Consider the following 57,671-nt stretch of genomic DNA (forward strand, 5'->3'; position numbering starts at 1 on the left):
TCGCCACGTTTCCCGTGAGGAACACCCCTCGGAAGGTCACCCGCGTGGCACCGGAAGAGACACCGCCCCCGGACCCGGAGACGTTGCCGTTCCGGATGGCCAGGTTTTCAAAGGTTGCAGCGGCGACGGTTCCCACCGAGAAGACGCGGCTGGCGGCGTTGCCGTCGACGATCGTCGAGCCCGCCCCCGCGCCGCTGACCGTCAGGTCGTCGGTGATCCCCAACCCGCCGAGGGTCAGCACGTAGGTCCCCGCGGGCACCTCGACCACGTCGGCCCCCTCGCAGGCGTTGGCCTCCTCGATCGCCGCCCGCAGGGTGCACGCCGCGGTGTCCACGTCCGCGCACAGGCCGTCGCCAGGGTTCGCATCCGAGGCGTCGCTCGTGCTGTCCACCAGGAGGTACCCGCCCAGGCAGGTGACCGACAGGACCCGCAGCGACACCTCGTCGGAGGCGGTCCCGTCCGCCACGCTGACCGCCTTGACCGTCACGGTGTCCGGGCTCGGCACCGCGGCCGGCGGGGTGTAGGTGCCGTCGGCGGCGATCGTGCCCACGGTGGCGTCGCCGCCGGCCACGTCGTTCACGTACCACTCGACGGCGGTGTCGGCATCGCCCGTCACGGTGGCGGAGAACCCGGCGGTGGAGCCGAGCTGTACCGCGGCAGGACCGGTCACGGTGACCGCGACCGCCACGTTCACCGTCACCGCAGCCGTGGCGCTCTTGGTATTGTCGGCGTTGCTGGTGGCCCGCACCGTCTCGGCGCAGTCGACGGCGGGGCTTCCCGCGGTGTAGGTGCCGTCGGCGGCCACGGTGCCGGGGTCCGTGCAGGTGGAGCCCTCCACCGTCCAGGCCACCGTGGTTTCGGCATCCCCGATGACCGCGGCGGCAAAGGCCTGGGAGCCGCCCGGGGCCACCGTGGCGCTCCCGGGGCTCACCGCCACTGCCACGGGCGCATCCACCGTGACCGTGGCGGCGGCGCTCTTGGTGTTGTCGGCGTTGCTGGTGGCGCGCACCGTCTCGGTGCAGTCGGCGGCCGGGTCGCCCGCCGTGTAGGTGCCGTCGGGGGTCACGGTGCCGGGGTCCGTGCAGGTGGAACCCTCCACCGTCCAGGTCACCGCGGTGTCCGCATCCCCGGTGACCGCGGCGGCAAAGGCGTAGGAGCCGCCCGGGGCCACCGTGGCACTCCCGGGGCTCACCGCCACTGCCACCGGCGCGTCCACCGTCACCGTGGCCGTGGCGCTCTGGGTGGGGTCCGCGTTGCTGGTGGCGCGCACCGTCTCGGCGCAGTCGTCGGCAGGGCTGCCCGCGGTGTAGGTGCCGTCTGCCGCCACGGTGCCGGGGTCGGTGCAGGTGGTGCCCACCACGGCCCAGGTGACGGAGGTGTCCGTGTCCCCGGTGACCGCGGCGGCAAAGGCGTGGGAGCCGCCCGGAGCCACCGTGGCGCTCCCGGGGCTCACCGCCACCGCCACGGGCGCGTCCACCGTCACCGCAGCCGTGGCGCTCTGGGTGGGATCGGCGTTGCTGGTGGCGCGCACCGTCTCGGTGCAGTCGGCGGCCGGGTCGCCCGCCGTGTAGGTGCCGTCGGCGGCCACGGTACCGGGGTCGGTGCAGGTGGAGCCCTCCACCGCCCAGGTCACCGTGGTGTCAGGCGAACCGGCCACCGAAGCGGAAAAGGCGGTCGTCCCCCCGGGGGCCACCGTGGCCGTGGTGGGGCTGACGACCACGACCACGCCGCTGCTCTGGAACTCGACCGCCCCCAGGTCGCACGCGCCGTCGTCCCGGGGGAACCCCCGCTGGTCGGTGGCGGGGCACGCGGCAGCGTCGCCCGCGTCGATGGCCGGGCTGCCCGCCGCCAGGGCGTGGGTCCACGTCGGCCCCCCGTTGTCGGCCAGGGCGGCCAGGAGCGGGTCCGCCGTGGTCGCGTCGCCGCAGGAACCGTCGGTGTCGAGGCTCGCCGTCACCACGAGCTGGCCGGCGTTGGCGCAGTCGCTGCCGCCCGACGAGTCGGCGACGAGGCTGTTGACCAGGGTGACCGTGCCCGCGCCCTGGGACGCGTCGTTGTCGATGCCGGCCCCCACCGATGCCGCGTTCCCGGCGACCGTGACATGGGTCAGGGTCGCGGTGGCGGCCGCGTAGTTCATGAGACCCCCGCCGGTGAGCCCGCCCTGGTTGCCGCTGATCGTCCCGTTGACCACGGTGAGGGTGCCCCCCTGGTTGTTGATGCCGCCGCCCTGCTGGGTGGCGGTGTTGCCGGAGACGGTGCTGCGCTCCAGGGTCACCTCCCCCACGTAGTTGTGGATCCCGGCGCCGTACCGGGCGGAGTTCCCGCTGACGGCCGTGTCCACGACGGTGAGCACGCCGCCCTCCCCCACCACGAGGCCGCCGCCCCCTTCCGTGGCACCGTTGTTCTCGACGACACAGCGGCTGACGGTCGCGGTTCCGCTTCCGGTGACGCTGATCCCCCCGCCGTACCGGACGTTGCCCCCGTTGCGGATCCTGAGATCCTGCAGGGTCACCGCACCGCGGAGTTCGGCGACGCGGTCGAGCCCTCCCCCGTCGATCACGGTGCTGCCGGCACCCGCTCCGGTGAGGGTCACGTCGCCGTAGATGTCCAGGTCCCCGGTGGCCGCGGCGCCCTCCCCCGCACCCGCCAGGGTCAGGGTGTACGTCCCCGCCGGCAGGACGATCTCCTGGTCCCCCGGGCACGCGTTGGCCTCCTGGACCGCGGCGCGCAGGGTGCACGCGCCCGAGGCGTCGGCGCACACGCCGTCCCCGGGGTCGGCGTCCACCGCGTCGGCCGTGCTGTCCACGGTCAGGGTCCCGCACGCGAGGGGGGGCTCGATCGTCACCCGGGCCTCCGCGTACAGGTCCGGGGCCAGGGCGCTGGCCACCCGGATCGCGACCTCGGCCGGGGTCGGGACCGCGTCGGGCGCCGTGTAGGTGCCGTCGTCGGTGATCGTGCCCACCGCGGCGTTGCCGCCCGTCACCCCGTTGACCGTCCACACCACGGCCGGGTTCTCGAACCCGGTCAGGTCCACCGCCAGGGTGGTGGTCTCCGACACCCGGAGGGCCCCCGGCGGCGGGGCGGAGAAGGTGATGGTGCCCAGCTCCTCGACGGTGATCGAGACGGTGGCCGTCTCGTTCACCCCGAGGCTCGGCAACAGGGTGGACCCCGCCATGCGGTGGGTCGTCCCCGCCCACGCGTCGGCCGAGAACAGCCGGTCCCGGCCGGCCGGGATGACGAGCACCAGGGGCGTGCCGTCCAGGGGCAGGTCGCCCGACACGGGGTCCATGCCGGGGCCGGTGCAGGTGATCTCGATCCGTTCCACGTCGTCCGGGAGGCCGGGGCCCACCGCCGGGGCGGCCCGCCCGGCCCGGGCCGTCCGGCCGAGGGACACGGTCACCCGCCCCGTCCCCGGCTCCGCGCCGGGATCCACCGGCCCGCTGCACGCGGCCAGCAGGGCCGCTGCGACCACCCCCCACGGCCAACGCCACCAGTGTCCCATGGCTCTCCCCTTCGTCTTCCCAAACGGCGACGCCACCGGGTCACCCTCCCTCGGGCAGCAGGCCCGTCGTCCGCAGCAGACTCCGCCAGCGCCCGTGGTGGTACGCGAACCCCAGCTCCACCCCCCGGCGCCACGAGCCCGCCGGGAAGGCGAACTCCAGGACCCGGTCCGTCCGGGTCGCGAACCTCTCGACCCGCGCCACCTCCTGGCCGCCCTGGGTGATCACCAGGTAGCCGGAGCACCCGAACCCCTCCCCTTCCACCCGGACGCGGTCGCCCACCCGGACCTTTGCCGACCCCGAGACGCCGCCGACCCGCGCCACGCGCACCGACGGCACCCGGTCGACCACCTCCCGGTACGACACGATCTCGTTGCCGGCGATCACCACCTCCCAGAACAGGGGCGCGTACCCGTAAGGCGAGCCGCACGCCGTACCCAGCCACGCGCCGTCGGGCAGCAGGACCCGGTACCGGCCCCCCTCGGCCTGCACCCGGGCCACCGGGCCGCCGGGACCCCACCCCTCTGCCCTCGCCCAGAACACCACCGGGGCACCGGCCGTCGGGGATCCGTCCGGCCCCCGCACCCACCCGCTCACCTCGGTGAGTCCGGTGGTGGGCGCGGTGGTGAGGCCCACGTCGGTGGGCGGCGGGGCCGGCGGTGCGGCCGCGTCGCCCGCACCCGCCTGGCTCGCGTTCGTCGGCTGTGGCGGGGAGGCGGCTGGACCCGGCTGCCCCTTCACCGGCGCCTGGGCGCCGCTGTCCGCCGAGGTCCCGGCCGCCTTGCCGGTGCTTGGCGAAGCGGCGGCGCCCGCACCCGCCGGGCCGGCGTCCCCCGGCCGGGAAGCCGCCCCGGCCCCCGGTCGTCCCTTGCCCGGCGCCCGGGCGTCGCTGCTCGCCGGGGCTTCCCGCGTCGGCGTCACGGCCTTGCCGGCGGCCGCGGCACCGGGTGCCGGGGTGGAGGGGGCGGCCGTCCCCTGCTGACTCGCGGCCGCCGGCGCCGGCGTCTTCTGGGGGGCGGCCTTTCCGGTGTCGCCGGCGTCCCGCGCGGCCGGCGGGGCGGGCGCGGGGGCGGCCTTTCCGGCGGCGGGCGCGGACCCGGCCGCCGAGGACGGGGCCGCCGGGGACGCGGCCTGGCCGGTCGGGGGCGGCTTGTCGATACGGACCGCCTTGTCGAACGCGGCCGCGTCCGGGACCGGCGCGCCCCAGAGCAGCGAACCGCACACGGTCAGCGCCAGGAGCGGCCGTCTCATGGCTTCGCCTCCCGGGGCGCCGTGACAGCGGCCGACGGCGCGGACAGCCGCCCCCCTGCGTAGAACGCCCGCACCCGGTACCACGCCCCCTCCGGGGCGGCCCGGTCGAGGAAGCCCGGCTCCCGGACCAGCCCCGAGAGCTTCACGAACCCGTCGTCCCGGTCCGGGCTCCGGTACACGAAGTACCCGGCCAGGGCGCCGGACGCCACGGCGGGCCAGGTGATCCGGACCCCGTCCGCCTCCCGGTCCGCCGAGGGCGCCCCGGGTCCCGGCACGCCCTCCGGCGCGACCCGGGCGCGGGCGGCCGCCGGCGCGGACAGCTTCGAGACGTTGCCGGCCGCGTCCACCGCCGCCACCGCGTACCGGTACGCCACCCCGGGCACGGCGGTGCGGTCGGTGGCTTCCGAGACGCCGGCGGGCTGCTCCGAGACCACGGCCGGCTCGCCGCCGTCCCGGCTCCGGTACAGCCGGTAGCCGGCCACGTCGTCCCCCGGCACCCCGGCCCACCGGACCGTGACGGTCCCGTCGGCCCCGCTGGACACCCCGGTCACCACCGGAGACGGGGGCGGGGTGCGGTCGGGCGCCCGGACCTGCACCTCGGGGGTCCGGGGACCCAGGTTGCCCCCCGCGTCCAGGGCGGCCACGGCGTAGTGGTAGGTGTACCCGGCCCACGGGTCGATGCGGTCCTCGGCCCGGGTGGTGCCGGGCCGGAACGCCCCGATCACCGACCACGACGCGTCGCTCCCCACGCGGCGGAACAGCTGCACCTGGGCCACGTCGGGCGACGGGCTCGGCTCCCAGCGGATCGTCACCACGCCGTCCTCCCCGGCCTCGGCCACCAGCCCCGAAGGGGGGTCCGGCGGGGTCTCGTCCACGAGCACCGCCAGCACCGGCGCCGAAGGGCGTCCCTCGTTCCCGTCCCGGTCCACGGCCGTCACCCGGTACACGTAGAGCAGGCCGGGCTCCACCGCCCGGTCCACGTAGGCGCCGGTCCCGGCGGGCAGCTCGGCCACCACGGGTCCCAGCTCCGGGGTGCGGCGGCCGTCCGCCGGGGGCTTCATCGCGAACCGGTGGACCCGGACCGCCGTCTTCCCGGGGGAGGACCACGCGAGGGTCACGTCCGTGGCCGTGGCCGTGGCCCGCAGCCCCTCCACGGCCGGCACAGCCGGGCCGGCGGCCGCCGCGGCCGGGACGCACACCGCGAGCACCCACGCGGCGACCCACCCACCGATCCATCCCCTGGTTGCGCTACTCATGGTTCGGCTCCGTCATCACCTGGCCCGGCACGGCCGCGTCGGGCCGGAACTGGCCGTCCCGTCCCGCGCACATGTCCCGGTCGCACACGTTGTAGGGGCTGGGGCTCCACCCGACCCACGCCGGGGAGGGGTGCGTCACGGTGATCCCGGCCAGGGCCCCGTCGGACACGGGCATGTGGAGGACCCAGCTCTCCGGGTCGGTGGGGAACTCCCCGAGCCCGAACGAGAACCCCTTCGTGCCCAGCACCCCCCAGGCGCCGACGGACTGGCCCGCCGGGGTGGTGGACACGAGCAGCTGCAGGCCTTCGCACACGCCGCGGGCCAGGGCGTCCTCCTCCGGGATGGGGGTGCAGTCGATCTCCGGCAGGTCGGTCTTCACGTCGGGGATCGAGAGCCGGAACTTGATCCCGACCTCCGCGTCCTCCGGCGCGGTGTCCACCGCACCGAAGAACTGCGCCTCCAGGCCGGTCCCGGGGCTCTCGACGTCAAACCCGAGGAAGTACCCCCGCACCCACGGCGAGACGCACATGCCGAGGCCGAGGCGGGCCGCGGTACCGGACAGGACCGCGTCCCCGGACTGGCCGAGGGCCAGGCCGAGTTCGAGGCCCGCCGCCGGGAACATGGGGATGATCACCTGCACGGCCGCCCCCCCCTTCGCCCCGAACCCGATCGCGTCGCCCTGCTTGTAGAAGTACCCGCCGGCCTCGGCCGTGAGCCCGCCGCTCAGCAGGGAGAACGGGGGCGGCACCACCGGCAGGGCGAGGTCGCCGCACATCCCCACGTCGAACGCCCGGACGAACGCCTCGGGGGGCAGCGGGCGGCCGTCGGCCGCCGCGGGCACGGTCATGAACCCGGACAGGTTCACTCTGCCCAGGGGGAGCGCCCCCAGGTTGGCGTCCGCGTACGCCCACAGCCGGGCGTACGCGCCGGCGTCGTTGTGGCCGAGCCAGCCGAACAGCTCCGCCTCGGCCCCGCCGACCAGGGACTCGGCCAGCTGGTTGGCGGGCACGCTCACCCCGATCGACTGGAACCCCGCGTCCAGGTCGGGGTAGTTGCCCCCCGCCTGGATCTTCACCAGCCACTCGTTCGGCCCCAGGGTCTCGTAGGTGAACTGGGCGGCCACCTTCAGCAGGGCCGGCAGGGTGAACCGGCCCACCAGCTCGAGCCGGACCCGCTCGTCCAGGGGGCGTACGCCGCCCCCGGCCAGGGACCACCGCCGCCACACCCCGCCGCCGATGCCGGTGAACGTCGCGCCGCCGATCGTTTCGGTGAACACCGAGTCGGCCAGCACCTGTTCGGCCCCCACCTGGACCTGGTTCCCCGTGGGCAGCCGGTCCACGAACGACACCGCCATCCGGGCCAGGTCGATCACCCCCACCACCGCCTTTTTCGCGTCGTCGACCACCGCGGCGCGCGCCGCCGGGTCGATCACCGCCCGGTTCAGGTTGTTGACCCGCGCCACGGTATCGGCCCACAGGTCCTCGTCGCCCAGGTTGGCGAGCACCGGCACGCCGTCCGCGTCGGCCCCCGCGAGGATCGGGAGGGTCCGCAGGTACCCCCACGCCTCGTCGTTGGCGTGGGCGTCGTCCGGCAGGTCGGGGAGGATCGTCCGGCGCAGGTCCCCGAGGGCGCCCAGGATCAGGTTGCGGGCGCCCTTGCCCTCGCCGGGGTCGCACGCGTCGGGGGCGAGGAGCAGCTCCCGGTCGCCGATCTTCTCGCAACTGCCCGACAGCAGCCGCATCGGCTTCTGGAGGGCGGGGTCGCTGGCGAGGATGTCGATCACCTCCCCGGCCATCTTCGGCACCCCGAGGGCGAACTGCACCTGGGTCACGGGGTCCTGCACCTGGCCGGCGAGCAGGTGGTACACGCCCAGGGACCGGGCCGGGGGCCACGTGGCCGGGTCGGCCTGGGCGCCCCACCACAGCACCTTGAGCACCCGCGACAGGGTGTGGGGGTTCTCCCCGGCGAGGGCCTCGGCGGTGTAGACCGCTGCCACGGCCACCCGGCCCGCCAGCTCGAACGGGTCGCGGACCGACTCCAGGTCCTTGAACTGGCGGATCAGGATCCCCAGGGCGGAGGGCTCCACCCCGGCGAACGGCCCGTCCCCGCAGGACAGGGGCACGCGGGAGTACAGGTAGTCCGCCCCCCCTGCGGCCACGTCGATCAGCACCCGGGGCGCGTCGTCGGTGCCGAGGAGGGCGGCGTTTTTGGCCACCTCGTTGATCAGGACGAACGGCGCCACCAGGGCGCGGGGCGTCACGTCGAGGCCGTCCACGTGGCGGTCCAGGATGCACGCGAGCTTCGGCGCCCCGTCCGCGGCCACCAGGGCCCCGGCCAGGGCGGGCAGCCCCTGCTCCGGCCCCTGGGCGAGGGCCGCCTCCTGCCCCGCCACCAGGTCCAGCGCCCAGTGGGACAGCTCCCGGCCCGCGGACGGCGCACGGCCGGGCGACGGGAACAGGGCGTTGGCCGCGGCCTTGAGGAACGCGTACAGGATCGGGTCGCCCGCCACCCGGCGGGGCGGCGCGTCGGCGGTGTCCCCCGGTTGCAGCGTCCACGCGTAGGAGAGCGCGTCCACCGGCACCTGGGCGGCGAGCCGGACGCCGGTGCGCACGGGCTCCGGCAACCCGTCCACGGTGGTCTGGAAGTCCCCCTCCTGCACCAGCCGCCCCAGCAGGTCCACCGCCTCCCGGCCCTGGGCCTCGGGATCGGACGGCCCGCCCGTCTCCGCCACGGCGAGCCCCAGGAGGGTGGTGTCCGCCATCAGCCGGACCCAGAACCCGCTCGTTCCCGACGACAGGGGCGTCACGGCGTCGCGCAGGACCCGGTTCCAGTCGATCGGGTTTCCGGCGACCGTGCCCTGGTACCCGGCCGACAGGACGCCGTCCACCACGCCGCCCAGGAGGCTGGCGGCGCCCCCGGGCCACCCCGTGGACGGCAGTCCGGCCGCCGCCAGGGTGGTCCGGAACATCCGGGCGAGTTCCTGGCCGGGGGAGAACCCGGGCCGGGGCTTGAGCAGGGTGAACGCGCCGGTGAGCATCCCTTCGGGGGACAGCTGGGCCGCGAGCTGCTCGGCCGTGTACGCGCCCGGCTGCACCAGGCCCAGGGGGCGGAGGCCGCCCTCCTCCACCACGAACCGGGCGAGTTCCGCGGCCAGGGCGTCCCGGAACGGGTCGGCCGCGCTGGCCGCGGGGTCGGGCAGGCGGGCCGCCAGCCGCCCGGCCAGCAGGCCGTGGCTGCCGAGCACGGCGCGGGCCGGCTCCAGGGCGGCCGCGACCGCCTCGTAGCGCGCCCCCGGGTCCTGCTCGGCGAACGCCTCGACCGAGAGCACCTGGCCGCTCTGGGCGGCGGTGGCCAGGCTGTCCCCGTCGCGCAGGGCCAGGCGGTCGAGCTGGTCGAACAGGTCGTCCACGTCCCCGTTCACCGCTTTCTGGATCAGCTCCGTCACGTCGAGCTGGGTGGCCGCGAACCGCTCGAGGAGGCCCTGGATCCCGGCCGCCGCCGCGGCCAGGGGGTCCGGGCTGGGCACGGGGTAGTCCACCGGCAGGGCGGCCACCGCCGTCACCCGCCGGTAGAGGCGCTGCAGCTCGCCGAAGTCGTCGCTGTCGGTCGGGTCCAGCTCGTCCGTCCGGGCCCCCACCCACCGGGCCGCCGCGGCCCGGCCGGCCGGCCCTTCCTCCGCCTTCTCCTGGAGGACGAAGCCGGTGCACAGGGCGGCGTAGTCGCTCTCGGGGTCGGTGGCCAGGGCCACCTCCTGCACCGCCTCCCGGTCCGCGCTGACGGCCTCGCTGCCGTCGAACCCGAGCAGCTGGGCCTGGGTCTCCAGGAACAGCGCGGTCTCCAGGTGGCGCTTGAGGCACGCCCCCTCGGCCACGCACGCGGCGTTGGCCGCGGAGCGCTCCACGAGGACGGAACCCACCACCGCGACGGCCGACTCCTGGTCCGCCCCGGGCAGGTAGCCGCCCAAGGACAGGTCCGCGCCGAGCAACTGGGCCGTGGCCAGGAGCGCCATCATCTCCCGGATCGCGGCGTCGTCCCGGTCGGCCAGCAGGCGGGCCCGGACGCTCCAGTACGCGTCGCGCAGCACCTCCTCCAGGGCCGTCGCGGACGGGCCGGCGTCCAGGGACGGGGCGTCCCAGCCGAACTGCTGCCCCACCACCATGGCGTCCAGGATCTCCCGGACCGACGCGGACCACCGGGTCGGGTCGGCCCGCGCCGCGGCCACGGCCGCCTGCACCCGCGCGTCCACCGCCGCGCCGATCCGCGACACCAGCCCCTCGGCACCGAGTTCGTCCAGGAGGTCGGGCCAGAACCCCACCGCCGCCCACTGCTCGCCGGTGGGGTGTTCGGGCAACGCGGCCAGGTCGGCGGCCAGGACCGGTTCCACCAGGGACGCCACGGTGGGGAAGTCCGCGGCGGGCAACGCGGCCAGGTCGGCGGCCGCAGCCGCCCACCGCTTCACCGTGGCCAGGTCCTCCCCCGGGTCGGCGCCGGTGCGCGCCGCCTCCACCACCCGGCCGAGGGGTTCGGCGATCTGCGCCCGCACCCGCTGGGCCAGACCGGCCAGGCGGGACGGCAGGTCCACCGGCCGGTTCAGCCCGGCGGCGGCCGGCGCCGCGGCCGCGAGGTCGACCAGCTCCCGGACGGCGGCGGGCTCGGGCAGGCGGTCCACGGCCTGGCCCCAGTAGTCGCGCCACAGGTCGGCGGCCGCGTCGGCCCCGGCCGCGCCGGCGATCCCGGCCAGGCGGGCGGTCAGGTCGGTGCCGGCCCAGGTCCCCAGCCGCGCCTCCAGGGCGTCGGCCAGGACGGCCAGCGGGTCGGGCGACGGGAGCGCGGCCCCCGGCGTGTTCAGCGGCTGGGCGGCGAGGATGCGGGCCCGGTCGGCCAGGACCCGGAGGAGCCGGCGCTCCCCCTCCACCCGGGGGTCGAGCCCCGCGGCCACCCGCTCCAGGAGGCCGGCGGCCCGGCCGCGTGCGTCCGCGTTCCGGGTGGCGAGCTGCTCCAGGACCATGGGGGTGACGACCTGCCCGTCCCAGTCGCCGGACGCTGCCGCGGTGGTGGCGCGCACCACCGCGTGGAGGTGCCGCTCCACCGCCGGGGCGTCGGCCCCCAGCAGCTGCGCGTCGGCCGCGAGCCGCAGGGCCTCCTCCAGGTTCCGGGTGAGGCAGGTGCCGACGGCGACGCACCGGGCGTTCTCGGCCGCCCGGTCCTCGAGGCGGGCGCCCAGGTGGTCCACCACCGCGGCGAGATCGGCCTCGGCCGGGAACCCGTCCACGGGCAGCAGTTCCACCCCGAGCATCTGGGCCGTGGCCAGGACCGAGAGCAGTTCCCGGGCCGCCCCGTCGAAGTCGCCGCCGTCCACCGCCCGGCGGGCGGTCGTGTAGGCCTCCCGGAGCACCGGGAGCAGGTCGGCGCCGGCGCTCGCCGACAGGGCCGGCAGGTCCCACCCCAGGCGCTGGGCGGCGGCGTGGATCCGGAGGATCGCCCGGACCGCGTACTCCCACGGCACGGCGCCGGAGCGGCCCCGTTCCACCAGGGTGGCGATCCGGTCGTCCAGGGCGGCGCCCAGGGCGGCGCGGGTCCGGTCGGCGCCGAGGGCGGCGGCCAGGTCGGGCCACAGCGCGAGGGGCGCGAGATCCGCTTCGGACGGCGCGGGCGGGAGCGCCTCGAGGAGCGGCCGCAGGCGCGACAGCAGCGCGTCGTCGGCGGTGAACGGGGCCCACCCGGGCACGGCGTCGGCCAGCAGCCGGAGGGTGTCGGCCAGGTCCCGGACGGCCGCCACGGACGGGTCGGCCGGGTCCACGACCGGGTCGGCCGCCCGGCCCAGCTCGTCCAGGAAGCGGTCGAGGCGGCCCGTCAGGCCGTCCGCGAGCCGCTGCCGCAGGCGGTCCCTGGCGCCGTCCACGTCGAGGTCCGGCCGGCCCAGGGTGCGTTCCACCCGGGTGCCGAGCCGGGCGAGCCGGGCCACCTCGGCCACGCGGTCGGCCACGGGCGGGGCGTCGTCCGGCGGGTACACGAGGGTGAGGGCGGCCCCGTTCCAGGCCGCGGTCCAGATGTTGCGGATCCTGGCGACCACGGCGTCCTCCAGCACGCCGAGGTCGTCCGGCTTGCCCGCCCACACCGCGTCCCACGACGGGTCGCGGTCCGCCTCGGCCGGCAGGGGGACCTCCTGGAGGCGGCGGACGCGGAACAGGTAGTGGAGGAGCCGGTCCAGGGAGTCCTCGGCCTCGGGCAGGGCGTCCACCGCCGCGCCCAGCCGCTCCACGGCCGCGGCCCGGCCGGCGAGCCCGTAGCGGGCGATCTGTTCCGCCAGCCGGGAGGTGAACGCGAGGTCGAAGGACGCGCGTTCGGTGCCGCCGGTGCTCACCGCCAGGTCGGCCGAGACCCGCTCCGTCACCCGCAGCGCGAGGTCGGTGGCGTCGAACGGCCGGTACCCGACGGCGGCGAACGCGGGGGACAACGCCTCCCCCACGGCCGGGCAGCCGAGCATCTGGTTGTCGCGCTCCACCGCCAGGGCGGCCCGCGCGTCGGCGGTGACGAACACCCGGTTCGGGTCCGCGAGCAGGCCCTCCAGGCGGTCGTACGCGGCCCGGGCCGCCTGGCACAGCAGGGCCAGGTCGGCGGCGGCCGCCGCCGCCAGGTTCTCGGCTCCGTACACCAGCTCGGGGTCGACCACCCCCTGCTGGACGAACGCGTTGAGCCCCAGGAGGCGGGCGCCGTCGTCCGGCTGCGGGGCCGTCTCCATCCGCTCGCGCAGGGCGAGGTAGGTCCGGCGCAGGGCCAGGCCGAGGCGGGCCCCCACCCGATCGGCCACGACCAGGCCCGTCTCCTGGGCCAGGGTGAGGTGCCCGAGCAGGGCGGCGATCGGGTTGTCCCCCTCCGGGGGAGGCGTCAACCAGTCCGTCACCGCGGTCGGGTCCGAGGCCCGGGCCTCCACCGCGGCCAGGGCGTCGTCCACCAGGGCCGACAGGCCGGCGGCCAGGGTCTCCAGGACCTGGGGCCCCACCCCGTCGACGGCCCAGCCGTTGGCCTCGGCCTCCGCCCACAGGGCCAGGAGGCGCCCGGCGCCCTCGTCGGAGGGCGCCCCGGCAAAGGCGGCCCGGGCCGTCTCCAGGGCGTTCAGGAACGCGGTCTTGTGCGCGTAGAGCGGGTCGTCTTCAGGGGGCGCCGTCACCCGGCCGGGCGGGCCGGGGTACGACACGGCGGGCTCGTCCCGGTCGTACTCCGCGTGGTAGCGGGTGCCGTCCGCGCGCTCGATGTCGATCACCTCGCGGCCGGCGGCGGTGGCGAGGCGGCGGGTGGTCTCCTCCGGGGTGGCGAGCACCGACTCCACGTCGCCCCCGGGCCGGGTGGTGACGTTCAGCACGGCCGGCCGGCCGCCCTCGAGGATCCACGCGGTGCGCCGGTGCTGCCCGTCGCGGTCGGACCAGGTGGTGACCCGCCGGCCGTCCACCGCCTGCTCGGACCGGGGGGCGGCCCCCTCCGGGTACACGGTGACCGCGCCGTCGGCTGCGGCGAACACGGGCTCCCCGGTCCCGCCGGTGACCACGATGCCGCCCTCCGGGGTCCGGGCCACCGCGAGCCGGCTGAACGCCTCCATCTGCGCCGCGACCCGGGCGTCCAGCGCCTCGCCGGTGAGGCCGGTGCTCTCCAGCTGGTCGCGCACCAGCTGCTCCACGTCCACCACGTCGGCGAACCCGAGCTGCTCGGCCACGGTGCCCGCCCCGGCCGGGTCGCCGAACAGGCTGACGCCCTGGGCGTCCACCACGTCGCCGGACGCGGTGGCGCGCAGCAGCAGGGGGCCGTGGGCCAGATCCTGGTCCGGGGCCGGCACCGCCGCGCCGGGCGGCACCGCCGGGAACGCGTAGATCTCGGCCGAGCCGTCCGGCGCCACGTACGCCGCGAACTCGCCGGGCCGGTACAGGTGGCGGGTGCCGTCGGCGAACACCACCTGCCGCTCCAGGAGGGCACCGCCGACCTCCAGGCCGGCCGGGTCCGTCGGCGCCTCGGCCGGCTCGAACGCGACCACGTCGAAGCTCTCCCCCTGCCCCACGTGCACCGTTCCGCGCCCCTCGGTGTAGCGCACCCGCAGGTCCGGCCGGCCCGGCAGGGGCCCCTCGTACGCGAGCAGCCGCCCGTCCAGGGGCACCGCGGCCACGTCCGTGAACGCCACGTCGCCGGCCACGAACCGCAGCTGCCGCTCGCCCGTGGCCGGGTCGGAGATCGAGACCGCCTCCATCTGGGGCTGGAACGCGATGCGGCGCCCCCCGGCGTCCAGCCACCGGGCCTCCAGGAGGGTGCCCGAGATCTCGTCCCCCGGGGTTCCCCGGGGCGGCGGCGCCGCCACCAGGAGGAGGCGGTACGGCACGAAGGTGCCGTCCGCCCGGCCGGCGGTCACCTTGACCACCTCGCCCAGCTGGCGGTTGTACGAGACCCGGCCGCCCCGGCCGTCCCGGTACTCCCGCTCCTGGACCGTCGCGTCGGTGGCCAGGGTCTGCTCGACCCCCGCCAGGTCGGTCAGGCGGTCCTCGGGCAGGTCCTCGACCCCGTCCAGCACGTGCAGCTCGCGCAGGCCGGGGAAGTCGGGGTGATCGTCCGGGTACCGGACGGACAGGACCCCGCCCAGCTCCAGGTCGAGGGTCCGCTCCACGCCGGACAGGTCCACCTGGCGCACCCGGCGGACCGTCCCGCCGGCCCGGGTCACCCACACGCCGACCCGGGAGGCGGGCGGCCGGCGCAGCACGTACAGGGCCCGCGCCACCGCTTTCCGGCCCGCCGGGTCGGCGACCCGCTCCGCCTCCGTCTCCAGCAGGGCCTCGAGGGTGCGGGGGTACGTGTCGGCCGGCGGCCGGTCGGCCCACACCGGGTCCACGGCCCGCAGGGCGGCGGCCAGGGGCGCCGTGAACTCCCCCGCCGGCTGGTAGGCCGTGGCCAGGTCGTCGAGCATTCGGGCCACCACCGGCGGGGTGAGACCGCCGGCCTCGAACACGCCCAGCGCCCCCCGCAGCACGGCCGCGGCCACCCGCAACGGGCCGGCCGCCCGGCCGGGAGCGGCCGCCGGGAGGAACCGGGCCAGCGCCCGGTCGTCGCCGGCCCACGCCACCAGGACCGGGTCGCGGTCGAGGCTCGCCGTGATCCCTCCCCGCTCGTCGGCCCGGATCAGCAGGTCGATCAGCTCGAGGCCGACCTGCAGCACCTCGGGGAGCCGCTGGATCTCGGCCCCGTACAGGGACACGAACTGCAGGACCCCCCGGGTGTACGCGAGGCCGTCCGACAGGAGGGGGTCGCTCGCCGCGCCGGGCAGGCCCTGGAGTTCGGCGACCACCCCGTCCAGGCTGCGGCCCCAGGTCGCGAGCCCGTCCCACCGGTCCGCGTCCGCCAGGGGGACCAGGGCGTCGAGGATGCCGGCCACGATGTGGACGTACCGGACGGCGGTCCGGTCGCCCGTGGCCCGCCGGGCGACCAGGCCCAGGGGGCGCGCCAGCTGCGACCCCACCTGGAGCACCTGGACCGGGGGCGGGTCGGCGTCGTCCAGCTGGGCCAGGGCCCGCCGCAGGTCCCGCAGGGCGGCCACCTCGTCGAAGGCGAGGGTGCCCGGCGCGATCGCCCGCACCGTGTTGGCCACCTGGACCAGGAGATCGGCCCCCCACCGGGCCGTTCCGAGGTTCCCTTCGGGCACCGCGCTCACCCCCCGGAGGGCCACCTGGCCCAGGCGCAGGGCGGCCTTCACCTGGGCGTCGAACCGGCCGTAGTCCACCCGGGCGGTGACGGCGCCGCACCGGACCTGGCCGGCGGCGGAGCCGGCCAGGGGGTCGAGGACGTCCACCAGGGCGCCGGCCACGGCCGCCGGGTCGGCGGTGCCCCCGTCCACCAGATCCTTGAGCGAGGCGAACACCTGCCGGGACACCACGGCCACGTTCCGGAACTCCTGGCGGGTCGTCACCGGGGGATCGCCGGAGGTCAGGGGGTCCCCCACCTCCGGGTTGGCGCACACGAACGCGCTCACCTCGTCGGCGAGGTCCACCACCTGCGCCAGGTCCACCGGCGTGCCGGCGTTCACCCCCTGCCCGATGGCCACCCCGGTCTGTGCCAGGGCCACGGCCAGGGGCAGGGCGCCCAGGGCCGGGTTGCCGCTCTCGATCTCGGCGTACCGGCGCACCACGTCCACGGACGCGTCGGCCAGGCGCCACGCGGTGGTCGAGTCGATGGTGCCCCGCTCCACCAGGGCCCGGGCGGCCGTGACCAGGACCTTGGCCACCTGGAGGGCCAGGTCCACCTGGGCGTCCACCTCGGGCGGGTCGTACTGCATCGACTGGAGGATCGGGATCGCGGTGTCGAGGGTCTGGAGCACCAGGGCGGCGGCCTGCTCCGGGGTGATCTCGTCGAACTGCACCCCCATGTTGGCCGCGGTGATGGCGATGTCGGCGAGTTCCATGGCCACGTACTCGGGGTCCGTGGCCTCCGGGGACGGCTTGAACAGGTCAGGCGACAGGTACAGGGCCTTGAGCAGGTCCACCGACGCCCCGGCCAGGGACAGCCCGTTGCCCACCAGGGCCCGGACCTCTTCCACGCCCACGCCGCCGGCACCGCCGGCCGACGCGCCGGTGGCCGCAGCCGCGGCCACGGTGGTGACCACCGAGCTGGCGAACGCGGCCGCCTCGGTGGCCACGTTGATCACCTCGGCCCCGACCCCCTCGGCCCCGGTCACCTCGCCGGCGATCGAGCCGCCCAGCCGGGCCGCCGTCTCCCCGATGTGGAGGGCGGCGAGGGCCGCCTTGACGATGTCCACCCCGGCCCCGGCCCCCACCTTCTCGTAGGCGGTGAGGGCGCCGCCGGCGTCCACGTACTGTCCCACCTCGGCGAGGCCGTCGAACGACAGGGCCCCGAGCACCTCCACCGTGGCCTTGCCGAGGAACGCCTTGAACTGCTTGGGCTGGGCCTCGTCGTACCGGTCGCCGTCGGCGCTGCCGACCAGCCGGGCGTCCACCACGGTGTCCGGGGTGCCGTAGGTGTTCAGGAACTTAAGGGTGGCGTCGATGTAGATCGCGCCGCCGGGGTCCCCCACGATCGGCTCGGGGGCGCCGTCTTCGTTGCGGTGCTGGGGCTCCACGTACGGCACCATCGCCCCCAGGGCGGTGTGGAACACGGTGACGTGGCGGGGCTTGAACAGCTGGAACGCGACCCTTCCGTCCAGGCGCACCCGCCAGTCCCGGGTGGGCGGCGCGTCGGGCGGCGGCGGCCGGTGGTCCCCCACGTAGCGGCGGAACGACAGGGCCGTCTCCCCCTCCCGGGCGGTGGCCGCCACCTCGGGGGTGAACGGGATCCCGAGGAACCGCAGGCCCGACCCGGCGGGGGCGATGGGCGGGCTGCCCCGCGGGTCCCGGTCGTACCCGATGTTGCCGTCGGGGTAGATGTCGAGGGTGACCGTGAACGGGTGCTCGGCGCCGTCGGCCCGGAACTCCACGCCGCCGTACGCGTCGGGCACCGCAAGCGCGAGCCCGGCGTCCTGGATCACGATCCGCCGGCCCGGCCCGTCGAGGACGACGCCCGGCGCCGCCCCGTCGGCGGCGGCCCGGGGGTGCAGCGTGGCCGACCAGTACCGGAGGGGCCAGCCGGCGGACGCGTCCGGGGGCACGAGGCCGTCGGGCCCCACCAGGATCTGGCCCGACGCGTCCACCTCGCCGCGGAACCCGAGGGCCAGGTCCACCGGGTACGGCACCAGCAGGTCGCCTTCCACCAGGCTGCGGGCCACGGCCGAGTCGTCGAACTCCACCACCGCCCCGCCGATGCGCGCCCGGAACCCGGCCACCTCCCGCGCCACGAAGTCCCGCTCCAGCAACCACAGGCCGTCGGCGCCGGACGAGGTGAGCACCACGGCCGCCCGCTGCCCCCACGCCTGGACGACGTCGGACAGGGGGGTGCCGTCCACCTGGATCGCGGCCAGCCCCCCGCCGCCGTCGCCGGCCCCCTCCCGCGGCGCGGGCAGGGGCGGGGCCTCGGGCCACGGCAGGTCCACCCGCCCGCCGGTGAGGTGGAGCCCTCCCCGGCCGGCGAGACCGGCCCGGTACTCGGCGATCCACGCGTCGGCCTCCTCGGCGGACGCCGGCGGCACCAGGGCGCGCCGGGGCGGGCCCGGCCGGAGGTCCCCGGCCGCCGCGGACCGGCCCCCGGGGATCACCAGCCGGGCCTCGGCCGGGCGGTACGTGAACCCGCCCAGCTGCACCGCGCCGGCCGGCAGGGGCTCGGTCTGGAACCCGCTGCTCCCGGGCGCGCGGCCGAGGTTCTGGAACCGCACGGGCTGGGCGGCGTACGCGGCCGGCAGACGCACCTCGCCCGCCAGGGAGAGCCCCCCGACCCCGTCGCCGTCCAGCTCGAACACACCCCCGTCCACCGCCAGCTCGAACCCGGCCGGGTCCTCCAGGCGGAGGGGCTCGGCGGACGGGGCGACGCCGAAGAACGCCGGCGCCTCGGCCGCCGGCACCACCTCGATCTCGCCGGTGAGGCGTCCGTCCGTGGCCAGCTCGAGGCGGGCGAACCGGCCGTACAGGTACGCGCTCGCCGGGTCCACGGTCTCGAACAGGCCGGTCCGGGACTCGTCCACCCCCGGGGTCAGGGCCAGGTCCGACCGGGCGTGGACGGCCACCCGCACGTAGCCCCCGGCCAGGGCCACCCCCTGCCACTCGGGGCCCTGGCCGCCGTGGGTGGCGTACCCCAGGTGGGGGGAGAAGTCCGCCACGATCCGGGCCCCGGCCAGCTTCAACGCGACGTCGTCCCCGTAGGGCACGAACACCCCGGGCCGCACGTACGGGTGGAGGTCGGGCAGGTCGTCGGGGAACCGGCGCTCGGCCACGAACTCGCCGCCCGAGACGATCTCGACCCGCTCCAGGGGGAGCACCCCCGGGACGTCCACGGGGCGCACCGCGCCGGGCATCGGGTACCACAGGTCCAGGTCGGCGGTGGCCCGGGACGCCTCCAGGTCCAGGCGCCGCAGGCTGAACCCGTGCCCGCCCAGGGACAGGGGGACCGGCTCGCCCTGGAGCGAGGCCGTGCCCATGGTGACCCGGGCCACCAGGGGGTCGGGGGTGGCCTCGACCCTCACCCCCTCGAAGCGCACAGGGACCTCGGCCCCGGAGGTGTCGCCCCGCCACGTGAGGTGGGCGGTGCCGGACAGCGCCCCGCCGGGCTTGGCGCCGGGATCGTAGGCGTCGACCACCACCTCGAACCCGCCCATGAGCAGGGTGGCGGGCAGCCCGCCGGGGTGGGTCACCCGGACCTCCGTCCACGGGGCGAACCCCCCGAGGCTGGCCAGGTACAGCCCCGGCTCCTCGGGAGTCCACGGGCCCACCGTGACAGGCCGGTCCCGGTCCCCGGGCTGCACCCGCACCACGGCGTCGCCGGCCAGCCAGCCGGCCGGTTCGGTGGCCCCGTCGGGCAGCACCCGGTGGATCGCCAGGGGCATGGGGTAGCCCGGGTACGGGCCCTCGTCGGTCCGCTCGCCGACCACGTCCCGGATCCCCCGGGCCGTGCTGCGCGCCCGGGCGGCCAGGTCCGTGCGCTCAGCCCGGGTCAGCCTCCCCCCCGCCGCCCGGGACACCGTGCGTTCCAGCCCCCGGCACGTGGCCTCCGCCGGCGGGGGGGGCAGGTCCCGCAGGCGCCCCCTCTCGAGCCGGTCCGCCAGCTCGTCGGCGTACGCGGCCAGGTCGCGCAGGTTCGCCGTGCACCGGCGGGTCTGGGCCCCGGCCCACGCCGCGTACCCGTTGTCCGTGACCTCGCCGAGGAACCAGCCCGGCACCCCCGCGTCGGCGTGCAGGGACCCGTCGTCGGCGAGACCGTCGGCGCCGACGGACGACCGGAAGCCGGTGATCGCGCCCGTCGGGGGCCCGTCCCCGGAGAACGGTCCGCCCCCGGTCGCTTCGACCCGGTCGCACAGGGTCGGGACCCTGCCGGAGAAGGTGACCCCGCACGCGAGGGGCGCACGCGAGAACCCCCGTTCCTCGGGGGCTGGCCGGACCCGCTCGGCGAAGTCGAACCGGCCCACCTGCCGCGACACGCGCACCGTGTACGACACCGTGGCGCGGTCCACCTCGCGCCCGTCCCGGAGCAGCCGCACCACCAGGTCGCCGTCGGCGGTGAGGGCCGGGGCCCGCCACGGCAGGGCCACGTCCAGGTACGGGCTGGACACCCGTCCCCCGTCCGCGGTGGCCGGGGGCAGGGCCGACAGGAACCGCCGGACCCACGGCACGCCCCCCTGGGCCAGCTCGAGGACGAGGTCGTCCCGGGTGCGAAACGCGCCGTTCTGGACCCGGGCGACCAGGACGACGTCCCGGTCGGCCTCCACCGTCTCCCGGAGGTGGATCCCCAGGCTCGCCGAGAGCCGGCCCGGGACCGACCCGGCGCCCAGGGTCACCGGGTCGGCTGCGAGCCGCACCGCCCCGATCACGGCCTTCCCCGGCTCCGGCGGCTCGTCCAGGGTGAACGCCACCCAGTCGCTCACCACGGGCTCGCGCCCGTCGAAGAACGCGGTCACCCGCCACCGGTGGTCGCCCCCCCGGAACCCCACGGCGTCGGCCGCGGGCACCGCGTACCGGTCCCCGGCGGTCTCGACCCCCCACACCGGCACCCACGCGTCGGACAGGCCGTCGGCGGCGGTGGCCGCGCGCCAGCGGGACGCCCGGAGCCCGCCGGTGCCGACGGGGCGGGCCTGGAGTTCCACCCGGTAGCGCTGCGGAACCGCCCGGGAGGCGGCCTTGCCCGTGGCCTGGAGCCGCCACCGGAACGCCAGGCCGAGCGGGTCGGCCCGGGAGCCCGACGCCGGGGCCACGGGCACCAGGGACGGCGGGAGCGGGGCCGGGTTGGTCACGAAGTACCGGATCGTCGGTACCGCGATCACCGTCCGGCGCCCGGTGCCGTTGTCCAGGGTCAGGGTGACGGCGTGGGAGCCGGGCTCGTGGGTGGGCAGGGGCACCCCGGTCTCGTCGGAGCGCACGGTGAAGTCGGTGCCGTAGGTGAGCGTCCGGCTCATCACCGCGATCGGGTACCCGTCCACCACCCACCGGATGGTCAGGGGGCCGTTGCCGGCGTACCGCACCCGGGCCTCGGCGTAGAACCCGGCCTCGCCCTGGGGCACGGTCTGGCTGCCCGTGCCGTTGGGGAACGTGATCTGCACGTAGCTGGGCACCACCACCGGCGACGTGGTGGAGCCCGCACCCGCGCCCTGGACCCCCACCTCCACCTGGACGGCGGCCCGCGCGGGCGCGCCGAGGAGTCCCGCGAGCAGCGCGACGAGTAGAACCCGACCGATACGATGCGTTCCCATGAGGGCTCCCCAGCAAGCGGTCACCGGGCCGCGGGCGCCGGCGCCCCGATCACGGAAGGCAGGTGCAAGTGCAAGGTCCGAGGTCCAAGGTGCACGGAACCGATCACCGATCACGGATCACTGTTCCCCGTCACTTCACGAAATACCGCACCGCGGGCACCTCGATGTCCCCGGCCGGCTCGTCGATACGAAGGGTCACCCAGTGGGTGCCGGGCTCGAAGGTGGGCAGAGGCGTGTCCTCCCCGGTCTCCAGAACAAGGGTCGTGCCGTAGGTGACCAGGTGCTGGACCTGCTCCAAGGGCCGGCCGTCCACGAGCCAGGTGGCCCGAAACACCCCGTTGCCCGAGAGATTGATGACCGCCCGGGCGCGGATCCGGCCGTTGCGCTCCACCGTGGCCGACCCAAACCCGTTGTCGAGGGTGATCTCCACCCGGGTCAGGGTGAGGGGGCCGGTGGTGGCGCCCCCTGTCACCCGTAACCGCGGGGCAACGGGAGCCGCGGAGTCGGGCCGGGGGCCCCCGGCACACCCCGCGAGGGCGAGCACCACCCACCACCCGACCGCTCTCCTCCACATGGTCACCACTCCGTCTCGGCGCCGAAGCGGTACGGGGCGCCGAAGTTGAAGGTGAGGAAGGTCAGGTACTCCTTGCTGTCGTTGGCGTCGTCGAGCCGGTCGTCCACCCGGTTGTACTCGCCGGTGACCGCCAGCTGCACGTCGACCCAGTCGGCCCCGGCCAGCAGCCGGTCCACGTTCCACGCCAGCCGTACGCTGCCGCCCGTGGTCACCGTGTCCACCGACCCGTCGCTCGCGTCTGCGAGCTGGTACGACACCTGTCCCGACAGGTCGACCCACTCGGGCCACACGGGCACGGCCAGGGTGAGGGAGGCCAGGCGGGACCGGTCGGTCTTGGCGTCGGTGATCGATTGGTTGAACGAGAGGCTGAGGTTGGCCGAGCCGGCGGAGCCCGACAGCCCGGTGGTCAAGGTGACTGACCGGGTGTCGGTGTCGTTGCCGGCGGCGGAGCGGTCGTCGAGAAAGCCGAGGCTGCCCCCCACGGCGCCGCTCCACGGCCCGTAGGCGTGGGCCAGGTTCAGGGACACCTGCTGGTTGAGGTTGTCCACCCCCGTGGTCCCGGGAGGCTCGTCTCGGCTGTCCTGACGAGCGATGCCGTACCCGAGGTTCATCGACACCCCGCGGGTGCCCCGCCAGCCCAGGCTGGTGTTGCCTGACACGCTGCGCACGATGGGCTTCGAGGCGTCGCGGCCCACGTTGTCTTCGGTGAACGAGCCCGAGACCGCCCACGACGCCGGTCCGATCCGGGTGGAGAATCCGCCGTCGGCCCCCTGCCGGTCTCCGGTGAAGCTCGGGGCGGCGATGGTGGCGTAGTCGGTGCCGTAACGCAGGTAGCCCAGGTCAAGGGTGCCGAACCCCAGGTCGCTGGTGAGCCGAATCTCCCAGGCCGCGTCGCCCTTCTTGCCCTCCCCTGCTGAGGTGTCGTCATCGAACCGGCTGTACGCGTACTGGCCGTCGAGACGTACCGGGCCCCAGGCGCTCTCCACCCGCACACCCACGGTGTCCCCCTCCTGCGGCCCTCCGTTGCTCTGGTCGTACGCGCCCGAGGGGCTCTCGTTGCGGCCCGACAGCGCCGTGAGGTGGAAGTCCAGATGGCCGTCGGCAAGCAGCGGACCCGCCACCGAGACGCCGTAGGTCTGGCTCTCCCGTCCGGACGAGAACAGCCCCGACTCCCACCCGTCCACGGTGTCGGTGCGCACGTCGAACGCGCGGACCTCGGCCCGGCCCACCTTCAGGTGGAGCTGGGCTCCCCGGCGGGACAGCCCGGCCACGGTCAGGGGGGTCTCGTCCACCGTGACGTCCCCGAGCTCGAGCCGCTGCTCGCCGTAGGCGGCTTCGAGCCGGAACCCCGACGAGAGGGTGAACGGGTCGGGGGCGTCCTTGTCGTACTGGAGGTTCACCCCCGAGAACCGAACCCGAAACTCCCCCTTCTCCGCGTAGGCCTCCACGTTGAGGTTGCCCGACAGGCGGTCGCCGGAGGCTCCGCCCCGGCTGCGGGCGTTGTAGCCGTAGTTGAACGACAGGCTTCCGTTGAGCCCCAGGACCCCCCGGGGGCCCCCTGCCGGGGTCCCGGTCACCCGGACCGGCACCTCCACCCGCCGGCCTGCCCTGTCCTCGGCAGCGAACACGTGGGTCCCCGGCTCCAGGTCCGCGGGGGGGGGGTAACGAACGGTGTCGCCTCGGACCTCCACCGCACCGGTCACCTCGGCACCGTCGAGAAAGTACCGGGTGCCACCCCCGACCGGCCCCGATCGGAACACCAGGGGCTGGCCGCCGGCGATCGGACCGCTTCCGGCCGGGGCCAGCACCGGAGCGGGGCTGGCAGCCACTTCGAGGCGGTACGGGTTGTAGCGGGGGTGGGAAGGGGGGTCCGTGACCACCCGGCCGTCGGCGGTGCGTACCTCCAGGTAGTACTCCGTTCCCGGGGGAACGGCGGCGCTCGCCGGCAGATCCACGCGGACCCGTCCCTGCTCCACCGCCGCCGGCACCGACAGGTACCGCCGGGCTCCCACGGCCCGGTAGTAGACGGTGGCCGAGACGACCCGCGCCACCGGCTCGGCCGTCCACCCGATCGGCTGCCCGGCCGGGTGCGGTCCGGCCGGAGGCAGCGCGGCCGCTGCGTCGCCGGCTGGGGCGGCCAGCATACACCACACAGACACGAGCACCCCCACCGCCCTCACCATGGCAGACTCCTTGCCGACCTCGCCTTCTCAGTAACTTCCGCTAGGACGCTGGGAGGCTTGAAAACCTCCAGATTTCCCACACGTTCCAGGCAGTACCATGCCTCTTCGCCTCCACCCCATGGTCCGGGGGGGCAGGGGGCCTGGTGCGGCGCCCGCCCGCTTAGCCCGCAGGTGCCCAAAACTTCTAGTTTCTGGTCTCTAGTTGCTGTTCTCCGGCCCCCACGGGGGATCACGGCTTGGCATCCTTGGCATAGAGCACCCCGTCGAAGTAGTACTCCCGGCCCTCGTAAGCCGTTCCTCCCTCCCGGTGGACGACGTAGGGCACCACGGTTCGGGTCCCGTCCGGGTACCGGAGCACGAGCTCCCCCTGTTCGAGGGTGCCCCGGACGCTCCAACGCCCGGAGGAGGTGCTCCTACCGAGGGAGCTGCCGTCCTCGGCGGAGCCCCCAGGCTCCCGACCCGTGGTAAACGTCCCGTCCGCCCGCATGGCCACGGTGCTTTCGCTGGCGGAGCGCTGGCTCGAGACGCCGTGTTGCTCGAAGTGCCACCACACCCCCACGAAATGGGCCGCAAGATCCTGGTCCGGTGGGAGGAACCGCAGGCTTTCCACGACCCGCATTACCACCGCCCGGTACGCGGGCCCGTAGCCTTCGGGGGAGGTCAGGGCCAGCACGGTGGCACCGCCGCCTTCGGGGGCCAGGGCCATGGCGGCCCACCCCAGGAGGGAGGAGCGATCGGCCGTCCCTTCCACGGGGCCGCCCAATGCGTCTTGGGCCAGCTCTTCCGGAGCGCCTGCCGGCGCGAGCCGCAGGCCTCTTTCGGCAATCCCCGCGGTGAAGACTCGGCGCATCTCTTCCACGGTGCCGGCACCGTGGCCCCACACGAGAATCACGCCGGGGATCGTGGCATGGCCCAGGAGCACCCCCCCAAGGGTTGCCCGAGCCGTCCAGCCCGCGGGGGGGCGAAACGCGAAGCCTGCCGAGCGCAGCACCACCTCGCGCGGATCGGCCGCGCCGTCCCCGTCCATGGTCACGGCCGCGCCCCCCAAACGTTTGCAATCCTGTTGAACCTCGCGGCCCCCCGCAGTCCGGGCCCGAACCGACGGCGCGGGCGACGGCATGCGAGGGCGAAACGATCGGATGCGGCGCTCGCGCCCGGCCGGAACCGGGCGCCCACCCCGTACCCTGGCGATACGTGTAAAGGCCTTAGTGACTTTGGTCTTCGGTCGCCAGTCATCGGTCTCCGGTCCCGGGTCTCCGGCCCGCTAAGCGCCCTGGCGGCTCCCGAGCCCCCTTGGCACCGCCATCGATCCGCGCGCTGGATTGCGCCCCCCTTTCGACCCCCTCCCGGTGACCGCTCCCGCGTTCGGAGGGTGGGGCTCCTCGGCCGGGCATCCGCCCCGCAGAAAAGCGGTTGGGCCGCCTCGCCACGGGTCTCGGTCTCCATAAAGTACGGGGGGCGGGGTCTCCAGAGGGTAACAGGTTTGGGAACGTGTACCGTTTTTTCGAGAAACTTTGAGGGAGGGTCAGCGGGCGCGCGCTCGCAGGGCGGTCAGCTCGGGACCGGGCTCCGTGTCCAGAATCTCGCGCAGACATGCCTCGGCCTCGGCGAACACTCGGAGGGCCTCTGCGGGGTACCCCTGGGAGAGGAACAGCTCCATGCGTCGGGCGTACAGGCGCTCGGCCCCGGGAACGAGGGCGCAGGCACGGGCCAGCAGATCTAAGGGGTCAGGGATGTCAGCGCCCGCCAGGCAGGCCCGACCCAGGGCATCCACGGTTCGAACGTACAGGTTCCTGAGATCGTTTCTCCGCCGGACGAACGCTCCCCATCCGTCGTCCTGGGGTAGGAAGTCCCCTTGGTACAGCTCGGCGGCCCGAAGCAGCTCGGCCGGTGCCCCGGAGCGATGCGCGTCCCGGGCGGCGTGCTCGAAGGCCAGCGCGTCCACGGCCACGGTGCCCTGGGCCAGGGAGACCCGGCCCCACCGGAGATGGATCCAACGGACTCGGCCCTCCGCATCCACCACCCGGCGCAGCCGGGCCAGGGCGGTCTTGAAGTTGGCGTACCCCCGATCCCCCTCGGAGTCGGGCCAAAGATCGAGGATGAGCTCGGCGGTGGGCACCTTGTGTCCCCCCAAGGCCACGATGAGCTTGAGCAAGGCGAGCGTCCGGCTGGAGCCCCATCGCCGATCAAATATCGGACGACCTTCGAACCTCATCTCGAACCGTCCCAGGGTCCGGATCTCCACCGTGGCCTCGCTCTCCCCGGCGGTCCAGGTCTCGGCCCGGGAAGGTCGCAGCTTCCGGCGCATTGTCTGCTGGAAGACCTCGTCCCGAAAGGGGGTCCAGAGGACCTCCTCCCGCCCGCTTTCGGGCAGCAGCCTTCGCGCGGCTTCGCTGTTCCCGCGCCCCAGGCTGATGGCCGCGAGCTCCACCTCGGCGGCCCTCGCGAAGAACCCGAACCCCCATTCGCGCGACCGCTGCCGCGTCTCTTGGAGGTGGGTCTCGGCCTCGGCCGTCTCCCCGAGCTCGGCCAGGGCTTGGCCCCGAAGCACGGCGTTCATGAGCTGGGGGACCCGGCTGTGGCACGCTCGGGCGAACTCCAGCCCCCGATCCGCGTGGATCAGGGCCCGGTACGGCCGACCCGAGCGGAGGTAGGCCGTGCCGAGGCTGAAGTGGAGGAACGCTCCGTGAAACCGGTTGTGGAGGGCCAGGCTGAGCTCCCGCACGTGGGTCTCCAGAGTGGGCTCGGGGAGGCCGCCCCGTACGAGTGTCTCTGCCATGAGCTGGTAGCTCGCCATCTGGAGTCGCATGGACAGCGGCTGCTCCGCCGTGGGGAGCACGGATGCGGCCCGGCCCAGGGTGACGAGAGCCTCTGCGGGCCGGCCCGTACCGCACTGCAGGATACCTTGGACCATGGGGAAGTACGCCCTGGCGTGGGATCCGGGGGACGCGCCCGCCGCGTGGACCGCGGCGTCGTCCATGACCACCTGCGCCTCCGTGGGCCGACCGGTCAGGAGAAGGGTGAGGGCCCGAAGAGCCGTGCCGTACAGAACCATCTCCGGGCAGGCCGCCTGGTGGGCGGCCAGCGACTGAGCCCGAAGGGTCTCCAGGGCACGGGGTGGGTCCCCGTCGCCGAACAGCCGGAAAAGCCCCAGAAAGGCAAGCAGGTGGGCACGGGCCTCGGGGCAGAGCCCCCGGCTCAGCAGATCCTCGACGCGGGACATCCAAGGGGGTGCCGCGTCGAAGTCGGTGCCGAAGTCCCAGACCCCGGCCAACGCCAGCCCCGCGGCCATGGCGGCCCCGTCCCAGTCCCGGGTGGTGTGGAGCAGCCGGTACGCGGCCGCCACCGGGCGAAGGGCCCGCTCCAGGCCCCGCTCGAACGGGGGTGGAGAGACCGCTCCGGCCAAAAGATGCAGCCGGGGCGAGAGCCCCGGCCCCCCCCAACCTAGATGGGGCTCCAGGTAGTGGGCGATCCGCCGCAGGTCCATCCGGAACCACCACTGGGGGCCCACGGTGGCAAGCTTCGCGGCGTAGCCGCGCCGGTCCCCCTTTCTCGCGAGCTGCTGGAGCTGGGCCTCGGCGGACAGCGACATAGGATGGAGGCCGGGAAGGGCGGGTCCCGGTGCGGATCGGGGAAAAGAAGCCCCACCGGCAGCATCCGGCCTCCGCCCGACCGGACCGTAAGGCGGTGGAATGAGAAAGGGACGAACAAAAGATGCAAGAACGGCTCCGGGTCTTCTCTCCCCACCGGAGAGGTGAGGGTACCGCACAAACAAGAGAAAAATAGTTCCACTAAACGGCACTCTCGTTCCCTTTTGGTTCGCTTGACCGCCGCGGCCGGGTGTGTGAGCATCGGCGCCGGATCGTCCCCCTGATGCCCGGAAGGTCGCCTTGCCCCACGCCGTATTGTTCCTCGCCCACGGAAGCCGCAGCGCCGATGCCAACCGGTTCGTGCTCGAGCGGGTGACCGAGACGAGGGCCCGCCTGCCGGGTTGGACGGTGGAGGCGGCGTTCCTGCAGCTGGCCCAACCGGGCCTGGACGAGGCGCTGGGCCGGCTGGCCGGGGCCGGTGCCCACCGGGTGGCGGTGGTCCCGCTGTTCCTGGCCCCCGGGAACCACGTGTCCCGGGACCTGCCCGCCCGGGTCCGGCGGGCCGCGGCGCGCCATCCCGGCCTGGAGGTCGTGGTCACGCCGCCGCTCGGCGTCCAGCCCAGGGTCTGGGCGGCGGCGGCCGAACTGGCCCAAAGCGCCTTGACCGATTCCGTTCCCCCTGGAGAGCCGCCCATGCAACGATGGGGTTACGACGTCGCCCCCCACGAGATCGAGATCCGAAGCTTCGAGATCATCGAGTCGTTGGCCGACCTCACCCGGTTCGCCCCGGCCGAGAAGGCCCTGGTGCAGCGGGTGATCCACGCCACCGGGGATCCCTCGTTCGCCGACCTCCTGGCCTGGTCCCCCGGTGCGGTGGAGGCCGGGGTCGAGGCCTTCCGGGCCGGCGCCCCGGTGGTGACCGACGTGGAGATGGCCCGGGCCGGGGTGAGCAAGGCCCGGGCGACGAAGCTGGGCTCCGAGGTCCACTGCTTCCTGAACGCCGCGGGGGTGCCCGACGAGGCCCGGCACCGGGGGCTGACCCGCTCCATCGTGGCCACCGAGCGGGCCGCGGCCGCCTGCCCGGATGCGGTGTTCGCGTTCGGCAACGCGCCCACGGCCCTGTTTCGGCTCCTGGAGCTGGTGGACGAGGGCCGGGCCCGGCCTCGGCTGGTGATCGGGGTGGTGGTGGGGTTCGTGGGCGCGGCCGAGTCCAAGGAGGCCTTGATGGCCCGGTCCGACCTGGCGTGGATCGCGGTGCGGGGGAACAAGGGCGGCAGCAACGTGGCCGCGGCCTGCGTGAACGCCCTGATGAAGACCGCCTTGGAGGGGGCTCCGGCGTGAGCCGCAGGCTCCGGTCCGGGTTCACCACGGGGGCGTGCGCCGCGGCCGCGGCCAAGGGCGCGGCGCTCCGGCTGTTCGGACGGGCCGTGGAGGCCGTGGAGCTCCCCCTGCCCTGGGATCGGCCCGAGGCCAGGCCGGTCCGGTTCGCCCTGGTGAACCCCGAGGCCGGCGAGGGATGGGCGGCCTGCGGGGTGGTGAAGGACGCGGGCGACGATCCCGACGTGACCGACGGCCTGGAGATCCGAGCCACGGTCTCCCTCGATCCGCTTCCCCCGGGGGTGCGCCGCCACGACCACACCGGCCCGGCCTGCTCCCTGGAGGCCGGAGCGCCGGGGACGGTGGTTCGGATCGACGGCGGCGAAGGGGTCGGCCGGGTGACCAAACCCGGGCTCGCGGTTCCCGTGGGCCAGGCCGCCATCAACCCGGTGCCCCGGCGGATGATCGAGGCGGCCGTGCGGGAGGCCCTGGCGACCGCAGGGTTCGAGGGACGGGCCGCGCTCCGGGTGGTGATCCGGGTGCCCCGGGGCGAGGAGGTGGCCCGCAAGACCCTGAACGCCCGGCTGGGGATCCTGGGCGGGCTCTCCATCCTGGGCACCACCGGGATCGTGGTGCCCATGAGCCACGACGCCTGGCGGGCCACCATCGACGCGGCGCTCGACGTGGCCCGGGCCGTTGGGCTCGCCCGGGTGGTGCTGGCCCACGGCCGGTCCAGCGAGAAGGCGGCCCAGGCCCTGTTCGCCGACCTGCCCGAGGAGGCGTTCGTGCTCATGGGGGATCACGTGGGCTACGGCCTGGACGCGGCCGCCCGCCGGGGCCTGGCCGTGGTGCTGGCCGGACAGTTCGCCAAGTTCTGCAAGGTGGCGGCCGGGGAGTTCGCCACCCACGTGAAGGACTCGCGCCTCGACAAGGCCCTGATCGCCCGGCTCCTGGCCGAGGCGGGGTTCCCCCCCGACCGGGCCGAGGCGGCCCGGTCGGCCAACACGGCCCGGGAGGTGTTCGAGCGCCTGGCGGCCGAGGGCGACCGGGGGGTGTTCCGGGCCCTGACCCAACGGGTGGCCCGCAGGGCCTGGGAGCGGCTGGGCGGCCGGGTGCCGGTGGAGGCCGTGCTGTTCGGCTACGACAAGTCCGTGCTCGCGCGGGAGGGGGCGCCGTGAGGGTGCTGGTGGCCGGGGTGGAGCCCGGCGCCCGGGGACTGGCGGCCGAGGTCGCCGAGAGGATCGCCCGGGCCGACCTGCTCGCCGGGTCCCGGCGGCACCTGGCTCTGGTGCCCGGGTTCCGGGGCGAGATCCTCCCGTTCGAGGATCACCGGGTGACCGACGTGGTGGCCCGGATCGGGGCCGATCCGAACCTGCGGGCGGTCCTCCTGGCCTCGGGGGATCCCGGTTTCTTCGGCGCGGCGGCCCTGGTGCTCCGGCGGTTCCCCCGGGAAGAGGTGGAGATCGTCCCTGCGGTCTCGTCCATGCAGCTCGCGTTCGCCCGGGCCCGGGAGCCCTGGAGCGACGCCCGGTTCGCGAGCCTCCACGGCCGCCCCCTGGAGAACCTGGCCCCGCTTCTGGGGGAGCGGCGGATCGGGGTGTTCACGGACGCGGAGAACTCCCCGGCCCGGATCGCGTCGTTCCTGGGGGACACGGGGTGGGACGACTACGAGATGGTGGTGGCCGAGGACCTGGGGCTCGCCACCGAGAGGGTCACCCGCGGCCCGGTGCCGGAGTTCCGGGATTGGACCGGCTCGGACCTGAACGTGGTGCTCCTGCTTCGAAACGGGGTCCCGGCCCGGCCGTTGGGCCCGGGGGTCCCGGACGGGGCGTTCTCCCACGACCGGGGGCTGATCACCAAGCGGGAGGTCCGGGCCGTGGCCCTGGGGCTCCTGGACCTGCCCGAGGCCGGGGTGCTGTGGGACGTGGGGGCCGGGTCGGGCTCGGTGGCGGTGGAGGCGTGCCTGCTGCGGCCGGCCCTGCGCGTGTACGCCGTGGAGAAGACCCCTGAGGGCGTGAGCCACATCCGGGAGAACCGCCGCCGGTTCCGAGCCGCCGGGCTCGTTCCGGTGGAGGGGGAGGCACCCGGCGCGCTGGAGGCGCTGCCCGACCCCGACCGGGTGTTCGTGGGCGGAAGCGGCGGCCGGCTCGCGGCCGTGCTGGACGCGGCCTGGGGGCGGCTCCGGCCCGGCGGGGTGCTCCTGGTGGCGGCCGTGCTCCTGGAGACCCTGGCCGAGGCGCTCGCGTGGACCCGGGCTCGGTCCCTCGAGCCCGAGATCACCGAGGTGCGCGCCAGCCGCTCCCGCCCCGTGGCCGGCCGACACCGCATGGTGCCGGAGAACCCGGTGTGTTTGGTGAGGCTGGAAGGCTAGAAAGCTAGAAGGCTGGAAGCGAAAACCTTTTGGCCACAGATGGACACAGATCGACACGGATTTTCTGTTTGGAGTGTAGGGGCGATTCGTGGTGTGCGCTTGCCCAATCCCCTTCGACCTGTGCCCATCTGTGTAAATCTGTGGCTAACAAATGACCGACGACCGACGACCGACGACCGAAGTTCCGACCGACGACCGAAGTTCTTCCGCCGTCCGCCCCGGCGAGGTGGTGTTCGTGGGAGCCGGACCGGGGGACCCCAAGCTGATCACCGTGGCCGGCCGCGAGGCCGTGGAGGCGGCCGACGTGATCCTGTACGCCGGAAGTCTCGTGAATCCAGCGGTTCTCGCGTGGGCCCGGCCCGGGACCGAAATCCACGACACCGCCCCCCTGGACCTGGACCAGACGACCCGGATCTGTCTCGAAGCGGCCCGGGCCGGCCGGCGGGTGGTGCGGCTCCACACCGGCGACCCCTCGCTCTACGGCGCCATCCAGGAGCAGATCGCGCCCCTCGAGGCCGCGGGAGTCCGCTGTCGGGTGATCCCCGGTGTGAGCTCGGCGTTTGCCTCGGCCGCGGCATTGGGCACCCAGCTCACCCTTCCCGGGGTCAGCCAGACCGTGGTGTTCACCCGGCTGGCCGGCCGGACCCCGGTGCCCGACGAGGAGTCCCTGGACCGGCTGGCCGCCACCGGGGCCACCCTGTGCGTGTTCCTGTCGGTGGGCCGGATCGACGAGGTGGTGGAGGCCTGCCTCCGGGGGGGGCGCCCCCCGGAAACCCCGGCGGCCGTGGTCCACCGGGCCTCGTGGCCCGATGGGTCGTGGGTCACCGGTACGCTCTCGGACATCGCCGAAAAGGTCCGGGAGGCCGGGTTCCGGCGGCAGGCCATGATCCTGGTGGGCGAGGCCCTGCGACCCCGGCTCCAGGGCTGGGACGGCTTCCCCCGGTCCAAGCTCTACGACCCGGGGTTTCGTCATGGCTTCCGGTGTCAGGGATCAGAGGGCAGAGGACAGAAAACAGGGGAAACGGACCCCTGACAGGCTCCCCGGGCAAAGGGCACCGAATGTCCACACAGCTTCACGCCGTCGCCCTCACGCGGGCCGGGGCGGACACGGCCCGGCGCCTGGCCGAGGGGCTGCCCGGGTGCCGGGCCTGGGTGCCGGAGCGGTATGCCCGGGAAGGGGACGAACCCCTCCGGGAGCCGGTCGCGACGCTCCTGGCCCGGCTCTGGAAGGAGGCGGAGGGGTTTTTCCTGGTCATGGCGGCCGGCATCGCGGTTCGCGCCATTGCGAGTCTTCTGGAGGACAAGACCCGGGACCCGGCCGTGGTGGTGCTCGATCCCGACGGCCGATTCGCCGTGCCGATCCTCTCGGGTCACCTGGGCGGGGCCAACAACCTGGCCCGCCGGGCGGCCCGGGTTCTCGGCGGGACGCCGGTCATCACCACGGCCACCGATGCCCTCGGAAAGCCGGCGATCGAGGTCTGGGCCGAGGAGCGGGGGTTCCGGTGGGAGCCCCGGCAGGGGCTCACGACCGTGAACGCGGCCCTGGCGAACGGGGAGCCCCTGGGGGCCTGGGCCGATCCCGTTGCCGGGGGGCTTCCCCTCCTGGACGGGATCGGGGACCATCTGGACCGGGCCACCGAGAGCGAGGAGGAGGCGCGGGGGTTCCCCGGGGTGCTCCTGGCGGTGTCCCCCCGGCTGCGGCCCGAGCTGGGGGCGGCACTGTACCTCCGGCCCCCGTGCCTCGTGGCCGGGGTGGGGTGCCGCCGGGAGGCCGACCCCGGCGAGGTCGTGGAGGGGATCCGCGCGGCGCTCGACCGGGCCGGCTGGAGCGAGCTGAGCCTCGCGGCCGTGGCCACGGTGGACGCCAAGGCCGACGAGCCCGCCCTCCACCGCCTGTCGGAGGAGCTGGGGGTACCGCTTCGGGTGTTTCCGGCCGAGGTGCTGGAGGCGGTGGAGGTGCCGACCCCTTCCGAGCGGGTCCGCCGGGCCGTGGGCACCCCCAGCGTGGCCGAGGCCGCGGCCTTGGCCGCGAGCCCCGGCGGCCGGCTGGCGCTCCCCAAGGTCAAGGGTTCCACCTGGACCCTGGCCCTGGCGGTCCAACCCACACACGGGAGCTCATCAAGCGGGGCGGGGCGAAAGGCCACCAGACATGAATGCCGCGATTGATCGGTTTCGGCCGGGCCCTTACCAATGGAAAGGGTGGGCGATCGGGGCGGCCGGCGCGATGGTCGCGCTGGTCTGGCTCAGCCGGGTCAACTACCTGCTGTTCCACAGCCTGGTCGAGCTGTTCGCCGTGGTGGTGGGCACCTGCCTGTTCCTGATCGCCTGGCACTCCCGGCACCGGATCCAGAACGGGTATCTTCTGTTCGTGGGGATGGCCTACCTGTGGGTGAGCCTGATCGACCTCGTGCACACCCTGGCCTACTCCGGCATGGGGGTGTTCCCGAAAGCGGGAGCAAACCTCCCCACTCAACTGTGGATCGCCGCGCGCACAACCGAGGCATCGGCTCTCGTTGGCGGGGCGTTTTTTGCTGACACCCGCCGGGTGCGCCCCGGGCTCGTTTTCATGGGGTACGGGATCGCCACAGCCGTTCTGCTGTTCCTGATTGCCATCGGTGAGTTCCCCGATTGCTACCTTGAAGACCGGGGCCTCACGCCTTTCAAGAAGTCCATGGAGTACCTGATCAGCGGGGTCCTGGCAGCCGCAGTGGGGCTTCTATGGAAGCGGAGTTCGTCTTTTTCCCGCTTTTCGTTTCGTTTGGTCCTGTGGTCGATCGTCCTGACGATCTTTGCCGAGATATCGTTCACGTTCTACATCTCCGTTTTCGGCTTCTCGAACCTCGTGGGCCACATCTTCAAATTCGCCTCCTTCTTCTTGATCTATCTCGCCCTGGTGCGGACGGCTTTCGAGGAGCCGGTAAAAATCCTCTTCGCGGAATTGAAACGCCGGGAGGAAGACCTTTCGGCCGAACGTGACCGCCTGCAGGAGGCGTTGTCCCAGGTGCGCACCCTGGAGGGGCTGATCCCGATCTGCGCGGGGTGCAAGAGGATCCGGTGCGACGAGGGGTACTGGCAGGAGGTGGAGGTGTACGTGCGGGACCGGACGCCGGCCGACTTCACCCACAGCCTCTGCCCCGACTGCGCCGCGCGGCTGTACCCAGAGCTCCATCTGGACCGTTCGAACCGAACCGACCCCGAGAAGGGAGAGAGCTGAGGTGCTGTTCATCGTGGGCATCGGCCCGGGCGGCCGCGACCACATGACCCTTCGGGCCCTGGAGGCGGTGGGGTCGGCCGAGGTCGTGGTGGGCTACACCAAGTACATCGACCTGCTGGGCGACCTGGCCTCGGGCAAGGACGTGGTGGCCACCGGCATGACCCGGGAGGCCGAACGGTGCCGGGCCGCGGTGGAGGCCGCACTGGCGGGCCGGCGGGTGGCCGTGGTATGCACCGGCGATCCCGGCGTGTACGCCATGGCGGGGCTCGTGTTGGAGCTGCTGGAGCGCCTGGACCCCGGGGGCTCGGTGCCGGTGGAGATCGTGCCCGGGGTCACCGCGGTGAGCGCGGCGGCGAGCCTGCTGGGCGCGCCCCTGATGACCGATTTCGCGGTGGTGAGCCTGTCGGACCTGCTGACCCCTTGGGAGGCGATCGAGCGGCGGCTGGAGGCGGCAGCGGCGGCCGACTTCGTGGTGGCCCTGTACAACCCCCGCAGCCGCAAGCGGGTGCGCCACCTGGAGCGGGCGTGCGAGATCCTCGCCTCCCACCGTGGCCCCGACACCCCGGCCGGCATCGTGCGGCACGCCCTGCGGCCGGGCCAGGAGGTGCGGCTCACCACCCTCGGTGAGGTGCCCGGGGAGGCGGTGGACATGATGAGCGTGGTGATCGTGGGCAACCGCTCCACCCGGCGTTGGCGAGACTGGCTGATCACCCCCCGGGGCTACGAGCTCGAACAAGGGACGTGACCGCCCCCCGGGCCGAGGGGCGCGAGGGGCCCTCGGCGTCCGGCCGGCGGCAACAACAGGGTCGGAAGGCCCGGAAACGATTCAAGGCCTTCTAGCTTTCTCGTGTCGTGGTTCGCAAGTTCGTGCATTCCCGGGGGCGGTGGGGCTGGGGCCCCTCCTTCGCTGAACGGCCTCGCAGGGGCCGCCTCGGCGCGGTCCGCTGCGGCGCGTGAGAGCACGCGCCGCAGCCGCTCCCCTGGCGCCGGGCGGCCCGAGCTGCTCGGCCGTCGCGCTTCGTCGGAGCCCCCAGCCCCACCGCCGGAATGGATATGCTTTGTTGTGGAACGGAACACCAGCTTCCAGCTTTCCAGCCGTTCTCAGGAGTGACCCCCATGGCCCGCAAGATCGTGGTGACCGTGCTCGGCAGGGACCAGGTGGGCATCGTGGCCAAGGTGGCCACCGCCCTGGCCGAGGCCACGGTGAACATCGAGGACATCAACCAGAAGATCCTCGGCGGAGACATCTTCGCCATGACGCTCCTGGCCGACATGGAGAAGAGCCCCTTGAGCCTGGCAGAGCTGTCCCGCGCCCTGGAGGAGGCCCTGGAGGGCATGGGGCTCAAGGTCATGGTGCAGGATGCCGAGGTGTTCCGCTACATGCACCGGGTGTAGGGGAGCCAGGGATCAGAGGACAGAATTCAGGCATAGGGCGGCCCGTGGCCGCCGGACACGTGCCGATCCGGGCCCGACGGGTGCCCCCCGCCGGCGGAGCCGCCGCCCTGAAGGCCGTAGGTCCGGCGCGCGCGGCGCGCCCTATGCGCTGGAATCAGGAGGTTTTCGGCCTCCTAGCCTCCCAGCCTTACCAAAGGAACCCGCATGCGCTTTTCGAGCGAGGAGATCCTCGAAACCATCGGCATGATCGCCGAGGACCGGCTGGACGTGCGCACGGTCACCCTCGGCATCTCGCTGTGGGACTGCTCCGACCCCGATCCCCGGGCGTGCGGCCGCAAGGTGGCCGACAAGATCCGGGCCCGGGCCGGCCGGCTCGGGGAGGTGGCGACCGTTCTCGAGGCCGAGTTCGGGATCCCCATCGTGAACACCCGGGTGAGCCTGACCCCTCTGGCCTGGGTGGTGCCCCGGGCCGAGCCCGAGGCGTTCCTGGAGGTGGCCCGGGCCGTGGACGAGGCCGGTGCGGACGTGGGGGTGAACTTCGTGGGCGGGTTCTCGGCCCTGGTCCACAAGGGCGCCACTGAAGTGGACCAGGCCCTGATCCGGGCCGTTCCCCGGGTGCTCGCGGAGACCGAGCGGCTGTGCTCCTCGGTGGTCCTGGCCAGCACCCGCACCGGCATCAACATGGACGCCTGCCTCGAGATGGGCCGGATCGTCCGGGAGACGGCCCGGCTCACGGCCGACCGGGACGGGATCGGTTGCGCCAAGCTGGTGGTGTTCGCGAACCCGGTGGAGGACAACCCGTTCATGGCGGGGGCGTTCCTGGGCCCGGGCGAGCCCGAGGCCACGGTGCTCGTGGGGGTGAGCGGGCCGGGCGCGGTGCGCCGGGCCCTGGAGGGGCTCGCTCCGGACGCGGACCTGGGGCAGGTGGCCGAGACCATCAAGAAGACCGCGTTCAAGATCACCCGCATGGGGGAGCTGGTGGGGCGGGAGGTGGCCCGCCGGCTGGGGGCCCGGTTCGGCATCCTGGACCTGTCGCTGGCGCCCACCCCGGCGGAGGGGGACAGCGTGGCCCGGATCCTCGAGGCCATGGGCCTGGCCCGGGCCGGGGCGCCGGGGTCCACCGCGGCCGTGATGATGCTCAACGACGCCGTGAAGAAGGGGGGCGTGTTCGCCTCGTCCTCGGTCGGGGGGCTCTCGGGAGCGTTCATCCCGGTCAGCGAGGACGCGGGCATGATCCAGGCGGCGGCCGAAGGGGTGCTGACCCTGGAGAAGCTCGAGGCCATGACCGCGGTGTGCTCGGTGGGGCTCGACATGGTGGCCGTTCCGGGCGACACCTCCGCCGAGACCCTGGCCGGGATCATCGCCGACGAGATGGCGATCGGCGTGGCCAACGGCAAGACCACGGCCGTGCGGATCATCCCGGCTCCGGGCAAGGTCGCGGGCGACCGGGTCCGGTTCGGGGGGCTGCTGGGCGAGGCGCCGGTGATGCCGGTGAACCCCACCTCCTGCGCCGGGTTCGTGCGGAGGGGCGGCAGGATTCCGGCTCCCATCCAGGGGTTCCGGAACTGAGGGCCGGCGTGGCATCCGCGACCCGCCGCCATCGGCCGGAGATGCCGTGAGAGCCGTGCGCTGGATCCTGTACGGGCTGGCGGCGGCGGCGCTCGCGGCCGCGCTGTGGCTCGCGGCCTCCACGATCCGGTTCGTGGTCGGGTCGCAGCCGGTCACGGGCACGGTGGTGGCCCGGGAGAAGGTGGGGATGCGGTCCTGGGCCGTGGTGGTGGAGTACCCCTCCCCCGGGGGAGGATCGGCCCGAACCACGCTGGAGGGGTACTACAACGACGCCGCCCACGCCCCCGGCGCCCGGGTGGCCCTGCGGGTGGCCGGGGCTGACGCCCGGCCCGCGGCATGGGAGGACCTGGCGATCCCGCCGATGATCGCCGGCCTGCTGGCGGGCGTGCTGGCCTGGCTGGCCGCCCTGCTCCGTCCGGCTCCGAAGGGGTCACGCGCCTCCGAAGAGCCACACGAGTAGCCCCACCGCAAACCCCTGCACCACCCACGCCAGCAGGCTCACGCCCGCGGCCCGGGCCGTGCTCTTGTAGTCCAGGGCCTGCCGCACGGCCACCACCATCGCCGCGATGGTCCACACCCCCGCCACCAGGTGCATCACCCACTGGAGCGCCGGAACCACCCCCACCACCCGGATCAACCCGGGGGAGGCCGCAAACCCCACCGTGCGCAGCAGCTCGCCGTGGTCGGCCCGGGTCTCGGCCTCGGGGAACAGACGGGTCCCGATCCAGTACGCCAGGTACGCCCACACGTACCATCCGGCCAAGGCGGCCAGGGTGCCGCCCAGGAGGCCGAGCTGGCCGTACCCCCCGATCCCCCCGGCCAGGCTCGAAAGGACCACCACGCCCACGGCCTGGCCCACGGCCGAGCGGTCGGCCTCCACCTCCTCGTACAGGTTCGGGTCCAGCTTGGCCGCCCGCACCACGCGGCTCAGAAAGGTGCTCGGCATCGGATCTCCCTCCTTATACCAAGTTGCGTTCAAAGCAAGATCCATCCCGGGGGGGCCGGGGCAAGGAGCCTGGTTCCGGCCGTGCGTGAGTGCAGCATCCGACTTACGCCGCACCCGGCACTCAGCCCTATGCTCCTTGGACGCTGGGAAAACGAACGTTGACAAGGCATGTTCGGGATTGTCGCGAGGCAAACATCGGCTGAGAGCCGGGTGCGGCGACTGTAGGAGCCACGCCCGGCGCTCCACCAGGCTCCTTGCCCCGCCGGTTCAGGGGTCTGATGGCTTTGAACGCAACTTGGTATTACTCCCCGCGCCCGGAACCACCACCGGAAGCCGGTATGTTGGGTGCCTGGCTCCTTGCCGTCAAGCCGCCCGCGCGGCGATCGTTGAGCGGGGGGCCGGGAAGGTGGTAAACGGGGGTGCCCCTCCGAAGCCCGCTCGATCGGAAGGATGGATCCGATGGCCACGACCCCTGCGATCCGGTTCCTGAGGCAGAAGAAGATCCCCCACGAGGCCCGGGAGTACGACCACCGGGTCAAGGGAGCCGAGTACGCGGCCGAGGCCCTGGGCTGGCCGGTGGAGGCCATGGCCAAGACCCTGGTGGTAGCCCTGGGCGACCGCCGGTTCTGCCAGTGCCTGCTCCCGGGTCACCGGGAGCTCTCGCTCAAAAAGCTCGCCCGCCTGGCCGGGGTGAAGTCGGCCCGCATGGCCACGGTGGACGAGGCCGAGAGGCTCACCGGGTATCGGGTGGGGGGCATCAGCCCGTTCGGGGTGAGAAAACCCGTGCCGGTGTGGGTCCACGGCTCCCTGATGGAGTGCGAGACCATCGGGGTCAACGGGGGCCGCAGGGGGCTGATCGTGTTCCTCTCGCCCCATGACCTCGTGTCCGCGCTCTCGGCCCGGATGGCCGATCTGGCGACGTGACCATGGCGAACCCACGGGCCGAGGAGGTCCGCCTGAGGTACCTCTACCGCTCGCTGATCCTGAGGGGAAGGCTCCGGCTCCCGCCCAAAGCGGCCCGGCCGTTGGTGGGCCCGGACTGCGCCTACCACCTCTACCGGTACGAGACGGGCCGGAGGCCCGACCGGCCTTCCGAAGAAGAACGCGGGAGGAAGTAACGCCCGGTCGTGCAGGACCCGAGCGGAGCCTCACCGGCCCCCTTATTCCTCCCCCCGTCGCATCGCCTTCTTGCGGCTGTGCAGGCGCTTCTCGCGCAGACGACGCTCCCTTGCCGCCCGGCCCGGCCGGGTAGGAATGCGGCGCTTTCGCCTCCTGCGGCGTCGACGGAGGGCCTCGGCCAGGCGCTCCAACGCGATCCGGCGGTTCTCGGCCTGGCTGCGGCGCTCGGTGGCCGTGACCACGATGCCCGTGGGGAGGTGCCGGATCCGCACCCCGGTCTCCCGGGTGTTCCGGTGCTGCCCGCCGGGGCCCGAGGCCCGGAAGAACGTGATCTCCAGGTCCTCCTCCCGGAGCAGGGGGCGATCGGGATCGGCCATCAGGTACCCTCGGGCCGCCACAGGGCCCGCACCGGCGCGCCGTCGCCCCCGGCCACGGCCAGGGGCAGGCAGTACAGGGTTCCGGGCCCGGCCGGGGCGCCCTGGAGCCGCAGGTTCTCCACCACGGCGAGCCCCGCGCCCAGCAGGATCCGGTGGGCCGGAAGCTCCGCGGCGCCCACCGGGTCCACGCTGGGCCCGTCCACGCCCACCAGTCCCACTCCGGCCTCCACGAGGAGCCTCGCCTCGTCGGGTGTGAGCCCCCCCTCCCCCACCCCGCGGACCAACACCCGGGGCGGCAGATGGGCGGCGGCGCCGAGCTCCCCCCGCTCCACGAGCACGGCCGGCCCCACCCACAGGTCCAGCGGCAGCCGGTCCAGGGTGGTCCCCTCCGGCATCAGGTGGGCCGGGGCGTCCACGTGGGTGCCGGAGTGGGTGCCCAGGTCGAGGCGCCGGGCCCGGTAGCCCTCGGACTCCAGGGAGGCCACGAGCCTCACCCCCACGGGCCGGTCGCCCGGGTACACCGGAGTCTGGGGTGAAAGGGGGTGGGTCAGGTCGTAGAGGGGTGCCGGCCGGTCCATGGACCTTAGTATATCGTGGTGTAGCCGGAGAACACGATCTCCAGGGTCTCGTCGAACCGGTCCTCGGCCTCCGGCAGCAGGGCCGTCAGCTCCTCGTGGGTCAGCCCGGCCGCTGCCCAGGCCTCCGGCAGCACGGGGAACGCCTCCCCCGGCTCCACGCACAGGATGCCCGGCTGGCGCACGCTGGCCGCCGCGTTGGCGATGTGGACCCGGGCGGCGTCGGCCGCATGGGCCTCGGCGAGATGGGGCTCGTGGTGGAACGCCACGGGCTCCCACAGGCTCTGGGGGAGCCCCCAGTCCGACAACAGCCGCGCCCCCACGTCCGCGTGGGTGAAGCCGAGCACCTCCTTCTCCACCTGATGGAGCCGCTCCCACCCCTCCCCGTCCGCCTCGAGCACGGCCCGGGCCCGTTCCGGCTCCAGGTGCAGGAGCACCAGCCAGCCCACGTCGTGGAGCAGACCGGACAGGAGCAGCCGCTCCCGGCCGGTGCGGCGGGAGCCGGGGGCCAGCGTGGCCGCCACGGCTGCCGCGTACACGCTGTGGCGCCAGAACGAGTCCATGCTCACGTCGGCAGCGGGCACGTTCCGGAACGTCTCGGCCGCGGCCGTGGCCACGGCCAGGGCCCGGACCTCCTCCCGGCCCAGCAGCGCCACCGCGTGGGTCACGGTCTCCACCCGGCGGGGCAGGCCGTAGAAGGCGCTGTTCACCAGCTTGAGCACCCGGGCCGCCAGGGCGGGGTCCGCCCGGAGGGTCTCGGCCACGTCCTCGGCCGTGGCCCGGTCGTCGGAGATCACGTCGTTCAGGCGCAGGCACACCTCGGGCAGCGACACCAGCCCGCCGGCTCGCTCCACGAGTTCGTCCAGGGTCATGGCGGCACCTCGGTAACTTCGGTCGTCGGTCAAAAGGCCGTGGGTCGTCCGGGGCCATCCGGGTCTCTTTTCGGCTCGTGGGCGCCCCGGCTCAAGGTGGCGACGGTGGGGTTCCTGCGGTTCAACAAAGAAAGCGGCACCGGTCTGGCAATGCTTTCGCCAGGATCGGTATCATCGGTCGGCGCGGAGGATCGCGACGGAGAAAGGAGGCAGGTCCATGGGCGAGGCGGGTCCGGTCCTGGAACGGTTGGAGGCAAGACGCCAGGAACTCCTCGAGGAGCTTTCCGAGTTCCTGCGCATCCCCTCGATCAGCGCCGACCCCGAGCGAGCGGCCGATGTGGCCCGGGCCGCCGAGTGGCTCGCGGCCCGCCTGGCCCGGGCCGGCTTCGAGGCCCGAGCCGAGCCCACCGGCGGTCACCCGGCCGTGGTGGCCGAGTGGCGGGGAGCTCCGGGCAGGCCCACCATCCTGCTCTACGGCCACTACGACGTGCAGCCGGCCGATCCGGCCGACGGATGGACCTCGGACCCGTTCGAGCCCACGGTGCGCGACGGCTGCCTCGTGGCGCGCGGAGCCACCGACGACAAGGGCCAGCTATTCTGCCACCTGGCCGCCCTGCGGGCCCACCTGGAGCTCTACGGGCGGCTCCCCGTCAACCTGGTGGTGCTGTTCGAGGGCGAGGAGGAGGCCGGCAGCGAGCACCTGGAGCCGTTCCTGGAGGAGAATCGGCAACGGTTCGCGTGCGACGCGGTGGTGGTGAGCGACTCCGGCCGACTCGACCCGGCGGTGCCGGCGATCACCTACGGGCTGCGGGGCCTGGTGTACCTGGAGGTGATCCTCCGGGGCCCCAACCGGGACCTTCACTCCGGCACCTTCGGCGGGGCCGTGGCGAACCCGGCCAACGCCCTGGCCCGGCTCGTGGCCTCGCTCCAGGACGACCGCGGCCGGGTGACGGTGCCCGGGTTCTACGACCGGGTGCGGCCCCTGGAGCCGTGGGAGCGGGACGCGTTCGCCCGCCTGCCCTTCGACGAGGCCGCCCTCTGCCGCGACCTGGGGGTGGACTCCCTGCCCGGGGAGGAGGGCTTCTCGGTGCTGGAGCGGGTCTGGGCCCGGCCCACCCTGGACGTGAACGGCCTCGTGGCCGGGTACACCGGAGAGGGGGCGAAAACCGTGATCCCGGCCGAGGCCCGGGCCAAGGTCTCGTGCCGATTGGTGCCCGACCAGGATCCGGAGGAGATCGCCGATCTGCTGGAAGCGTGGCTGAGGGAACGCGCCCCGCAGGGGTGCCGGGTCGAGGTTCGGCGCCTCCACGGCGCCCGGCCGGTGCTCGTGCCGGTCCGAGGCCGGTTCATGGACGCGGCTCGGAAGGCCTTAGCCCGGGGGTTCGGGGCCGAGCCGGTGCTCATCCGGGAGGGGGGCTCCATCCCCGTTGTGGAGACGTTCCAGCGGCTCCTGGGGGTGCCGGTGCTGCTCCTGGGGTTCGGCCGGCCCGACGACCGCGCCCACGGCCCCGACGAGCGGTTCCACCTCTCCGACCTGTGGGCGGGCATGCGCACCAGCGCCTGGCTGTGGCACCTGCTGGCGGAGGGAGGGGCCGAGTGAGCTAGCCGAGCCCGTTCTCCTCCTTCCAGCGCTCGGCGCAGTCGGGGCACATGCCGTGGGTGAACTCCAGGCCGGCGTGGGTCTTCAGGTAGAACTCGAGCTGGTGCCAGTAGTTCTTGTCGTCGCGGATCTTGTGGCAGACCATGCAGATGGGCAGGAGCCCCCTCAACCGCCGCACCTCGTCCAGGGCCTCCTCCAGCCGATGGATGCGGTCCTCGAGCCGGTCGTGGAGCTCGACCATCCGCTGGCCGGCACGGATCCGGGCCAGGAGCTCCTCGGGCCGGAACGGCTTGGTCAGGTAGTCGTCCGCGCCGGCGTCCAAAGCCTGGACAAGGTCGGGGAGGGCCTCCTTCACGGTGAGCATGATGAGGTACGCGTAGGGCCGGTCCGGGTCGGACCTGACCCGCTCCACCAGCTCCAACCCCGACAGCCGGGGCATCAGCCAGTCGGTGAGGACGATGCGGTGGTGGGTGGCCTCCAGGGCGTCCCAGGCCGCCTCCCCGTCAGGGGCCAGGTCCACCTCGTATCCGGCGGCCAGCAGGGTGTGTTCCACGATCTGCAGGGTGGTGGGATCGTCGTCCACGATGAGTACGCGCATCGGGCAACCCTCCGCACAGGAGTTGGGCTTTCCGATCGACCTCGCCCGGGCCAAACTTGAGCGGAAAGGGCGCGTCGGGCATTGACACCCCCTGCCGGGTCTGGTAAAAAGCCGATTCTCTCGTGGGGCCGTAGCTCAGCTGGGAGAGCGCTTGAATGGCATTCAAGAGGTCGTCGGTTCGATCCCGATCGGCTCCACCATGAGCGAACGAAGGGCCAGGCGGAAACGCCTGGCCCTTTTTTCTCGCTCGTGCCCGCCCGACAAACACGGCCCACCACCGTCACGAGGGGGCGGCCCCTCCCCGCAGACGCCGGGCCACGGCGTGCCGACCTTGCTCCACCAGGGAGTACACGATCGGCACGTACACCATGGTGAGGAAGGTGGCCACCCCCAGCCCGCCCACGGCCACCACGGCCAGGGGGGACAGCCGCTCCAGGCCCACCGCCCACTCGGCCGCGATCGGGATCATGCCGACGATGGTGGACAGGGCGGTCATCAGGATCGGCCGCATCCGCACCCCCACGGCCTCGACCAGGGCGTCGTCCAGGCCGGCGCCCCGGTCCCGGGCGGCCCGGGCGAAGTCCAGGAGCAGGATCGAGTTGTTCACCACCACCCCGCCCAGCAGGATCATCCCCATCATGGCGGGCATGCACGCGTGGCGGCCCGTGATCAGCAGCATCCACGCCGCGCCGATCAGCCCCAAGGGAATCACCGACATGATGGTGATGGGGTGGAGCCACGACCGGAAAGTGGGCACCAGCGAGAAGAACAGCAGGAGCAAGCTCAGGGCCAGGGCGTTGCCCAGGTTGCCGAACGACTCGTTCATCTGGGCGATCTCGCCCCGATGGGACAAGGTGTAGCCCGGGGGCAGCTCCAGCCCCTCCAACGCCGCCAGCACGTCCTCCTGCAGGTGCGAGATCGCCCGGGTCCGGCGGAACGCCGTCACGTCCAGCGTCCGCTCCAGCCCCTCGTGGGTGATCATCTGGGCCGTCGGCTGCCTCTCGATGGTGCCCAACTGGGCCAGGGGCACCGGCCCATCGGGGGTGAGGATCGGGAACGCCTCGAGCGCGGCCAGGCGGGCCCGCTGGCCGGCCGGAAGCTGGACCCAGATGGGGTGGCCGTCCTGGTTGGGCACCCGTAGGATCGAGGCGGGCACGCCTGCGACGGCACCCGCCAGCTGGGCGGTCACCGCCCGGGGGGAGACCCGGTACCTGGCGAGCCGGCCCGGCTCGAGCCGGAGCACGGCCTCTTCTGCGTCGAGCCGCCACGACCGGCCGATGGAGGTGGCGCCCCGCAGGTGTGCCCGGAGCCGCCGCTCCACCTCGGCGCCGATCGCGTCGAGCACCTCCAGGTCCGGCCCGGAGATCATCACGTCCACCGGCGCCTTGATGGTCGAGAGCGGGGTGGCCCCGAAGTCGTACACGTCCACCCGGGCGAGGCCCGGCAGCCCCTGGAACGCCCGGCGCAGGGCGTCCTCGATCTCCCAGATGCTCCGCTCCCGCTCGAACCGGTTCACCAGATTCACGGTGACCGCGCCCTGTCGGGGAGTCCGGCCGGACCCGAACGAGATCACGTCGGCCTCGGCCCCGATCACCGCCGAGGTGGAGGTGACCTCGGGATAGGTGGACAGGATCGCCTCCATCCGCCCCAGCAGGGCCTCGGTCGCCCCCAGGGAGGTGCCCGCGTCGGCCTCGAAGTCGATCTTGACGATCCCGGCGTCCATGGACGGCATCAGGTCTCGGCCCGCCAGGGGCAGCTGGCGTCCGGCCACGACGAGCATCGCGGCCGCGGCCACGAGAAACAGCAGCCGGTGGGCCAGGGCGGTGCGCACCACCCCCTGGTAGAACCCGCGCAGCCGACCCAGCACGGCGTCCGCCAGCCGGGCCGTGAGCCGCTCGGGCAGGGTGCCCCGGCCACCGCCCCCTTTCCGGAGGACCCAGGGCGCGAGCAGCGGGATGATCGTCACCGAGATCACGAACGACGACAGGAGCGCGATGATCAGGGTCAGGGCCAGGGGCTGCATCACCTGCTGGACGTACCCGCCCACGAACACGATCGGGGTCAGGGCCAGCACCGTGGTGGCGGTGCCGGCGAAGTCGGCGAGCAGGATCTCCTTGGTGCCGTCCACCACGGCCGCGCCCACCGGCTTGCCCAGCTCGTCCAGGTGCCGCTGGATGTTCTCGACCACCACGATCGAGTCGTCCACCAGCATGCCCACGGCCAGGGTGATGGCGGTCAGGGTGACCACGTTGAGCTCCATGCCGCCGAGCCACATCACGCCGAAGGTCAGCAGGAACGTCATGGGCAGGGACACGCCCACCAGGGCCAGGCTGCGGCCGCTCGCGAGGAACAGGAACAGCACGGCCAGCGTCATCAGGATCGAGCTCTTGAGCGCGTCCTTCATGTTGGACACCGACAGGGTGATGATCTCCTTCTGGGAGTCGGGCACGCTGAACGCGATCTCCGGGAACTCCCGCTCCAGCTCGACCAGCAGCCCCTCCACGGCCGTGATCGTCTCGAGCACGTTGCCGTCCTCCTGCCGCTGGACGTTCAGGGCGACGGCGGGCCGGCCGTTGGCGTGGAACGCGCTCTTGGGCTCGGCCACACCGCGGCGCACCTCGGCCACGTCGCCCACCCGGACGATCCCCGGCCCCCGGTCCGTGAGCACCACCCGGGCCACGTCCGCTACCCCGGCCAGGGCGCCCCGCCGCTTGAGCACGATCTGGGACCCGTCGCCGATCACCAGACCCGCGGGCTGATTGGCGTTGGCCGCGGCCAGGGCGGCCGCCACGTCCGCCGCGGTCAGGCGGTAGCGCTCCAGCCGGTCCCGGTCCGGGGTGACGAGGATCACCGGCTGGTGACCTCCGAACACCTCCACGTTTGCCACCTCGGGCAGCTGCAGCAGGCGGTCCCGGATCGGGTTCTCGGCGATCTGGCGCACCATGGACAGGTCCAGGTGCGATCCGTCCTTCGGGTGCAGGGCCACGGTCATCACCGCGGCCGTGGCCGACGACACCCGGAACAGGATCGGCGGCCGGGTGCCCGGGGGGAACCGGGGCCGGATCTTCTCGATGGCGTTGGCCACGTCGGTGGCAGCGCTCGACAGGTCCCGGCCGTACCGGAACTCCACCGTCACCGCGGACACCTCGTCCCGGCTGGTGGACCGGACCGCCCGCACCTGGTCCAGGCCCGAGAGCTCCCGCTCGATGGGGCGGGTCAGGTCGCTCTCCACGTCCGTGGCCGACGCCCCGGGCAGCACGGTCACCACGGCCACCTGGGGCCGCTCGGTGTCCGGGAACAGCTTGAACGGAAGGCGGTTGTAGCCGATGACGCCGAGCCCCGCGGCCAGCATCAAGAGCGCCGACACCAGGTGAGGCCGCCTCAGGTAGCCCTCCACGAAGCTCATTCGGCAGCCCCCGGACCCGGCGCCGAGCCCCGGCGGACGAACGCCGCGGTCATGCCGTCGTACAGGGTCATCAAACGGGCCGGCTGCGCCACGACGACCCGGTCCCCCTCGGCCAGGGGCCCGTCCACCACGGCCCGGTCCGCGGATCGCTGCACCACGTCCACCCGTGCCGCCCGGATCGTCCCCCGACGCGTCCCTGCCGGCCCCGGCCCGGCCGGTTCCACCACGAACACCCAGGTGCCGCGCTCGCCGTCGAGCAGGGCGTCCAGGGGAACCACCAAACCCCTCGCCCCGGCGAGCGTGACATCCACGCTCACCGAGGCGCCTGGCAGGAATGTTTTTGGAGCCTTCGGCAGGTCCGCCTCGAACACGGCAAGCCCCGACGGACCGGCCGTGGGCACGATGCGGGACACCCTGGCAGCCACCGTGCCGGCTCCGGTGCCCACGGTCACCCGCTGCCCCACCGACAGGACCGCCAGGTCCTCCACCGGAAGCTGGGCCCGCACCCGGAGGTTTCCGCTGCGGGCTACCGCCAGAATCGGCTTGCCCGGCACGGCCAGGTCGCCCGGGTCGGCCCACCGCGCCGCCACCACCCCGTCGAACGGGGCCTCGAGGCGCGCGTACCCCCGCCGGATCCGGGCCTGGTCCCGCCGCTTCTCGGCCCTTCGGAGCTCGGCCCGGGCGGTCTCGAGCCGCGCCGCCGCCGAGCGCAGGGCGGTCTGGGACCGCTCCCACTGCTCGTCCGAGATCGCGCCCGCCTCATGGAGCACCCGGTCCCGCTCCGTGGTGGACCGCTGGGCCTCCCACGCCGCCTGGGCCGCAGCCACCGCCCCCCTTGCAGCCGACAGCCCGGCGCCGGCCTGGGCGACGGCGTCCTCCAACTCCCGGGCGTCGAGCACGGCCAGCACCTGGCCCTTGTGCACCGACTCGCCCTCGCGGACGCGCACCTCCAGCAGCCGGGCCATGATCATCGGGGCGACCCGGGCCTCCTCGGCCGCGACCACGGTGCCGGTGACGTGCCGCACCCGGGCCACCCGTCCCGAACGAACCGACACCACCTCCACCACCGGCACCGGCCGCCGGACCAGGGGGGCCGCCTCCTTCTGCTCGAGCCGTTTGGCCCGGACAGCCACCAGCCCGGCCGCGACCCCGGCTGCGATCACGAGCCATACGAGCTTCTTGATCATCGGACCACGTCCTCTTCCACGATGCTGTTGATCCGCTCGGCCGCGGTGACCACGGCCCCCAGGGCCTTCGCCAGGGAGGCGCGGGCGCTCGCCCTGCGCGCCTGGGCCCGCAGCAGGTCTTCGATCGTCCCGGCCCCGGCCTCGTACCGGATCTGCTCGATCCGGGCGGCCTCGGCAGCGGCAGCCACCCGGGCCCGGGCCGCCGCCAGCTCGGCCCGGGCCGACCGGAACCGGGCCAGGGCGTCCTGCAGGTCGGCCGCCACGGTCAGCCGGGCCTGCTCGATCCCGTACTCGGCGGCTCTCTCCCTCTCCCTGGCCGCCTCCAGGGCGGCGAAACGGGAGCCGCCGCGGAACAGGGGCACCTTGACGCTGACGATCACCTGCCAGGTGTCGAGGGGGTCACCCACGGACGGCGCGTCGTTGCGGGTGTAGTTGCCCTCGGCCACCACCGACGGCAGGAAGCTCGCGGTCGCCAGGGCGACGTTCCGGCGGCGTTGCTCGGCAGCGATGCGCGCCTGCCGGACCCGGGAGGTCCTGCCGAGCCGGGCCGCCAGCTCCCGGGGATCCCGTTCCAGCTCCGGCACCCGCCCCTCCTGGGGGTCCACCGCGACCCGGCGGGACGGGTCGCGGCCCAACAGGGCCAGGAGCATGGCGCCCACCCGGGCGCGGTCGGCCCGCACCGCCTCCCGCTGGGCCTTGGCGTCCTCCAGCTGCTCCACCACCTTGAGCCGGTCCAGCTTGGGCCTCTTGCCCAGCCGCACCATCAGCTCGAGCCGCTCCCGGGTCTTCTCGAGGGATGCCACCAGCTCGTCGAACCCGGCCACCACGGCGTCCAGGGCCTGGGCCGCGGTGTACAGGGAGACGGCGTTGAACCGAACCTGCCAGCGCGTACCCTCCAACAGCGCGGCGGCCCCCTCGGTCTCGAGCCGGGAGAGCTCGGTCTTGTTGGAGAGCCGGCCACCCAGGTACAGGGGGAGCTGGAACGACATGCCGTAGTGCTGCTGGTTGCGGTCCCAGGGGAGGGCGCCGAACCCTCCGGCGTCGCCCAGGATCTCCTCGGACATCGGCCGCACGACCCACGCGTCGTTGGTTCGGGAGTAGCTGAAGAACGCGTCGACCTGCCCCCAGCGCTCCCGGGAGACCGCCTCGGCCGACCGTTCGGCGGCCACGCTGCGGTGCGACAGCACCTTGAGACCCGGGTTGGCCTCGAGGGCCTCGGCCACGGCCTGAGCCAGCGTGAGTCGCAGCGGCCCCGCGCCGCCCTCCCCCGCCGCCCGGGCCGGCGGTTGGACCGCCCCCCAAACCAGGGCCGCCGCCACGGCCGATGCCACCGCAACGATCCTCGCTGCCATCAGGGGCCGTCCTTCCCCTCGCCGCTCCGAAGTGCGTCCACCAGGAACGGCACCAGCGTCTCGCCGAACCGGTCCTCTGCCTCGACGTCCGGCAGCAGCCGCAGCCGGATCGCCAGGGCGGCCGGGGGGCCCACCAGCATCAGGGCCAGGGCGTCGGGGGACGGCGTTGGCACCAGATCCCCACCGGCCTGTCCCTGTCGGATCAGACGTTCCAGCACCGAAAGGTAGCCCCGGAAGATGGAACGCATCCGGCCGATCAGGGCCTCGTCGTTCGAGACGGACGCCTCGGCCAGGAGCAGGATCGGCAGCCCCTTGTGCGCGCGGATGATCTCGGTGTGGTGCCGCACGATCCGCCGGAGCCGCTCGGCCACGCAGAGCCCCTCGTCCTGGGCGATCTCGCCGACCGGTTCCAGGAGCATTGTCCCGATGCGGTCCATCAGGCCGAGGATCAGCGCCTGCTTGCTGGGGAAATGGCGGTAGATCGCCGCCTCGGTAAAGCCCACCCGCTCCGCGAGACGCTTGGTGGTCAGGGCCGGGAAGCCGCCGTCCCGGACCAGGGCCAGGGCGTGGTCGAGCAGCTCGTTTTGTCGGGGGGTGTACGGTCGGTCTCCGTGTGGGGTCATGGATGCATCCCGGATGTAAGTGAATATTTACTAACTTGCCCGACCATACACCTCTCCCTTCCAGGAATCAAGCCCGCAGCAACGAAGGGGGGATCAGGGTGGAACGGGGCCGGACCCGGCCGTGACCAGCCCGTGGGCCCAGTCCAGAACCGGCCGGACCCGATCGGCCAGGAGCCGCCGGGCGTCCTCGTAACCCAGCCACCGGTACTCGTGGTGCTCGGGCCGGCCCAGATCGGGGTTCACCCCCAGCCGGACCTCCCCCGCCCCGGCCTCGGCCACGTAGTACCGGGCCACCTTTCCCCGGCCGTAAGGCGGGGTCTCCCGCCACTGCGTGCCCCACCGGAACCGGAACTCCCGGAGGCCGGTCTCCTCGCGGGCCTCCCGCAGGGCCGCGTCGAGCGGCTCCTCCCCCGGCTCCACCTCCCCCTTGGGGAAGTCCCAGCACCGGTACGCCCGGAGCACGAGAAACCTCGGCCCCTCCGGGGTCAGGCGCACCGGAACGATCCCTGCGGACAGCACCCTCTTCTCCACGATCTTCCTCCCACCTCGGCTCCTGACGACCGGCCGTTTTTCAAGCCGGCGGCCGCCGCGAACGCCGTCGCCGCGCCAACGTTGTTTGAGCGCAGCTCCCCATCAGAGGCTCCATGGTGGCGATCTGCGTGCATAGGAGGCTGCGTCACGTGCAACCGGCTACGGCTCCCAGGCCTGCAGCTCGATCCCGTTGCCCTCGGGGTCGGTCACGTAGCACCAGCGGACCCGGGCGCCGTTCGCCGCCCGCAGCCTCACCACCTCGCCCACGGCGCGGCCGCCGGCATCCAGGACCGCCTGCCGGGCCGCCTCCACGTCCTCCACCGCGAAGGCGATGTGCCCGAACCCCGGCCGGTTCACGGCGGTCTGCCCCCGCTCCGCAGAGGGATCGTAGCTGAAGATCTCGAGCGTGGGGCCGTTCTCTCCCCACCCGGGCAGCCGCAGGTGCACGCCGGTCAGACGGGCCCCCCGTAGCCCCGTGCCCGCGTCCAACGCCTCGCCGGCATAGTCGCGCTCCGGCGGCACCGGCACGCACCCGAAGACCCTCTCGTAGAATGCAGCCAGGGCGCGCCAGTCTTCCGCAACCAGGTTCGTGTGCACATATCTCGCAGGAACCGACATCGTTGCCTCCGCACGTGATCTGCTACGAATCGCAACGGAAGAATTGCCAGACTCGTGGGTTTTCCCTTTGCGGAGCCCAGGCTGGGAGGGGTGGAGTGCCGGGGGCACAGCCCTTTGGCTCGCCGCCGCCTCCGGCTGTTCGGATCGCCACGGATTTCCGGGGCTCCGCTATCGGCCCCCGGACCGACGGGCAGGCAACGGCATGAGAAGGCGCGACGATCGGATGGCTCACACGCACCCGGACGGAACCAGACCCCAACCCCGTACCACGGCAATACTCTTAGCTCGGCGGATAAACAGGCGCTATCGCTCCCTGCTCGGAGGGGCAAGGGGCCTGCCGGAGAGCCGGGCGCGGCCCTTTAGCTCGCCGCGCAGCGTCTCTGACGCTCGGACCGCGAAATAGTTCGGATTCCATCGAGTTGTCGTGTAACCAGCTCTTCGGTCCTGTGCCTGCGCGGCGAATCTCATGCTCGGCTTCGCGCCCGGCCGGAGGCAGGTGCCTTGCCCCACCCTCCGAGGTGACGCGCCTAATCTGTCGCCGGGTTAATAGTAGCAGTAAGCGGGGTCGTCCCCTTCGAGGGAGCCGAGGTTGCCGGCGGAGACCCGGCGCCAGCGGCTCAGTCCAGATCGAACTGCTTCTCCAGCATGATCCGGAGGATGGTGTGGTCGGTCTCGATCATGCCGACGCAGCTCAGGGTGCCCAGGTTCTGCATGGTCTGCTCGGGCGAGGCGCCCACGATGCCGTCGGTGGCCTGCACGTTGACCCCGTGCAGCGAGAACAGGGCGGCCTGCACGGCCGTGCCCGCGGCCGTGGCCAGCTTGAAGGCGCACCCGGCCTTGGCGCCGTCGCAGATCACGCCGGCCAGGTCGCCCACCAGGTTCTTGATGGCGCCCGCGATGTGGTGGTGGTTGCCGCCCAGCAGGTAGGTCACCCCGGCCGTGGCACCGGCACCGGCCGCCACAGAGCAGCCGCACACCGCCGACAGCCGGCCCGTGTGGGCCTTGACGTAGGCCGTGACCAGGTGGCTCAGGGCGATGGCCTCGAGCACCTCGCGCTTGCTCTGGTGGGCCACGAAGTCCTTGACCGCCCAGATGGGCAGGATGGCGGTGAGCCCGTGGTTGCCGCTGCCCCCGGAACTCATGGCCGGAAGCTTCACCCCCGACATCCGGGCGTCGGCCGCCGACGAGGTCAGGATTTTGGCCTCGAGCACCATGTCCCGCTGGAGCAGCCGCTCGCGCACCAGCCGGTCGAGCCCCAGGCCGATGCCCAGGCCGGGGCCGTACTTGCGGCCGTGCTCAGCCAGCCGGAGGTTGTACTCCACCCCCTGCTCCAGGAACGCCAGGTCGTCCTCGTCCAGGTCGTCGAGGAGGTCGAGCAGATCCTGGAGGCTCAGGGTGCGCAGCCACTCCTCCAGCTCCTGGAGGCTCTCCTGCTCGCCCGAGGTACGCCTCAGTAGGGGATGGTCCGGCAGCTCCTCGCCGTCCAGCGTCAGGCGGGTGATGCCGTCGTGCACCCCTTGGATGGTGCACTCGGCCGTGCGACCCGCGGCCGACACCCGGGCCCGCACGTACAGGCCCTGCCGGTCGTCCACCAGGTGCACGCTGACCGCGCCGGCCCGCACGAACCGCTTGCTCGTGGCCAGGGCCTGGTCGTCCACGGTGTCGAGCACCTCGAGCTTGCGGTAGGGATCGCCGCCGAACACCCCCAGGGCCGCGGCCAGGTCGAGCCCGGACGCGCCCCGGGCCCCGGGGATCGACACGGCCAGGCCGTTCTTGTACACGTTGGGGTCCACCCACACCTCGATCGCCTCGGCCGTCTCCCCCTCCAACAAGGAGGCCGCGGCGGCCGCCGCCAGGGCGATGGCCGAGGGCTCGGTGCACCCCAGGGCCGGGGCCACCTCCATGCGCAACACGTCCTTCACGCCGTAACCCATCCGTTCGTCTCCGTGCCCGACCCCCACAGAGGAAACGCGTTGGAGAACGATACGCCGGGGAAAGGCACGGTTCAAGCCGGGATATCCCGCCCGGGCGCCGGGCGCCCTGGGGCCGCCGTGGTTGACGGTTGCCGGAACCGGGGCAAAATGGTCGAGTCGGGGGATTTCCGAAGGAGTATCCCATGAAGATCGCCGCAGCCGTGACCGCAGCCGCCCTCCTCACACCCGCTGTCGTCCGGGCGGCCGAGGGCTGGAAGAACCGGGCCGAGCTCTCCTACACCCGCACCTCGGGCAACACCGAGACCGAGGCCCTGGCCGGAACCCTGGAGACCGGGCTGGATGCGGGAACCCACCGTTTTGCCGCCACGGCCACGGGCCTGTACGGCAAGACGGAGAGCGAGCCGACCGCCAGCCGCTGGAGCGCCGAGGGCCGGTACGAACGGCTCCTGACCGAGCGGCTGTTCGGGTTCGTGTCGGTGGGCTATCTCAAGGACACCTTCTCCGGGTACGACGCCCGTCTGGAGGTGGGGCCCGGCGTGGGGTACGACGTGGTGAAAAGCGAGGCCCACGAACTAAAGGCGCGCCTGGGGGTGCTGTGGAACTACGACAACTTCGCAGCCGGGCCCGAGGCCTCCGACACCTACGCCTCGGGCAAGGCGGCCGCCGACTACGAGTGGCGCATCTCCGACACGGTCACCTTCCAGCAGGCCCTGGACTACTCGATCTCGTTCGACGACACCGACGTCTACTTCCTGAACTCCACCTCGGGCCTGGTCGTGGCCCTGGCCGGAAACCTCTCGCTCGGCCTGAGCTACACCGTGAACTACCAGAACGCCCTGCCCGCGCCCGACGCCGAGCACGTGGACACGAAGTTCCTGACCTCGCTGGTGGTGGACTTCTGACCCTGCCGCTCCCCCAACTCCGCCGCTTCCCCACCGAAGGGCGATCCGACTGCGGGCATCCTGGCACGGGAGGGCCACGGCCGCCTCTGCTCCCGGGCTTGAGTCGGCCGGGCGGTTTGCCTACACTCGGCCCGGTTCGCGTTTCCCCTGTCTCTTGCCGGGAGGAGATCCCATGCGGTTCGCACGCTCTTGGAAGACGCCCACGGCCCTGATCCTGTTGTTCTCGTTCCTTTGCCTCTCGCTGCCCACCTCGCCGGCCGTGGCCGGATGGATCCCGACCCGCCGGGTGCTCTCGCCCCAGGAGCGGCTGGCCACGGCGCTGGAGCGCCAGGAGATCGCCGACGCGCTGCGGCAACTCGGGATCGACCCGGCCGAGGCCCACCGCCGGGCCCTGGGGCTCTCGGACGCCGAGGCCCGGGAGGCCCTGGAGCGGCTCGACACCCTGCCGGCCGGCGGCGACCCCCTCGTGGCCATCGTGACAACTGCGGCCTTCGTGTTCGTGGTGCTCCTGATCACGGACATCCTCGGGTACACGGACGTGTTCCCCTTTGTGAAGCGCACGGTCCGGTGAGGGGCCGCGCGGCGAACGCCGTGAGCCGCCCGCCGTGGGGGTGACGGGCCAGGCCCCCTTCCTCCACCCCGTGTCCTGGCGGCCTCGGCCGGTCGTTTCGGCCCTCCTCGCGCTCGCCCTGGTCGCGGCCGGGTGCGCGCCCCGGCTGGCCCTGCGCCGGGCCGGGCTGCCCGAGGCCGCCCGGGTGGAGGGGGTGCCGGTGATCCGGCAGACCCGCAACCACTGCGGCCCGGCCGCCTTGGCCATGGTCCTGGCCTGGGCCGGCCGCCCGGCCGACCCGGCCGACCTCGGCCCCCTGGTGTACACCCCGGCCCGCAAGGGCACGTTCCCCTCTGACCTGGCCCGCGAGGCCCGCGGCCGGGGCCTCCTGGCCTGGAGAGTCCCCCCCCAGCCGGAAAGTCTGTTCGCCGAGGTGGCCGCCGGCCACCCCGTGCTGGTGCTGGAGAACCGGGGCCTGTCGTGGGCCCCGGTGTACCACTACTCGGTGCTGGTGGGGTACGGCCCGGGCGGGGTGATCCTGCACGCGGGCGGCGAGCTTCCCGAGGAGGTGGCCACCGGCACGTTCGTGCGCACCTGGCTCCGGGCCGGCGGGTTCGGCCTGGTGGTGCTGCCGCCCGGGGAGCTGCCGGCCACGGCAGGCCCGGAGGACGTCCTCGACGCCCTGGCCGACCTGGAGGAGGCCGGCCGCACCGCCGAGGCGGCCCGGGGGTACCGGGCCTTTCTCGCGCGCTGGCCCGAGGACTGGCGGGGAGCGTTCGGATGGGGCAACGCGCTGTGGGCGGCGGGCGACCTGGCCGGCGCCGAGGCCGCGCTGCGCCGAGCCCACGCCACGGCACCCGAACGGCCCGAGCCCCTGAACAACCTGGCCCTGGTTCTGGCCCGGTTGGGCCGCCGCGACGAGGCCCGGGCGGTGGCCCGCATGGCGGTGGAGGCGGCCGAGCGGCTGGGGCTTGACCCCGGACCGTACCGGGAGACGGAGAGGCAGGCTGGGACGGTAGGACGGTAGGACGTTGGGACGCTGGAGCGGCGGCGATGGGGCGTCACACGAGTTGCGAGAGGAACGTGGCCGCAGGCACCATGAGACCGGATGGAGACCGGATGGGACGTTGACAGGTTATAAAGTTGTTCTCACCCTCCCTCCGTCAACCGGACCATTTGCCACACCGACGCCTGCGTCCGCCCCGTTCGCTGGGCCAACGTGTCGAACGTCGTCCCCGCCTCCTGCCGCGCCCGCCGGGCGCAGGCCACCTTCCGCTCCCGGCTCGGGCCCGTGATCGCCGCTACATCCACTCCGAGGTCCCTGGCCACATCCCCAGCGACCACCCAACTCCGGTGGCCCCCTTACAACAACTAAATAACCTGTCAGCGTTATCATTGCTTGAGAGCTTGAGGAAAGAAAGGTTCAGGGGGCACATCGTAAAGAATCAGAAGACAAAAAGGAATCTATACAAAAAGAGGCCCTCCTGGCACAAGGTTTCCACCCAGAAACCCCTGCACACAGGAGGACCTCAAGATGAGTAGCGATGTCAAACGTCTGGAGTGGTTCCGTCAGTTCCGGTCCAAAGTCCGGGGCTCCAACGATTACCTCGTCATCGGGATCGACGTGGCTAAAGAGAAGCACCACGCGTTCTTCGGTACCTCTGGCGGCACCACCCTTTACAAGCGATTCGTGTTTGCCAATACCCGAGAAGGGTTCGAACGTCTGCGCGAGTTGGCCCGGGATCTCCAGCAGCGCCACGGCCTTTCGGAGCGGGTGTTCGGGCTGGAGCCCACGGGAGTGTACCACAAGCCGCTGCTGGCGTACCTCATCGAGCGGGGCGAGTGCGTGGTGCAGGTGTCCAACGTGGCGGTCCAACGCAATCGGGAGCTTTTGGACGGTCGCTGGGACAAGAACGACGCAGCCGACACAGCGAACGTGGCCGACCTGGTGGGCCAGGGGCGGGTGCTGTTCCCCGATGCTCCTGGAGAGCCGCTGCGGGAGTTGCGCAACCTGGTGCGGGCACGGGTGCGGCTCAAGAAGCGAGAGCACGCCCTTCGGATGCGGATTCGCAATCACCTGGTGGCCCAGTTCTTCCCCGAGTTGGAGCGGGCCTACGGCCGGGGGATTGCCGACCGGGTGGTGCTCCAGGTGATCCGACACGGCATGGATCCGCGCGAGATCGCCCAGATGGAGTTCGAGGCGTTTTGGAACCGCATCGCCCTTCCGAGGTGGAACATCCGCCAGGAGCGGAAGGTGCGCGAGGTCTGGGAGGCCGCGAAGACGTCGATCGGGTGCCCGATGGACGAGACCATCCGGTGGGAGGCCAAACGCCTCGTCGAGGAACTGGACCTCGTGCGAACGCACTTGGTCGAGGTGGAGCAGCAGATGCGCGAGAGCCTCTTGGGATTTCCCGAGGCCCGGAGCCTCCTGTCCATCCCGGGCGTCGGCCCGGTGTTGGCCGCCATGGTGCTGGCCGCCATCGGCGATCCCCACCGGTTCCAGCACCGACGGCAGGTCGTTCGCTTGGCCGGACTGGATCTGTGTGCGAGCCGCAGCGGGAAGACGAGCGATCGGGCTGTGCCCAAGATCTCCAAGCAGGGTAAGGGGGCGTTACGCTACGCCCTGGTCCATGCGGCCATCATCGCAGCCCACCAGAACCCGGCAATCCGGGCGTACTTCACCCGGTGCCTGGAGGGGCGCCAGCATGAGCGGGGCATCCGGCAGAAGATGTACGTCAAACTGGCCGCCAAGCTCCTGGTGGTGGCCTGGCACCTGATGAAGACCCGGTCGGTGTTCGACCCGGAGCGGTTCCTGGCGGGGCAGACCGGGTAGCGGTCCACCGACTCCGACAACTTGGTTCGGCGGGAGAGCCCGATTAGCAACGTAGAGGCAGAAGACCTCGGGCGGGACAATCCTGGGCCTCTCTGCCGGATCTGCGAACCTGGAT

Annotated in this window: 37 protein-coding genes and 1 tRNA gene (1 of these 38 cut by a window edge); 18 read left to right on the top strand and 20 right to left on the bottom strand. The window is 73.5% G+C overall.

Going from position 1 to position 57,671, the window contains the following annotated elements:
- The 8 genes from DEFCA_RS24275 to DEFCA_RS0112370 all read right to left on the bottom strand — a co-directional run.
- A protein-coding gene (locus tag DEFCA_RS24275; protein ID WP_025323329.1) for a choice-of-anchor Q domain-containing protein crosses the window boundary here: on the bottom strand, positions 1 to 3,502 show its 5' portion. Its footprint begins 2,246 nt before the window's first position; only the first 3,502 of its 5,748 coding nucleotides appear in the window; it begins with the start codon at positions 3,500 to 3,502; its stop codon lies off the left edge, out of view.
- Between the two features lie 40 nt (positions 3,503 to 3,542).
- Complete coding sequence (locus tag DEFCA_RS0112340) at positions 3,543 to 4,751, bottom strand: hypothetical protein (RefSeq protein ID WP_025323330.1); 1,209 nt, start codon at positions 4,749 to 4,751, stop codon at positions 3,543 to 3,545.
- The gene (locus DEFCA_RS0112345) at positions 4,748 to 6,007 is read right to left on the bottom strand and encodes a fibronectin type III domain-containing protein (protein ID WP_169709573.1); all 1,260 of its coding nucleotides are present in this window, start codon (positions 6,005 to 6,007) and stop codon (positions 4,748 to 4,750) included. Before DEFCA_RS0112345 ends, DEFCA_RS0112340 begins: the two co-directional genes overlap by 4 nt.
- Positions 6,000 to 21,320, bottom strand: a complete 15,321-nt coding sequence (locus tag DEFCA_RS0112350) for a hypothetical protein (RefSeq protein ID WP_169709574.1) — start codon at positions 21,318 to 21,320, stop codon at positions 6,000 to 6,002. Before DEFCA_RS0112350 ends, DEFCA_RS0112345 begins: the two co-directional genes overlap by 8 nt.
- A gap of 130 nt (positions 21,321 to 21,450) precedes the next feature.
- The gene (locus DEFCA_RS0112355) at positions 21,451 to 21,894 is read right to left on the bottom strand and encodes a hypothetical protein (RefSeq protein ID WP_025323333.1); all 444 of its coding nucleotides are present in this window, start codon (positions 21,892 to 21,894) and stop codon (positions 21,451 to 21,453) included.
- A gap of 2 nt (positions 21,895 to 21,896) precedes the next feature.
- Positions 21,897 to 24,077 (bottom strand): hypothetical protein, encoded by a 2,181-nt coding sequence (locus DEFCA_RS0112360; RefSeq protein WP_025323334.1) that lies wholly within the window; start codon positions 24,075 to 24,077, stop codon positions 21,897 to 21,899.
- Positions 24,078 to 24,306: 229 nt separating this feature from the next.
- The gene (locus DEFCA_RS0112365) at positions 24,307 to 25,110 is read right to left on the bottom strand and encodes a hypothetical protein (protein WP_169709575.1); all 804 of its coding nucleotides are present in this window, start codon (positions 25,108 to 25,110) and stop codon (positions 24,307 to 24,309) included.
- Between the two features lie 492 nt (positions 25,111 to 25,602).
- Positions 25,603 to 27,669, bottom strand: coding sequence for an AfsR/SARP family transcriptional regulator (locus tag DEFCA_RS0112370; RefSeq protein ID WP_025323336.1), 2,067 nt, complete (start codon positions 27,667 to 27,669; stop codon positions 25,603 to 25,605).
- Positions 27,670 to 27,967: 298 nt separating this feature from the next.
- Here DEFCA_RS0112370 and DEFCA_RS21565 point away from each other — a divergent pair, with 298 nt between their 5' ends.
- From DEFCA_RS21565 to DEFCA_RS19580, 10 genes are all read left to right on the top strand, one after another.
- A complete protein-coding gene (locus tag DEFCA_RS21565) occupies positions 27,968 to 29,008 on the top strand; it encodes a precorrin-8X methylmutase (RefSeq protein ID WP_084319161.1) in 1,041 nt (346 codons plus the stop codon).
- Positions 29,005 to 30,162, top strand: coding sequence for a cobalt-precorrin-5B (C(1))-methyltransferase CbiD (gene cbiD, locus DEFCA_RS0112380; RefSeq protein ID WP_025323338.1), 1,158 nt, complete (start codon positions 29,005 to 29,007; stop codon positions 30,160 to 30,162). Before DEFCA_RS21565 ends, cbiD begins: the two co-directional genes overlap by 4 nt.
- Positions 30,159 to 31,355 carry a precorrin-6y C5,15-methyltransferase (decarboxylating) subunit CbiE gene (gene cbiE / locus DEFCA_RS22305; protein WP_025323339.1) on the top strand — a complete coding sequence of 399 codons (1,197 nt, stop codon included), beginning with the start codon at positions 30,159 to 30,161 and terminating at the stop codon, positions 31,353 to 31,355. Before cbiD ends, cbiE begins: the two co-directional genes overlap by 4 nt.
- Positions 31,356 to 31,590: 235 nt before the next feature.
- Positions 31,591 to 32,388, top strand: coding sequence for a precorrin-4 C(11)-methyltransferase (gene cobM, locus DEFCA_RS0112390; RefSeq protein WP_245693476.1), 798 nt, complete (start codon positions 31,591 to 31,593; stop codon positions 32,386 to 32,388).
- 26 nt (positions 32,389 to 32,414) lie between these two features.
- On the top strand, positions 32,415 to 33,521 hold the full coding sequence (locus DEFCA_RS0112395; RefSeq protein ID WP_025323341.1) for a cobalt-precorrin 5A hydrolase: 1,107 nt from the start codon (positions 32,415 to 32,417) through the stop codon (positions 33,519 to 33,521).
- Positions 33,522 to 33,579: 58 nt separating this feature from the next.
- Positions 33,580 to 34,569 carry an MASE3 domain-containing protein gene (locus tag DEFCA_RS0112400; RefSeq protein WP_025323342.1) on the top strand — a complete coding sequence of 330 codons (990 nt, stop codon included), beginning with the start codon at positions 33,580 to 33,582 and terminating at the stop codon, positions 34,567 to 34,569.
- Between the two features lies 1 nt (position 34,570).
- Positions 34,571 to 35,314 (top strand): precorrin-3B C(17)-methyltransferase, encoded by a 744-nt coding sequence (gene cobJ, locus DEFCA_RS0112405; protein WP_084319167.1) that lies wholly within the window; start codon positions 34,571 to 34,573, stop codon positions 35,312 to 35,314.
- 371 nt (positions 35,315 to 35,685) lie between these two features.
- On the top strand, positions 35,686 to 35,964 hold the full coding sequence (locus tag DEFCA_RS0112410; protein ID WP_025323344.1) for an ACT domain-containing protein: 279 nt from the start codon (positions 35,686 to 35,688) through the stop codon (positions 35,962 to 35,964).
- Positions 35,965 to 36,168: 204 nt separating this feature from the next.
- On the top strand, positions 36,169 to 37,533 hold the full coding sequence (locus DEFCA_RS0112415; protein ID WP_025323345.1) for a PFL family protein: 1,365 nt from the start codon (positions 36,169 to 36,171) through the stop codon (positions 37,531 to 37,533).
- 46 nt (positions 37,534 to 37,579) lie between these two features.
- Positions 37,580 to 37,993, top strand: a complete 414-nt coding sequence (locus tag DEFCA_RS19580; protein ID WP_025323346.1) for a hypothetical protein — start codon at positions 37,580 to 37,582, stop codon at positions 37,991 to 37,993.
- On the opposite strand, the gene DEFCA_RS0112425 is transcribed toward DEFCA_RS19580, so the two are convergent.
- Positions 37,964 to 38,479 (bottom strand): YIP1 family protein, encoded by a 516-nt coding sequence (locus DEFCA_RS0112425; RefSeq protein ID WP_025323347.1) that lies wholly within the window; start codon positions 38,477 to 38,479, stop codon positions 37,964 to 37,966. The genes DEFCA_RS19580 and DEFCA_RS0112425 overlap by 30 nt on opposite strands.
- A 459-nt stretch (positions 38,480 to 38,938) precedes the next feature.
- On the opposite strand from DEFCA_RS0112425, the gene DEFCA_RS0112430 reads away from it, so the two are divergent.
- Both DEFCA_RS0112430 and DEFCA_RS0112435 read left to right on the top strand, forming a co-directional pair.
- The gene (locus DEFCA_RS0112430) at positions 38,939 to 39,403 is read left to right on the top strand and encodes an aminoacyl-tRNA deacylase (RefSeq protein WP_025323348.1); all 465 of its coding nucleotides are present in this window, start codon (positions 38,939 to 38,941) and stop codon (positions 39,401 to 39,403) included.
- A 2-nt stretch (positions 39,404 to 39,405) separates the two neighbouring features.
- Positions 39,406 to 39,597 (top strand): hypothetical protein, encoded by a 192-nt coding sequence (locus tag DEFCA_RS0112435; protein WP_035802919.1) that lies wholly within the window; start codon positions 39,406 to 39,408, stop codon positions 39,595 to 39,597.
- Positions 39,598 to 39,639: 42 nt separating this feature from the next.
- Here the strand turns inward: DEFCA_RS0112435 and DEFCA_RS0112440 are convergent, their stop codons facing one another.
- The 3 genes from DEFCA_RS0112440 to DEFCA_RS0112450 are packed head-to-tail and all read right to left on the bottom strand — an operon-like array spanning position 39,640 to position 41,422.
- On the bottom strand, positions 39,640 to 39,975 hold the full coding sequence (locus DEFCA_RS0112440) for a peptide chain release factor family protein (protein WP_025323350.1): 336 nt from the start codon (positions 39,973 to 39,975) through the stop codon (positions 39,640 to 39,642).
- On the bottom strand, positions 39,975 to 40,553 hold the full coding sequence (locus tag DEFCA_RS0112445) for a cyclase family protein (RefSeq protein ID WP_025323351.1): 579 nt from the start codon (positions 40,551 to 40,553) through the stop codon (positions 39,975 to 39,977). The genes DEFCA_RS0112440 and DEFCA_RS0112445 overlap by 1 nt, the downstream gene beginning before the upstream one ends.
- Positions 40,554 to 40,558: 5 nt before the next feature.
- The gene (locus DEFCA_RS0112450) at positions 40,559 to 41,422 is read right to left on the bottom strand and encodes an HDOD domain-containing protein (protein WP_025323352.1); all 864 of its coding nucleotides are present in this window, start codon (positions 41,420 to 41,422) and stop codon (positions 40,559 to 40,561) included.
- A 217-nt stretch (positions 41,423 to 41,639) separates the two neighbouring features.
- Between DEFCA_RS0112450 and DEFCA_RS0112455 the strand changes: the two genes are divergently transcribed.
- Positions 41,640 to 43,022, top strand: coding sequence for a dipeptidase (locus DEFCA_RS0112455; protein ID WP_025323353.1), 1,383 nt, complete (start codon positions 41,640 to 41,642; stop codon positions 43,020 to 43,022).
- A gap of 1 nt (position 43,023) precedes the next feature.
- On the opposite strand, the gene DEFCA_RS0112460 is transcribed toward DEFCA_RS0112455, so the two are convergent.
- Positions 43,024 to 43,620, bottom strand: coding sequence for a response regulator (locus DEFCA_RS0112460; protein ID WP_025323354.1), 597 nt, complete (start codon positions 43,618 to 43,620; stop codon positions 43,024 to 43,026).
- A gap of 124 nt (positions 43,621 to 43,744) precedes the next feature.
- Here DEFCA_RS0112460 and DEFCA_RS0112465 point away from each other — a divergent pair.
- A tRNA-Ala gene (locus DEFCA_RS0112465) sits at positions 43,745 to 43,820 on the top strand.
- 80 nt (positions 43,821 to 43,900) lie between these two features.
- Here the strand turns inward: DEFCA_RS0112465 and DEFCA_RS0112470 are convergent.
- The 7 genes from DEFCA_RS0112470 to DEFCA_RS0112500 form a co-directional block, all read right to left on the bottom strand.
- Positions 43,901 to 47,026, bottom strand: coding sequence for an efflux RND transporter permease subunit (locus tag DEFCA_RS0112470; RefSeq protein ID WP_025323355.1), 3,126 nt, complete (start codon positions 47,024 to 47,026; stop codon positions 43,901 to 43,903).
- The gene (locus DEFCA_RS0112475) at positions 47,023 to 48,213 is read right to left on the bottom strand and encodes an efflux RND transporter periplasmic adaptor subunit (RefSeq protein ID WP_025323356.1); all 1,191 of its coding nucleotides are present in this window, start codon (positions 48,211 to 48,213) and stop codon (positions 47,023 to 47,025) included. Before DEFCA_RS0112475 ends, DEFCA_RS0112470 begins: the two co-directional genes overlap by 4 nt.
- Positions 48,210 to 49,565 (bottom strand): TolC family protein, encoded by a 1,356-nt coding sequence (locus tag DEFCA_RS0112480; RefSeq protein ID WP_025323357.1) that lies wholly within the window; start codon positions 49,563 to 49,565, stop codon positions 48,210 to 48,212. The genes DEFCA_RS0112475 and DEFCA_RS0112480 overlap by 4 nt, the downstream gene beginning before the upstream one ends.
- A complete protein-coding gene (locus tag DEFCA_RS0112485; RefSeq protein WP_025323358.1) occupies positions 49,565 to 50,188 on the bottom strand; it encodes a TetR/AcrR family transcriptional regulator in 624 nt (207 codons plus the stop codon). Before DEFCA_RS0112485 ends, DEFCA_RS0112480 begins: the two co-directional genes overlap by 1 nt.
- A gap of 93 nt (positions 50,189 to 50,281) precedes the next feature.
- Entirely contained in the window at positions 50,282 to 50,719 is a 438-nt protein-coding gene (locus tag DEFCA_RS0112490) for a bis(5'-nucleosyl)-tetraphosphatase (protein WP_025323359.1), read from the bottom strand.
- 159 nt (positions 50,720 to 50,878) lie between these two features.
- The gene (locus DEFCA_RS0112495; protein ID WP_025323360.1) at positions 50,879 to 51,337 is read right to left on the bottom strand and encodes a VOC family protein; all 459 of its coding nucleotides are present in this window, start codon (positions 51,335 to 51,337) and stop codon (positions 50,879 to 50,881) included.
- A gap of 617 nt (positions 51,338 to 51,954) precedes the next feature.
- Positions 51,955 to 53,271: an L-cysteine desulfidase family protein gene (locus DEFCA_RS0112500; RefSeq protein WP_025323361.1), complete on the bottom strand. Its 1,317-nt coding sequence runs from the start codon at positions 53,269 to 53,271 to the stop codon at positions 51,955 to 51,957.
- A gap of 182 nt (positions 53,272 to 53,453) precedes the next feature.
- Between DEFCA_RS0112500 and DEFCA_RS0112505 the strand changes: the two genes are divergently transcribed.
- The 4 genes from DEFCA_RS0112505 to DEFCA_RS0112525 all read left to right on the top strand — a co-directional run bounded on the left by DEFCA_RS0112505 (position 53,454) and on the right by DEFCA_RS0112525 (position 57,556).
- Positions 53,454 to 54,173 (top strand): DUF481 domain-containing protein, encoded by a 720-nt coding sequence (locus DEFCA_RS0112505; RefSeq protein ID WP_025323362.1) that lies wholly within the window; start codon positions 53,454 to 53,456, stop codon positions 54,171 to 54,173.
- 172 nt (positions 54,174 to 54,345) lie between these two features.
- Positions 54,346 to 54,744, top strand: a complete 399-nt coding sequence (locus DEFCA_RS0112510; RefSeq protein ID WP_025323363.1) for a PA2779 family protein — start codon at positions 54,346 to 54,348, stop codon at positions 54,742 to 54,744.
- Positions 54,745 to 54,778: 34 nt separating this feature from the next.
- Positions 54,779 to 55,750 carry a PA2778 family cysteine peptidase gene (locus DEFCA_RS19585; RefSeq protein WP_025323364.1) on the top strand — a complete coding sequence of 324 codons (972 nt, stop codon included), beginning with the start codon at positions 54,779 to 54,781 and terminating at the stop codon, positions 55,748 to 55,750.
- A 507-nt stretch (positions 55,751 to 56,257) separates the two neighbouring features.
- Entirely contained in the window at positions 56,258 to 57,556 is a 1,299-nt protein-coding gene (locus DEFCA_RS0112525; RefSeq protein ID WP_025323366.1) for an IS110 family RNA-guided transposase, read from the top strand.
- Positions 57,557 to 57,671 lie beyond the last annotated feature (115 nt).

Source organism: Deferrisoma camini S3R1 (assembly GCF_000526155.1).
Classification (GTDB): domain Bacteria; phylum Desulfobacterota; class Deferrisomatia; order Deferrisomatales; family Deferrisomataceae; genus Deferrisoma; species Deferrisoma camini.

Excerpts from the sequence above, each read along its gene's own strand:
- DEFCA_RS0112500 (WP_025323361.1), bottom strand. The coding sequence starts at position 53,271 with ATGGGTTACGGCGTGAAGGACGTGTTGCGCATGGAGGTGGCCCCGGCC.
- DEFCA_RS0112370 (WP_025323336.1), bottom strand. The coding sequence starts at position 27,669 with ATGTCGCTGTCCGCCGAGGCCCAGCTCCAGCAGCTCGCGAGAAAGGGG.
- DEFCA_RS0112350 (WP_169709574.1), bottom strand. The coding sequence starts at position 21,320 with ATGGGAACGCATCGTATCGGTCGGGTTCTACTCGTCGCGCTGCTCGCG.
- DEFCA_RS0112430 (WP_025323348.1), top strand. The coding sequence starts at position 38,939 with ATGGCCACGACCCCTGCGATCCGGTTCCTGAGGCAGAAGAAGATCCCC.
- DEFCA_RS0112345 (WP_169709573.1), bottom strand. The coding sequence starts at position 6,007 with ATGAGTAGCGCAACCAGGGGATGGATCGGTGGGTGGGTCGCCGCGTGG.
- DEFCA_RS0112525 (WP_025323366.1), top strand. The coding sequence starts at position 56,258 with ATGAGTAGCGATGTCAAACGTCTGGAGTGGTTCCGTCAGTTCCGGTCC.
- DEFCA_RS0112340 (WP_025323330.1), bottom strand. The coding sequence starts at position 4,751 with ATGAGACGGCCGCTCCTGGCGCTGACCGTGTGCGGTTCGCTGCTCTGG.
- DEFCA_RS0112415 (WP_025323345.1), top strand. The coding sequence starts at position 36,169 with ATGCGCTTTTCGAGCGAGGAGATCCTCGAAACCATCGGCATGATCGCC.
- DEFCA_RS0112355 (WP_025323333.1), bottom strand. The coding sequence starts at position 21,894 with ATGTGGAGGAGAGCGGTCGGGTGGTGGGTGGTGCTCGCCCTCGCGGGG.
- DEFCA_RS0112480 (WP_025323357.1), bottom strand. The coding sequence starts at position 49,565 with ATGGCAGCGAGGATCGTTGCGGTGGCATCGGCCGTGGCGGCGGCCCTG.
- DEFCA_RS0112460 (WP_025323354.1), bottom strand. The coding sequence starts at position 43,620 with ATGCGCGTACTCATCGTGGACGACGATCCCACCACCCTGCAGATCGTG.
- DEFCA_RS0112470 (WP_025323355.1), bottom strand. The coding sequence starts at position 47,026 with ATGAGCTTCGTGGAGGGCTACCTGAGGCGGCCTCACCTGGTGTCGGCG.
- DEFCA_RS0112510 (WP_025323363.1), top strand. The coding sequence starts at position 54,346 with ATGCGGTTCGCACGCTCTTGGAAGACGCCCACGGCCCTGATCCTGTTG.
- DEFCA_RS0112455 (WP_025323353.1), top strand. The coding sequence starts at position 41,640 with ATGGGCGAGGCGGGTCCGGTCCTGGAACGGTTGGAGGCAAGACGCCAG.
- DEFCA_RS0112475 (WP_025323356.1), bottom strand. The coding sequence starts at position 48,213 with ATGATCAAGAAGCTCGTATGGCTCGTGATCGCAGCCGGGGTCGCGGCC.
- DEFCA_RS0112485 (WP_025323358.1), bottom strand. The coding sequence starts at position 50,188 with ATGACCCCACACGGAGACCGACCGTACACCCCCCGACAAAACGAGCTG.
- DEFCA_RS0112445 (WP_025323351.1), bottom strand. The coding sequence starts at position 40,553 with ATGGACCGGCCGGCACCCCTCTACGACCTGACCCACCCCCTTTCACCC.
- DEFCA_RS0112425 (WP_025323347.1), bottom strand. The coding sequence starts at position 38,479 with ATGCCGAGCACCTTTCTGAGCCGCGTGGTGCGGGCGGCCAAGCTGGAC.
- DEFCA_RS0112400 (WP_025323342.1), top strand. The coding sequence starts at position 33,580 with ATGGTCGCGCTGGTCTGGCTCAGCCGGGTCAACTACCTGCTGTTCCAC.
- DEFCA_RS0112440 (WP_025323350.1), bottom strand. The coding sequence starts at position 39,975 with ATGGCCGATCCCGATCGCCCCCTGCTCCGGGAGGAGGACCTGGAGATC.
- DEFCA_RS0112395 (WP_025323341.1), top strand. The coding sequence starts at position 32,415 with ATGTCCACACAGCTTCACGCCGTCGCCCTCACGCGGGCCGGGGCGGAC.
- DEFCA_RS0112360 (WP_025323334.1), bottom strand. The coding sequence starts at position 24,077 with ATGGTGAGGGCGGTGGGGGTGCTCGTGTCTGTGTGGTGTATGCTGGCC.
- DEFCA_RS0112505 (WP_025323362.1), top strand. The coding sequence starts at position 53,454 with ATGAAGATCGCCGCAGCCGTGACCGCAGCCGCCCTCCTCACACCCGCT.
- DEFCA_RS0112495 (WP_025323360.1), bottom strand. The coding sequence starts at position 51,337 with ATGTCGGTTCCTGCGAGATATGTGCACACGAACCTGGTTGCGGAAGAC.
- DEFCA_RS0112435 (WP_035802919.1), top strand. The coding sequence starts at position 39,406 with ATGGCGAACCCACGGGCCGAGGAGGTCCGCCTGAGGTACCTCTACCGC.
- DEFCA_RS0112410 (WP_025323344.1), top strand. The coding sequence starts at position 35,686 with ATGGCCCGCAAGATCGTGGTGACCGTGCTCGGCAGGGACCAGGTGGGC.
- DEFCA_RS0112450 (WP_025323352.1), bottom strand. The coding sequence starts at position 41,422 with ATGACCCTGGACGAACTCGTGGAGCGAGCCGGCGGGCTGGTGTCGCTG.